General features: G+C 71.7%; 46 protein-coding genes (2 of these 46 running past the window's edge). 27 read left to right on the forward strand and 19 right to left on the reverse strand.

The window, feature by feature from the left end; genetic code table 11:
• A protein-coding gene (locus G9272_RS07520) for a SpoIIE family protein phosphatase (RefSeq protein ID WP_171395812.1) crosses the window boundary here: on the forward strand, positions 1 to 2,032 show its 3' portion. Its footprint begins 35 nt before the window's first position; only the last 2,032 of its 2,067 coding nucleotides appear in the window; the start codon falls outside the window, past its left edge; the stop codon is at positions 2,030 to 2,032.
• On the opposite strand, the gene G9272_RS07525 is transcribed toward G9272_RS07520, so the two are convergent.
• Entirely contained in the window at positions 2,013 to 2,633 is a 621-nt protein-coding gene (locus G9272_RS07525; protein WP_171395813.1) for a TetR/AcrR family transcriptional regulator, read from the reverse strand. The two genes, G9272_RS07520 and G9272_RS07525, sit on opposite strands and share 20 nt — an antisense overlap.
• A gap of 23 nt (positions 2,634 to 2,656) precedes the next feature.
• Positions 2,657 to 4,711: a galactose-binding domain-containing protein gene (locus G9272_RS07530; RefSeq protein WP_171395814.1), complete on the reverse strand. Its 2,055-nt coding sequence runs from the start codon at positions 4,709 to 4,711 to the stop codon at positions 2,657 to 2,659.
• 321 nt (positions 4,712 to 5,032) lie between these two features.
• On the opposite strand from G9272_RS07530, the gene G9272_RS07535 reads away from it, so the two are divergent.
• Together G9272_RS07535 and G9272_RS07540 are read left to right on the forward strand one after the other, a co-directional pair.
• Positions 5,033 to 7,024, forward strand: a complete 1,992-nt coding sequence (locus tag G9272_RS07535) for a flavin monoamine oxidase family protein (RefSeq protein WP_171395815.1) — start codon at positions 5,033 to 5,035, stop codon at positions 7,022 to 7,024.
• 73 nt (positions 7,025 to 7,097) lie between these two features.
• Positions 7,098 to 8,039, forward strand: coding sequence for a DUF1731 domain-containing protein (locus G9272_RS07540; RefSeq protein ID WP_171395816.1), 942 nt, complete (start codon positions 7,098 to 7,100; stop codon positions 8,037 to 8,039).
• A 55-nt stretch (positions 8,040 to 8,094) separates the two neighbouring features.
• Here the strand turns inward: G9272_RS07540 and G9272_RS07545 are convergent, their stop codons facing one another.
• The 5 genes from G9272_RS07545 to G9272_RS07575 form a co-directional block, all read right to left on the reverse strand.
• Positions 8,095 to 8,808, reverse strand: a complete 714-nt coding sequence (locus G9272_RS07545; protein ID WP_171395817.1) for an alpha/beta fold hydrolase — start codon at positions 8,806 to 8,808, stop codon at positions 8,095 to 8,097.
• 20 nt (positions 8,809 to 8,828) lie between these two features.
• Positions 8,829 to 9,797 carry an alpha/beta hydrolase gene (locus G9272_RS07550; RefSeq protein WP_171395818.1) on the reverse strand — a complete coding sequence of 323 codons (969 nt, stop codon included), beginning with the start codon at positions 9,795 to 9,797 and terminating at the stop codon, positions 8,829 to 8,831.
• Between the two features lie 211 nt (positions 9,798 to 10,008).
• A complete protein-coding gene (locus G9272_RS07555) occupies positions 10,009 to 10,980 on the reverse strand; it encodes a helix-turn-helix domain-containing protein (protein ID WP_171395819.1) in 972 nt (323 codons plus the stop codon).
• Between the two features lie 93 nt (positions 10,981 to 11,073).
• On the reverse strand, positions 11,074 to 14,067 hold the full coding sequence (locus G9272_RS45200) for an AfsR/SARP family transcriptional regulator (RefSeq protein ID WP_253268183.1): 2,994 nt from the start codon (positions 14,065 to 14,067) through the stop codon (positions 11,074 to 11,076).
• 51 nt (positions 14,068 to 14,118) lie between these two features.
• A complete protein-coding gene (locus G9272_RS07575) occupies positions 14,119 to 17,043 on the reverse strand; it encodes an AfsR/SARP family transcriptional regulator (RefSeq protein ID WP_171395820.1) in 2,925 nt (974 codons plus the stop codon).
• Positions 17,044 to 17,252: 209 nt separating this feature from the next.
• Here G9272_RS07575 and G9272_RS07580 point away from each other — a divergent pair, with 209 nt between their 5' ends.
• A complete protein-coding gene (locus tag G9272_RS07580; protein WP_171395821.1) occupies positions 17,253 to 18,113 on the forward strand; it encodes an alpha/beta fold hydrolase in 861 nt (286 codons plus the stop codon).
• Positions 18,114 to 18,209: 96 nt separating this feature from the next.
• Here G9272_RS07580 and G9272_RS07585 read toward each other — a convergent pair whose 3' ends face one another.
• Positions 18,210 to 18,503 carry a DUF6355 family natural product biosynthesis protein gene (locus tag G9272_RS07585; RefSeq protein ID WP_253267751.1) on the reverse strand — a complete coding sequence of 98 codons (294 nt, stop codon included), beginning with the start codon at positions 18,501 to 18,503 and terminating at the stop codon, positions 18,210 to 18,212.
• A gap of 337 nt (positions 18,504 to 18,840) precedes the next feature.
• Between G9272_RS07585 and G9272_RS07590 the strand changes: the two genes are divergently transcribed.
• The 4 genes from G9272_RS07590 (at position 18,841) to G9272_RS07605 (ending at position 23,618) form a co-directional block, all read left to right on the forward strand.
• Positions 18,841 to 19,362 carry a hypothetical protein gene (locus G9272_RS07590; protein ID WP_253267752.1) on the forward strand — a complete coding sequence of 174 codons (522 nt, stop codon included), beginning with the start codon at positions 18,841 to 18,843 and terminating at the stop codon, positions 19,360 to 19,362.
• A 211-nt stretch (positions 19,363 to 19,573) separates the two neighbouring features.
• Positions 19,574 to 21,157 carry a hypothetical protein gene (locus tag G9272_RS07595; RefSeq protein ID WP_171395822.1) on the forward strand — a complete coding sequence of 528 codons (1,584 nt, stop codon included), beginning with the start codon at positions 19,574 to 19,576 and terminating at the stop codon, positions 21,155 to 21,157.
• Positions 21,158 to 21,303: 146 nt separating this feature from the next.
• The gene (gene dacB, locus G9272_RS07600; protein WP_171395823.1) at positions 21,304 to 22,677 is read left to right on the forward strand and encodes a D-alanyl-D-alanine carboxypeptidase/D-alanyl-D-alanine endopeptidase; all 1,374 of its coding nucleotides are present in this window, start codon (positions 21,304 to 21,306) and stop codon (positions 22,675 to 22,677) included.
• A 242-nt stretch (positions 22,678 to 22,919) separates the two neighbouring features.
• Positions 22,920 to 23,618: a LuxR C-terminal-related transcriptional regulator gene (locus G9272_RS07605; protein ID WP_171395824.1), complete on the forward strand. Its 699-nt coding sequence runs from the start codon at positions 22,920 to 22,922 to the stop codon at positions 23,616 to 23,618.
• Positions 23,619 to 23,661: 43 nt separating this feature from the next.
• On the opposite strand, the gene G9272_RS07610 is transcribed toward G9272_RS07605, so the two are convergent.
• On the reverse strand, positions 23,662 to 24,693 hold the full coding sequence (locus G9272_RS07610; protein WP_171395825.1) for a LacI family DNA-binding transcriptional regulator: 1,032 nt from the start codon (positions 24,691 to 24,693) through the stop codon (positions 23,662 to 23,664).
• A gap of 264 nt (positions 24,694 to 24,957) precedes the next feature.
• Here G9272_RS07610 and G9272_RS07615 point away from each other — a divergent pair, with 264 nt between their 5' ends.
• The 11 genes from G9272_RS07615 (at position 24,958) to G9272_RS07665 (ending at position 37,274) form a co-directional block, all read left to right on the forward strand.
• On the forward strand, positions 24,958 to 25,977 hold the full coding sequence (locus G9272_RS07615; RefSeq protein WP_171395826.1) for a sugar ABC transporter substrate-binding protein: 1,020 nt from the start codon (positions 24,958 to 24,960) through the stop codon (positions 25,975 to 25,977).
• Positions 25,977 to 27,053 carry an ABC transporter permease gene (locus G9272_RS07620; protein ID WP_171395827.1) on the forward strand — a complete coding sequence of 359 codons (1,077 nt, stop codon included), beginning with the start codon at positions 25,977 to 25,979 and terminating at the stop codon, positions 27,051 to 27,053. Before G9272_RS07615 ends, G9272_RS07620 begins: the two co-directional genes overlap by 1 nt.
• An 8-nt stretch (positions 27,054 to 27,061) precedes the next feature.
• Positions 27,062 to 27,913 carry an ATP-binding cassette domain-containing protein gene (locus G9272_RS07625; RefSeq protein ID WP_253267753.1) on the forward strand — a complete coding sequence of 284 codons (852 nt, stop codon included), beginning with the start codon at positions 27,062 to 27,064 and terminating at the stop codon, positions 27,911 to 27,913.
• A gap of 26 nt (positions 27,914 to 27,939) precedes the next feature.
• On the forward strand, positions 27,940 to 28,797 hold the full coding sequence (locus G9272_RS07630; protein ID WP_171395829.1) for a sugar phosphate isomerase/epimerase family protein: 858 nt from the start codon (positions 27,940 to 27,942) through the stop codon (positions 28,795 to 28,797).
• Positions 28,798 to 28,927: 130 nt separating this feature from the next.
• Positions 28,928 to 29,872, forward strand: a complete 945-nt coding sequence (gene iolC, locus G9272_RS07635; RefSeq protein ID WP_171401895.1) for a 5-dehydro-2-deoxygluconokinase — start codon at positions 28,928 to 28,930, stop codon at positions 29,870 to 29,872.
• A 4-nt stretch (positions 29,873 to 29,876) separates the two neighbouring features.
• A complete protein-coding gene (locus G9272_RS07640; RefSeq protein WP_171395830.1) occupies positions 29,877 to 30,749 on the forward strand; it encodes a Cgl0159 family (beta/alpha)8-fold protein in 873 nt (290 codons plus the stop codon).
• Positions 30,746 to 31,627: a 5-deoxy-glucuronate isomerase gene (gene iolB, locus G9272_RS07645; RefSeq protein ID WP_171395831.1), complete on the forward strand. Its 882-nt coding sequence runs from the start codon at positions 30,746 to 30,748 to the stop codon at positions 31,625 to 31,627. Before G9272_RS07640 ends, iolB begins: the two co-directional genes overlap by 4 nt.
• Positions 31,627 to 33,510 carry a 3D-(3,5/4)-trihydroxycyclohexane-1,2-dione acylhydrolase (decyclizing) gene (gene iolD, locus G9272_RS07650; RefSeq protein WP_171395832.1) on the forward strand — a complete coding sequence of 628 codons (1,884 nt, stop codon included), beginning with the start codon at positions 31,627 to 31,629 and terminating at the stop codon, positions 33,508 to 33,510. The genes iolB and iolD overlap by 1 nt, the downstream gene beginning before the upstream one ends.
• A 14-nt stretch (positions 33,511 to 33,524) precedes the next feature.
• Positions 33,525 to 35,015, forward strand: a complete 1,491-nt coding sequence (locus tag G9272_RS07655) for a CoA-acylating methylmalonate-semialdehyde dehydrogenase (RefSeq protein WP_171395833.1) — start codon at positions 33,525 to 33,527, stop codon at positions 35,013 to 35,015.
• Positions 35,016 to 35,049: 34 nt separating this feature from the next.
• Complete coding sequence (locus G9272_RS07660) at positions 35,050 to 36,246, forward strand: Gfo/Idh/MocA family protein (RefSeq protein ID WP_171395834.1); 1,197 nt, start codon at positions 35,050 to 35,052, stop codon at positions 36,244 to 36,246.
• Between the two features lie 29 nt (positions 36,247 to 36,275).
• Positions 36,276 to 37,274: a sugar phosphate isomerase/epimerase family protein gene (locus tag G9272_RS07665; RefSeq protein WP_171395835.1), complete on the forward strand. Its 999-nt coding sequence runs from the start codon at positions 36,276 to 36,278 to the stop codon at positions 37,272 to 37,274.
• Positions 37,275 to 37,349: 75 nt separating this feature from the next.
• Here G9272_RS07665 and G9272_RS07670 read toward each other — a convergent pair whose 3' ends face one another.
• Entirely contained in the window at positions 37,350 to 38,330 is a 981-nt protein-coding gene (locus G9272_RS07670) for an SMP-30/gluconolactonase/LRE family protein (RefSeq protein ID WP_171395836.1), read from the reverse strand.
• 246 nt (positions 38,331 to 38,576) lie between these two features.
• On the opposite strand from G9272_RS07670, the gene G9272_RS07675 reads away from it, so the two are divergent.
• The gene (locus G9272_RS07675; protein ID WP_171395837.1) at positions 38,577 to 38,867 is read left to right on the forward strand and encodes a zinc-ribbon domain-containing protein; all 291 of its coding nucleotides are present in this window, start codon (positions 38,577 to 38,579) and stop codon (positions 38,865 to 38,867) included.
• A 15-nt stretch (positions 38,868 to 38,882) separates the two neighbouring features.
• On the opposite strand, the gene G9272_RS07680 is transcribed toward G9272_RS07675, so the two are convergent.
• Together G9272_RS07680 and G9272_RS07685 are read right to left on the reverse strand one after the other, a co-directional pair.
• A complete protein-coding gene (locus G9272_RS07680) occupies positions 38,883 to 39,965 on the reverse strand; it encodes a substrate-binding domain-containing protein (protein WP_171395838.1) in 1,083 nt (360 codons plus the stop codon).
• Entirely contained in the window at positions 39,962 to 42,322 is a 2,361-nt protein-coding gene (locus G9272_RS07685; RefSeq protein WP_171395839.1) for a SpoIIE family protein phosphatase, read from the reverse strand. Before G9272_RS07685 ends, G9272_RS07680 begins: the two co-directional genes overlap by 4 nt.
• A 122-nt stretch (positions 42,323 to 42,444) precedes the next feature.
• Between G9272_RS07685 and G9272_RS07690 the strand changes: the two genes are divergently transcribed.
• The 7 genes from G9272_RS07690 (at position 42,445) to G9272_RS07720 (ending at position 52,515) form a co-directional block, all read left to right on the forward strand.
• Positions 42,445 to 43,533 carry a sugar ABC transporter substrate-binding protein gene (locus G9272_RS07690; RefSeq protein ID WP_171395840.1) on the forward strand — a complete coding sequence of 363 codons (1,089 nt, stop codon included), beginning with the start codon at positions 42,445 to 42,447 and terminating at the stop codon, positions 43,531 to 43,533.
• 200 nt (positions 43,534 to 43,733) lie between these two features.
• Positions 43,734 to 44,933 carry a sugar ABC transporter permease gene (locus G9272_RS07695; protein WP_171401896.1) on the forward strand — a complete coding sequence of 400 codons (1,200 nt, stop codon included), beginning with the start codon at positions 43,734 to 43,736 and terminating at the stop codon, positions 44,931 to 44,933.
• Between the two features lie 103 nt (positions 44,934 to 45,036).
• The gene (locus G9272_RS07700; RefSeq protein WP_171395841.1) at positions 45,037 to 45,819 is read left to right on the forward strand and encodes a DUF899 family protein; all 783 of its coding nucleotides are present in this window, start codon (positions 45,037 to 45,039) and stop codon (positions 45,817 to 45,819) included.
• 723 nt (positions 45,820 to 46,542) lie between these two features.
• On the forward strand, positions 46,543 to 47,778 hold the full coding sequence (locus G9272_RS07705) for a GNAT family N-acetyltransferase (protein WP_171395842.1): 1,236 nt from the start codon (positions 46,543 to 46,545) through the stop codon (positions 47,776 to 47,778).
• Between the two features lie 195 nt (positions 47,779 to 47,973).
• The gene (locus tag G9272_RS07710) at positions 47,974 to 50,205 is read left to right on the forward strand and encodes a sensor histidine kinase (protein WP_171395843.1); all 2,232 of its coding nucleotides are present in this window, start codon (positions 47,974 to 47,976) and stop codon (positions 50,203 to 50,205) included.
• A 94-nt stretch (positions 50,206 to 50,299) separates the two neighbouring features.
• Positions 50,300 to 51,433 carry a right-handed parallel beta-helix repeat-containing protein gene (locus tag G9272_RS07715; protein ID WP_171395844.1) on the forward strand — a complete coding sequence of 378 codons (1,134 nt, stop codon included), beginning with the start codon at positions 50,300 to 50,302 and terminating at the stop codon, positions 51,431 to 51,433.
• Between the two features lie 53 nt (positions 51,434 to 51,486).
• Positions 51,487 to 52,515 (forward strand): methyltransferase, encoded by a 1,029-nt coding sequence (locus G9272_RS07720; protein WP_171395845.1) that lies wholly within the window; start codon positions 51,487 to 51,489, stop codon positions 52,513 to 52,515.
• An 80-nt stretch (positions 52,516 to 52,595) separates the two neighbouring features.
• Here G9272_RS07720 and G9272_RS07725 read toward each other — a convergent pair whose 3' ends face one another.
• The 7 genes from G9272_RS07725 to G9272_RS07755 form a co-directional block, all read right to left on the reverse strand.
• Positions 52,596 to 52,928, reverse strand: a complete 333-nt coding sequence (locus G9272_RS07725) for a TcmI family type II polyketide cyclase (RefSeq protein WP_171395846.1) — start codon at positions 52,926 to 52,928, stop codon at positions 52,596 to 52,598.
• 20 nt (positions 52,929 to 52,948) lie between these two features.
• Entirely contained in the window at positions 52,949 to 53,428 is a 480-nt protein-coding gene (locus tag G9272_RS07730) for an SRPBCC family protein (protein WP_171395847.1), read from the reverse strand.
• A 1-nt stretch (position 53,429) separates the two neighbouring features.
• Positions 53,430 to 53,684 (reverse strand): acyl carrier protein, encoded by a 255-nt coding sequence (locus G9272_RS07735; protein WP_171395848.1) that lies wholly within the window; start codon positions 53,682 to 53,684, stop codon positions 53,430 to 53,432.
• A 35-nt stretch (positions 53,685 to 53,719) separates the two neighbouring features.
• On the reverse strand, positions 53,720 to 54,970 hold the full coding sequence (locus G9272_RS07740) for a beta-ketoacyl synthase N-terminal-like domain-containing protein (RefSeq protein WP_171395849.1): 1,251 nt from the start codon (positions 54,968 to 54,970) through the stop codon (positions 53,720 to 53,722).
• Positions 54,967 to 56,235 (reverse strand): beta-ketoacyl-[acyl-carrier-protein] synthase family protein, encoded by a 1,269-nt coding sequence (locus tag G9272_RS07745; protein ID WP_171395850.1) that lies wholly within the window; start codon positions 56,233 to 56,235, stop codon positions 54,967 to 54,969. Before G9272_RS07745 ends, G9272_RS07740 begins: the two co-directional genes overlap by 4 nt.
• Complete coding sequence (locus tag G9272_RS07750) at positions 56,232 to 56,651, reverse strand: cupin domain-containing protein (protein ID WP_171401897.1); 420 nt, start codon at positions 56,649 to 56,651, stop codon at positions 56,232 to 56,234. The genes G9272_RS07745 and G9272_RS07750 overlap by 4 nt, the downstream gene beginning before the upstream one ends.
• Before the next feature lie 95 nt (positions 56,652 to 56,746).
• On the reverse strand, positions 56,747 to 57,671 hold the 3' portion of the coding sequence (locus G9272_RS07755) for a SchA/CurD-like domain-containing protein (protein ID WP_171395851.1). It continues 230 nt past the right edge of the window; only the last 925 of its 1,155 coding nucleotides appear in the window; the start codon falls outside the window, past its right edge — the gene reads right to left on this strand; its stop codon occupies positions 56,747 to 56,749.

Genomic DNA, 57,671 nt, shown 5'->3' on the forward strand with positions numbered 1-57,671 from the left:
GTACCGCCCCGAGTCCCCCGCGCGCACCGGTCTGCTGGACGTGCTGAGCGTGTCCGCGATGGTCATCGACATCGACGGACGCATCGTGTTCTGGACCCCTCAGGCCGAGGACCTCTTCGGCTACACCGCGGAGGAGGCCCTCGGCAAGTACGCGGCGCGGCTGTTGATCCACCCCGAGCACCTCCAGTCCGTGGTGAAGCTGTTCGCGGAGGTGCTGGAGACCGGCCGGAGCTGGGCCGGTGCCTTCCCCATCCGGCACAAGGACGGCAGCAGCCGGCTGATGGAGTTCCGCAACATGCGGCTTCAGGACGATCTCGGGGACGTCTACGCCCTGGGCATCGCCGCCGACCACAATCTGCTCCAGCGCGTCGAGACCGATCTGGCGCTGTGCGAACGGCTGATCAACCAGTCGCCGATCGGTCTGGCCCTCCTGGACCCGGACCTGTGCTATCTCCTGGTCAACCCGGCGCTCGAACGCATCGACGGCATCCCCGCCGAGGACCATGTCGGCCGTCGTCTCAGGGATGCGATGCCCCTTCCCGACGTCGACACCATCGAGTCCGCCCTGCGGCAGGTGCTCACCACCGGTACGCCGCTGCTCGACCAGTACCACGTGGGCCGCCCGCCGACCGACCCCGACCACGAACACGCCTGGTCCCTCTCCTTCTACCGGCTGGAGGACCCGGGCGGGCGGGTGCTGGGCGCGGCCGCCTCGGTCGTCGACGTCACCGAACGGCACCGCGCCGCCGCGGAGGCCGACCGGGCCCGGCGGCGCCTCGCCCTCATCGCCGAGGCCTCCACCCGGGTCGGCACCTCACTGGAGGTGGACCGGACCGCCCACGAACTGGCCGAGATCGCCGTCCCGCAGCTCGCCGACGTGGTCGCCGTGGACATCCTGGACTCCGCCCTGGCCTGCCGCCGCTCGCGCCGCCCGGACAACGGCCCGGAGCTGTTCCGCGCCCTCGCGCTGAAGGCGGCCCACCCCACCGTGGCGCTGCGCGCCGCCGACCCGCCGGGTGACGTCGCGGCCTATGAGGGTGACCGTCTGGTCACCCTGTGCGTGCACACCGGCCGGCCGGTCCTGGTGCGGCACGTCGGCGAGCAGGACATCCCCCGGATCGCCCGGGACGCCGAGGCCGGTGCGCTGCTGGCCCGGGCCGGGGTCCACTCGTACCTCGCCGTGCCGTTGATCGCCCACGGAGAGGTGCTCGGCGCCCTCGACCTCAAACGCACCCGCAACCCGCTGCCGTTCGACGAGGACGACGTCATCCTGGCCAGTGAGCTGGCCGGCCGCGCCGCCGTGGCCATCGACAACGCGCGCTGGTTCCAGAGCGTGCGCAACACCGCCCTCACCCTCCAGCGCAGTCTGCTGCCCGACCACGCGCCCCACCAGACCGGTCTCGAACTCGCCTCCCGCTACCAGCCCGCCCAGGCGACCAGCGAGGTCGGCGGCGACTGGTACGACGTCATCCCGCTGACCGACGACAAGACCGCGCTGGTCGTCGGGGACGTCATGGGCAACGGCATCGACGCCGCCGCCACCATGGGCCGGCTGCGCACCGCGACCTGTGCCTACGCCGACCTCGACCTCGAGCCCGGCGACGTGCTGCGACACCTGGACAAGATCACCTGCGACCTGGAGCACTACATCGTGACCTGCCTGTACGCGGTGTACGACCCGCGTACCAGGCAGTGCCGCATCGCCAACGCGGGCCATATGCCGCCCGCGCTGGCCGGTCCCGGCCATGATCCGACGCTGCTGGAGCTGCCGCCCGGAGCCCCGCTCGGCGTCGGCGGCGTCCCCTTCGAGACCACCACGGTCGAACTCGCCCCCGGCGATCTGCTGGTCCTGTACACGGACGGCCTCGTGGAGACCCGCCTTCACCCCATCGACGACCGTCTGGCCGTCCTGCTCAGCTTCCTCGACGAGCCCGGCCGTCCCCTCGAGGAGATCTGCGACCTGCTGCTGTACGGCCTGCGCCACCCCGACGACCACGACGACGTCGCTCTGCTCATCGCCCGGACCCTGTAGCGGGCGCGTCGGCCATGACCAGCCCCGCGATGTGGGCGGTGACCGTGTCGAGGATGTCGGTCCAGGCGGCCGCGTCGCCGAGCACGAGGTAGTTGAGGGTCAGACCGTCGGTCATGGCGGCCAGATAGCGGGCCAGGACGGGGACGGGGACGCGCAGCCGGAGGTCCATGCCGCTGCGGAGCTGCTCGATGAGTTCCGTGTAGGCGTCACCGTACATCTCGTACTGCCGCCGGGCCAGTTGCTCGAATCCCGGCTCGCGCAGGGCGTACTGGGTGAGTTCGTAGGTGAGCATGTGCTCGTCGGGGTGGGCACGGACGTGGTCCCAGTAGGCCTGGAAGCCCGCCCGGACGGTCTCCTCGAGGGTGGCCCTGGGCCGTAGCGCGTCCCTCACGACGCTCACCGAGTGGTCGGTGAGCGTCGTGATGACGGACTCGACGAGGGCCTGCTTGGAGTCGAAGCAGTAGTGGAAGACGCTCAGGGACACCCCGGCCTCGGCGGCGATGGACCGGGTGGTCGTCTTGGGGACGCCGTCCCGGGCCATCGCTCTGATCGCCGCTTCCGTCAGCTGTCGGCGCCGCTGCGCCGACGGCATCCGTGCCATGTGTGACCCCCCGTGACGGCCCGCTAGGCGCTGTGGACGCCCACTTCGTACAGCGAGTATCCCCAATCCGTGCCCCGGTCCAGGCCGTGCACCCGGACGTAGCGGGCGGGGGTGCCGGTGAACCTGGCCGTGTCCAGGCCGCCGTCGCCGGAGGTGGTGGACCAGGCGGTCGTCCAGGTGGTGCCGTCGGTGGAGAGTTCGACGCGGTACGACTTTCCGTACGCGCGCTCCCAGTCGAGGGTGACGCGGGAGACCAGGTTGGTGGAGCCCAGGTCGACCTGCCACCACTGGTCGTCGCTCCAGTCACCGGCCCAGCGGCTGGCGTCGTCGCCGTCCACGGCCCGACCGGGCTGGTAGCTGGTGAACGGGTTGGACTCGGACGAACTCGCCGTGGCGGTACGGCCCTTGGCGAGGTTCACCGAGGCCTGGTGCTGCTCGGTCGAGCCCCAGGTGCCGAGGTAGGACTCGGCGCCCCGGAAGAGGTCGTCCACCACGTCCTGGCCTGCGACGAGCCGGATGTCCTCGATCCAGTCGGGGACCAGGCCCACGTCGGCGCCGCCGTCGGTGTTGTAGTCGAAGGTGCGGGTGCCGACGGTCTGCCTGTCGATGACGGAGCCGCCGTCGACGCTCCTGAAGGGGTACGTGACCTTGTTCGCGGCGTCGGCTCCGCGCGGGGCGGGGTGGTCGCCGATGCCGTTGAAGTCGGTGCCGTAGCCGTAGCCGACGTCGTACTTGTCACGCAGTGCGTCGGTGCGCTCGGCCTCGGCGCCGAACGCCTCGGAGCCGTGCATGTACTGGGCGACGAAGCCGCCGAGGGAGTAGACCCGCTCGGTCCAGTCGATGTCCATCCAGCTGTGCGAGGACAGCACGCCGGGGTAGTTCGCGGCCTCGAAGATGTCGAGCGCCTGCCCGGTGGCCTTGACGCTCATGTGGTCGATCTCGAGCATCATCTTGCGCTTCATCATGCCGCGCACGGCGTACTCGCCCAGGGCGGTGAGCCCACGGGTGTTGCACTGGGCGTCGGCGTCGTACGAGGGGACCTCCGTGCCCGCCGGCAGGTCCGCCTCCGCCTCGGAGGCGGCGGTGCCGATCGGGTTGTCGTGCTGCGGTCCGGTGCACTTCTCGGTCTGCCAGAACGTGCCGGTGGACAGGAACTGGCCGACGTTGATGGCCGTGCCGAGGCCGCCCTCGTCGAAGCGGACGCCGCACAGCGCGTTGTCGAACTTGTGGCACAGGAACATGCTGCGCACGCCCAGCGCGTACAGCTCGTCCAGCCCCTTGTCGACGTCGGCCTGGCTGCACTGCGCGATGTCGAAGATCTGCTTGCAGCCGAACGGTTCGGAGGTCTCGACGCCCAGGACGACCGCCAGCTTGCCCTGCTTGATGACCTCACGCGCCTGCGCGCTGTCCAGGACGATCCGGAACCAGCCCTTGCCGGTGCCGCCGTACATCTTGTCGATGTAGGCCTGGAGGTCGTACGTCAGCTTCGCCTGGAGGCGGATCGACGTCATCTCGTCACAACTGCGGTCCTTGAACGGGTAGATGGAGCAGATCATGCCGTTGGTGACGAGGTCGTTGACCAGCACCCGCTGTCCGCCGCGCCAGGCCCGCTCGACCCAGGCGTAGTAGTTCGCCTGATGGGTCATCGAGTCGTAGGCCGGCCAGTCCTTGAAGGTCGGCCAGCCGACCGGGTCGTGCTTGCCGTCGCCGCCGTGGGTGATGTAGTCGAAGAGCGCGAGCGTGCCGTCGGGGTAGTGCTCGGGACAGTCCTTGAGCGCGTCGGCGACCCCGGCTTCGGAGAACACCTTGCCGCAGATGAGCCGGCCGCCGAAGGCCTCGTTGGAGAACAGGTGGTTGTGCGCGTCGACGAACCCGCGCACATCGCCCGCCGAGTCGGTGCCGGTGAACGGCTCGCCGGTCACATTGACCTGGGAGTCGGGGGCCGGCCTGGCCGTCGGGGTCCACCAGTCCGCGCCGGCCGCCGAGCTCGGGGTGGGGCCGAGGACCGTGGCGAGCACGAGGAGGAGCAGGGAGACGACGGTGACATCTCGGCGTCTGCGGTACGGGCGTCCGGTCATGGTCACAGCCCACGTCCCTCGGTCGGCGGGAAGGCGCGGTCGACGAGGGCTCTTTGACTGCCCATGAGATTGTCATGACCGACGCAAGATAGTGCGACGAGGATCGCGACAGATGCCCTACCGAGTCAAGAGTCCGGGACGCTTGACCTGATAGGCCGTGACCCGATGCGCGGCCGATGCGCGGCGCAAACTTCCCACACCCGCCTTTCAGTTGCGCCGGAAGCGTCGCGGGAGCACTCCCCCGCCGGCGCGCTTACACGTTCAGGTGGTGATCCGCGGAAGCGCGCCTGCACACCTGCGCTCTGCCCCTATCCAGGGCGTATGGACAATTCTCCCGCTTCTGTAGACCCCGTTCGACTCACCCGCCGACGGTTCGCCGCGGCCACCGCGACGACCGCCGCCGCGCTCACGGTCGCCGCACCGGCCGCGGCCCTCCCCCAGCAGCCCGCCTGTCCGCCCAAGTCGACCGCGGACTGGGCCACTTGCCTCGCCGTGGCGCGAGCGCTGCTGGTGGTGGACGAGCACGACCGGCCGCTCGTGCCCCGGTACGAGAAGGTCCTCGCCGGCGGACTGCCCCGTGCCAGGACCGGGACCGGGAAGAAGGTCCTCGTGATCGGCGCCGGGCCCGCCGGGCTGGTGGCCGCCTGGCTGCTGAAGCGGGCCGGGCACCGCGTCACGCTCGTGGAGGCCAACGGCAACCGGGTCGGCGGCCGTATCAAGACGTTCCGTACCGGCGGACACGAGCACGCGGCGCAGGCCTTCGCCGACGCACGCCAGTACGCGGAGGCGGGCGCCATGCGGATCCCCGGCAGCCACCCGCTGGTGATGAATCTGATCCGTCAACTGGGCGTCGAGAAACGCCGGTTCCATCTCGTGGACGTCGACGCGGACGGCAAGCCCCTCAACAACGCCTGGCTGCACGTCAACGGCGTCCGGGTACGCCGCTCCGCGTACGCCAAGTCTCCGCGCAAGGTCAACCGGTCCTTCGGGGTGCCCCGGAAGTACTGGGACACCCCGTCCGCGACCATCCTGCGCGAGGCCCTGGACCCGGTACGCGACGAGTTCAGCACCCGGGGCGCCGACGGCAAACGGGTGAACAAGCCGCTGCCGGAACGGGTGCAGGGCTGGGCGCGGGTCGTGCAGCGGTTCGGGGACTGGTCGATGTACCGGTTCCTGACCGAGGAGGCGGGCCTCGACGAGCGGACCCTCGACCTGGTCGGCACGCTGGAGAACCTCACCTCCCGGCTGCCGCTGTCCTTCATCCACAGCTTCATCAGCGCCTCGCTCATCAGCCCGGACACCGAGTTCTGGGAGCTGGTCGGCGGCACGGCGACGCTCCCGGACGCCCTGCTGAAGGAGGTCTCCGACGTCATCCGGCTCGACCGGCGCGCGACGCACATCGAGTACTGGGCGCCGGACCGGCAGGGCAACGACAACACCTCGCACGTGCGGGCCGACGGGCCGCACGTGTGGATCGACACCGTCTCCGAGGGGCGCGGCGGCAAGGTGGTGCGCGAGCAGTTCACCGCCGACCTCGCGATCGTCACGGTGCCGTTCTCGGGGCTGCGCCAGGTGCAGATCAGCCCGCTGATGTCGTACCGGAAACGGCGGTCCGTCGCGGAGCTGCACTACGACAGCGCGACCAAGGTGCTGCTGGAGTTCAGCCGCCGCTGGTGGGAGTTCACCGAGGCGGACTGGAAGCGGGAACTCGACGCCGTACGGCCGGGGCTGTACGAGGACTACCGGGCGGGCAGGGCACCGGCCGACGGGAGTCTGCTCGGCGGGCATCCGTCCGTGCCGCCGGGGCACATCGGCGCGGGGCAGCGTGTGCACTACGCCGCCAACCGGTGGGCCACCCGTGACCAGCCCGAGGCGGCGCACATCATCGGTGGCGGCTCGGTCTCCGACAACTCCAACCGGTTCATGATCAATCCGTCCCACCCGGTCGCCGGCAGCTCGGGCGGTGTCGTCCTCGCCTCCTACAGCTGGGCCGACGACGCCTCCCGCTGGGACTCCCTCGACGACGACGCGCGCTACCCGCACGCCCTGCGCGGGCTCCAGCAGGTCTACGGCCAGCGCGTCGAGGTCTTCTACACGGGAGCGGGCCGCACCCAGAGCTGGCTGCGCGACCCGTACGCCTACGGGGAGGCGTCCGTCCTGCTGCCCGGTCAGCACACGGAGCTGCTGAGCGCCATCCGCTCCGCCGAGGGACCGCTGCTCTTCGCGGGCGACCACACCTCGGTCAAGCCGTCGTGGATCGAGGGCGCGCTGGAGTCGGGGGTCCGGGCCGCGTTGGAGGCGCACGGGGCGTAGGGACGATCCGGAAGGTTTTGAACGCGTTCAAATAAGTAGTAGGGTCCCCTTCTGACAAGAGGGGGCCTTACTCATGAGGATCGTGCTACCCGGCGGGACCGGGCAGGTGGGGACCGTGCTGCGCCGCGCGCTGACCACGGCCGGACACGAGGTCGCGGTGCTGAGCAGACGGCCCACGGGCCCCGGCGAGGTCCTGTGGGACGGCCGCACCCTCGGCCCCTGGGCCGAGGTGATCGACGGCGGTGACGTCGTGGTCAACCTGGCCGGCCGCAGCGTCAGCTGCCGCTACACACCGGACAACCTGCGGGCGATGATGGACTCGCGGGTGGACTCGGCCCGGGTCGTGGGTCAGGCGATCGCCGCCGCCGCGCGGCCCCCCAAGGTCTGGCTCCAGATGAGCACCGCCACCGTCTACGCCCACCGGTTCGACGCCCCCAACGACGAGGCCACCGGCGTGATCGGCGGAGCCGAACCGGGCGTCCCGGACTACTGGGGCTACAGCGTGGACATCGCGACCGCCTGGGAGCGGGAGCAGGAGATGGCCGACACCCCGCACACCCGCAAGGTGGCCCTGCGGGCCGCGATGGTGATGAGCCCGGACCGGGGCGGGGTGTTCGACGTCCTGTCGCGGCTCGCCCGGCTCGGCCTCGGCGGCCCGGTCGCGGGCGGCCGTCAGTACGTGTCCTGGATCCACGACCACGACTTCGTCCGCGCGGTCGAGTTCCTCGTCGGACGGGACGACCTCGCCGGAGCGGTGAACCTGGCCGCCCCGGCCCCCCTCCCCCACCGCGCGTTCATGCGCGCGCTGCGCGGCGCGTGGGGGGTCCCGGTGGGCCTGCCCGCGACGAAGTGGATGGCGGAACTCGGCGCCTTCGCCCTGCGCTCGGACACCGAACTGCTCCTCAAGAGCCGGCGCGTGGTCCCCGGCCGGCTGCTCGACGCGGGCTTCGCCTTCGACCGACCCGAGTGGCCGGGGGCCGCCGCCGACCTCGTACGACGGGTGCGAGGCCGCTGACGGGCCGCGCGGACGTGCACAGGGGTCACGTCCGCGCGGCTGTTCTCGGTGAGCGTCAGCTCGTCGCGCGGACCGCCTCGAGGATCAGTTCCGCGACCGCCTTCGGCTGCGACACCGCGACGGCGTGCGAGGCGCCGTCGATCTCGACGATCGTCGCCCCGGCCCGCTGGGCGCCGAAGCGCTCGACCTCGGGGTTGATGGCCTCGTCCGCACCGGCGATCAACGCCCAGGACGGCCTGGTCTGCCAGGCGGCCGCGGCGGCGGTCTCCTCGAACGCGGCGGCGGCCAGCGGGCGCTGGGACGCGGCCAGGATCTTGGTGACACCCCCGGGCAGGTCCGCGGCGAACACCGCCGGGAAGGCGTCCTCGGCGATGGTGACCTCGACGGCCGGGTCGCCGCCCGGTACCGGGTACGTCCACTGCTTGAGGTTGCTGACCAGCGTGGAGAGCGGGAAGCGGCCCTGGAGCTCGCCGAGGCTCTCGCCCTCCGCCAGCGCGTAGGCGGCGACGTAGACGAGGCCGACGACGTTCTCCGTGGTGCCGGCCACGGTGATGAGGGCGCCGCCGTAGGAGTGACCGACGAGGATCACGGGGCCGTCGATCTGCGCGGCGAAGGAGGCGATGTACGCGGCGTCGGAGGCGAGGCCGCGCAGCGGGTTCGGCGGGGCGATCACGGGGACGCCGTGGCCCTGGAGTTCGGCGATGACGCCGGACCAGCTGGCCGCGTCCGCGAACGCTCCGTGGACCAGGACGACAGTGGGGGTGGTCATGAGGAAAGGTCTCCTGAAGGTCAGACGTGCAGGGCGTCGCGCAGGGTGCCGACGGCGAGCGTGATGGCGGCCTCGGCGGCGTACGTCGGGCGCAGCGCGTTCAGCATCACGAAGTCGTGGATGATGCCCTGGAAGCGCACCGCGGTGACCGGGACACCGGCCGCGCGCAGCTTGTTCGCGTACGCCTCGCCCTCGTCGCGCAGCACGTCGGCCTCGCCGGTGATGACCAGGGCCGGGGGCAGGTCCTCGAGTTGCTCGGTGGTGGCGCGCAGCGGGGACGCGGTGATCTGGGCGCGCTCGGCCTCGTCGGTCGTGTACTGGTCCCAGAACCACTGCATGCCGTCGCGGCGCAGGAAGTAGCCCTCCGCGAACTGGTGGTAGGAGCCGGTGTCGAAGCTCGCGTCGGTGACCGGGTAGAAGAGCACCTGATGGACCAGTGGGACGCCGCCGCGCTCCTTGGCCATCAGAGTGAGGGCGGCGGTCATGTTGCCGCCGACGGAGTCACCGGCGACGGCCAGCCGGCCGCCGTCCAGCCCCTTGGACGCGCCCTCCTCGACGATCCACCGGGCGACCGCGAAGTTCTGCTCGATGGCGACCGGGTAGCGGGCCTCGGGCGAGAGGTCGTACTCGGGGAAGACGACCGCGGCCTCGGCGCCGACGGCGAGCTCGCGCACCAGCCGGTCGTGGGTGTGGGCGTTGCCGAACACCCAGCCCGCGCCGTGGATGTAGAGGATCACCGGCAGGGTGCCCTCGGCCCCGGCCGGCTTGACGATCCGGGCACGGACGCTGCCCGTGGGACCGCCGGAGACGGTGATCCACTCCTCGTCGACCGCGGGCTTGTGGATCTCACCGGACTGGACCTCGTCGACGGCCTTGCGCCCCTCCGCCGGCGGCAGGTCGAAGAGATACGGCGGGTTGGCGGTCGCCTCGGCGAACGCCGCGGCCTCGGGTTCGAGCACCGGTGTGACCGGCTCGACGACGTCGGGCATGGCATCTCCTGCTGCATTCGATGTGCGTGGTCTTACTCCTTCACGCTAAAACCGCCGGGCGGACGGAATTTGTCCACCCGTGCACCGACGCTGTGCTCACAGTGCACAGAGGCCGCGTGAGTGGCGGGCACGGAATTCCTCCTACCACGAGGGGGAATTCGAGAGGAGGATTCCGGTCCTCCCGGTGAACAGCCGGGAATTACGGCCGCATTCAGCGCTGACCACTCCGCGCGCCACGCCCCGCGGTGTCCCGCCATTCGCGCGGGGACATGCCGTAGGCCGACCGGAAGACCCGGCTGAAGTGCGTGGCGCTCAGGAAACCCCACCGGGCGGCCACGGCCGCGATGGTCCGGCCTCCGCGGCCGTACCGCATCAGGTCGCGTCGGCACTCCTCGAGACGGCGGCGCAGAATCCACCGGCCCACGGTGGTGCCCTCGTCCTTGAACAGCTTGTGCAGATAGCGCACGGAGATGTGGTGGGCGCGCGCGATGACCTCCGGGGACAGGTCCGGGTCGGTCAGGTGCAGTTCGACGTACTCCAGGACGCGCCCCAGCACCGGGGAATGCGCGCCGGGTGTGCCCAACCCCTCGGGCGTACCGCGTGTTCCGGGTACCGCTGTGCCCAACTGCTCGGCGGCGAGGGTGGCCAGCAGGTTCACCGCGTTCCAGGCGAGCATCTCGCCGACCGGAGGGCGGGCCTCGGCCGTGGCGCGGGCCAGGTCCGACAACAGCGGCGACAGCAGGGTGCCGAGCCGGGAGGCGCGGGCGACCGGTGTCCGCGCGATCCGCCGTACGTCGGACTCCGCCAGGCCGAGCAGGTCGGCCGGGACGAGGAACGTCGTCGCCCGGAACGGCTCGCGGAAGTCGAGAGCGGGCGCGCGGTGGACGTCGTAGAAGCAGACGTCCCCGGGCGTCAGCCGCAGGTCGAGGGCCTCGAGCGGCTCATGGGCGGCGGCGGGAGCGGGGGCAGCGGTGTCGGGCCGAGCGCCGCCCCGCAGGCCGACGAAGAGGTACTCGCCGCCGTCACGGGCGAGCAGCCGGTGCGCAGGGTGCGGCGACGCCTCGCCCGGCAGCCGGGCGGGCGTCTCCTCGCCGGTCGTGATCTCGACACCCAGGGGTGTCCGATCCACGGGCGGGTCGAGGGTGCGGGCGCTGTCACAGGTACTGGTGCTGGTAGTGGGCATCTTCCGCCGTAGCCTCCGAGGACCGTTCATCACGTCGCCCGGACGGTAATCCGGCGGATGTGCAAAAAGAGTGACAACGAAGTGACAGCGCCTTCACCGGCCGCGTGGCCGGCCCTCCGCCGCGGCGCGTTCGGTGGCGAAGACCCGCAGCAGGTCATGGAGGGTGTAGCGGCCCGGCGCGGGTTCGGTGAGGAGGTGGGCGTCGGCGAGTACGCCGAGCAGCAGCCGGGCTCGACGGACCGGCAGCCCGGCGAGCGCGGCGGCCCCGGCCGGGGTGATGTCGGGTCCCTCGTGCCGGGGCAGGAGCCGGAACAGCCGCGCGCTGTCCGGCGTCAGGAGCCGATAGGAACCCAGGAAGGCCTCGCGGGTGGCGGCGAGGGCGTCGAGACTGCCGTGCGCCTCGCGCAGTGCGGCGGCCACCGCGGCGAGCGGGAAGTCCCGTCGGCTGACGGCGCGCGCGGCGACGGTGGCCAGCGCCAGGGGCAACCGGCCGCACCGGGCGACGATCTCGTCGGCGGCCCGGGGTTCGGCGGCCACCCGCTCGGCACCGATCCGCCCGGCCAGCAACGCGTACGCGTCCTCGGGGGACGGCGGTGCGAGGCGGAGCGGCCGCGCTCCCGACGCGACGAGGCCGGGCAGGGCGTGGCGGCTGGTGACCAGCGCCAGACAGCCCGGCCCGGTGGGCAGCAGCGGGCTCAGCTGTCCGGTGCCGGCGGCGTCGTCGAGGACCACGAGGACGCGCCGACGTGCGAGGAGGGTGCGGTACATGCCGGTCAGGGCGTCCACCCCGTCCGGCATGCGGGGCGCGGGCACGCCGAGCGCCGCGAGCATCCCGCGCAGCGCGTCGGCCGGCTCCACGGCGGGCCGGGCCGGATCGGAGCCACGCAACGCCATGTACAACTGCCCGTCCGGGAACCGGTCGGTGGCCCGGTGCGCCCAGTGCAGCGCGAGGGTGCTCTTGCCGATCCCGGCCATCCCACCGACCAACACGATCCCCGCCGCCGAGCCGGCCGCCCTCTCCAACCAGTCCGACTCGGCCACCCGCCCCACAAAGGAGGGCAGAGCCGACGGCAACTGAGCGGGCCGCACGAACCCCACGACGCCCCGCCCGGCTGGGGCGTCGTTCATACGGCCGAGGCCGCCCCCCTCAACGGGAGTGACAAGCCCGGAGACAGCAGCCCTGTTGCCGGCGGAACTGACTGTCGTAGGCCCCGGATCGACAGGACGCAGGGCACTGGGGCCTTGCGCGGTGGGGCCTTGCCCGGTGGGGCCCTGGGCCGTAGGGCCACCCTGGGCGGCGAGGCTCTGGGCGGCAAGGTCCTGGGCGGCGAGGCTCTGGGCGGCGAGGCTCTGGGCCGTGGGGTCCTGGGTGGCAAGGTCCTGGGCGGCGAGGCTCTGGGCGGCAAGGTCCTGGGTGGTGGGACCGGAGCCGGCGTCCGCAGGAGCAGGAGCCCCGCAGTCGGTGAGGTGGGACGCGGAGAGCCCCGGAGCGGCAGCCCCGGACGCGGAGAGCCCCGAGGCGGCAGCCCCGGACGCGGAGAGCCCCGAGGCGGCAGCCCCGGACGCACCTGCCTCGGCAGCGGCGCCTCCCGGAGCGACAGCCCCCGCCCGGGTCGACCCGGAAGCGGCACACCCCGAGGCGACAGTGCCGACGCCGGAACCCTCCGGACCGGGAGTCCCGGTGCCGGGGGCCTCTGCACCGGGAGCTCCGATGCCCGGCCCCCCGGTGCCAGGCGCACCGGTGCCGGGAGTTCCGATGCCGGGAGTTCCGGTGCCAGGCGCTCCGGTGCCAGGCGCTCCGATGCCGGGAGTTCCGGTGCCAGGCGCTCCGGTGCCAGGCGCTCCGGTGCCAGGCGCTCCGGTGCCCGGTGCCACTGTGGCGGGCGCTCCGGTGCCAGGCGCTCCGATGCCCGGTGCCACTGTGGCGGGCGCTCCGGTGCCAGGCGCTCCGATGCCCGGTGCCACTGTGGCGGGCGCCCCGACGCCAGGCGCACCGGTGCCCGGTGCCACTGTGGCGGGCGCCCCGGTGCCAGGTGCCCGTGTGGCGGACCCCCCGACGCCAGGCGCCCGTGTGGCGGACCCCCCGACGCCAGGCGCTCCGACGCCAGGCGCTCCGACGCCGGGCGCTCCGGGGCCGAGTCCTCCGGGGCCAGGCCCCCCGATGCCGGGCCCTCCGCGAGTGGTCCGTTCGGGGGTGGCGAGGTCAGGGGCCGCTGGTCCCGGGGTGGGGGGCTCGGTCGGGGGCGGGGGCGTGGGGGCTGGGGTGGGGGTGGTTCTCGTGGTTCCGATCGGTCGGCCGAGGTGTACGGCGGGCCCGCGCCTGAGGCGGTGTCCGAGGTCCTGGCGCAGTACGCGCGTGTGGGCCGCCGCCAGTTCGGTGCCCGGGGTGAGGCCCAGTTCGCGGGCGAGGCGTCGGCGGACGTCCTCGTACGCCCCCAGCGCCTCCGCCTGGAGTCCGCAGGCGGCCAGGACCAGCACCAGCCTGGCGTGCAGCGACTCGTCGAGGGGGTCGTGCGCGGTGGCCCGGCGCAGGGCGGGCAGCGCCTGCTCGGCGTGGCCGCACAGCAGCGCCGAGTCGGCCGCCAGCCGGGCCGTCTCGAGGAGTTCCCGTTGCACGGCCGTGAACTGGACGTGTTCGCGCGCGGACGCCGGGATCCCCATCGCCACCGGCCCACGCCACTCCCCCAGCGCCAGGACGAACTGCCGGGCCGCCGTCTCGGGCCGTCCGGTGGCCGCCGCCCGCTTGCCCTGCCGGGTCAGCTCACGAAAGCGCAGCAGGTCGACCTCGTCGGTCGCCGCCTCCAGGACGTATCCGCCGGTACGGCGCAGCAGACGCCGGCCGGGGGCGCGGGGCGGCAACCCCGGTTCGAGCAGCCGCCGCACCGCGCCGACGTAACGCCGCACCACGTTCAGCGCGCTGGCGGGCGGCCGCTCGGCCCACAGCACGTCGACGATCCCGCTCGTGGGCACGGGCCGGCCCGCGTGCGCCAGGAGCAGGGCGAGCAGGGCGCGTTGCTGGGGGAAGCCGGGATCGAGCTCCCGTTCCTCCCGCCACACCCGTACCGGCCCCAGCACCTCGAACCGCATCACGTCGCCCAAGGGTGTCGTCCGGCCGCGTGATCGAGCCGGAGCCGGGCGTCAGACGGCACCGGCGTGACCGTCCCGTGCGTTCAGCAGTGCCTCGACCCGCTCGGCGTCGGGGTGGTTCAGGCCCCTGAGGAGGATCAGAGCCTGCTGCCACGCGGTGCGGGCACCGTCGTGGTCGCCGGTGGCGAGGTGGGTGTCGCCGACCCGGACGAGGATGTCGGCCTCGACGTAGGGCACGCCCAGGTCGCGCAGCAGAGCGAGCGCGTTGCGGTAGCCGAGGAGCGCGTGCGGGTGACGGCCGAGATGGTGATGGGCGTAGGCGATGCTGTCCCAGGTGGCGGCCTGCCCGTAGCGGTCCCCGAGTTGCTGGAGCATGGTGAGGGCCTCGAAGCAGTGGGTCAGGGCATGCCGGTACTCCCCGAGCTGAGCGTGGTACCAGCCGACCGAGTTCAGCACGCTGGCCTGTGCGGCGCGGTCGCCGAGCGTACGGAACAGGCCGAGGGCGAACTGGTTGTGCCGCAGGGCGCCGGGCAGGTCGCCCTGCTGGTCGCACTCCCAGCCGAGACTGCGGTGGGTGTGGGCACGGCCCGTGTCGTCGCCCAGCGCGGTGAAGAGCTCCAGGGCCCGCTCCAGTCGGGGAACGGCTCGGGAATGCAGACCGAGCCGGCCCTCCACCCGGGCCAGTCCACGCAGGCCGCGGGCCTCGAGCGCGGGATCGGCGAGCCGTCGGGCCGCGTCGAGCGCGGTGCGCTGCACGGCGAGCCCGTCGTGCCAGTGACCGCGCCGGTCGAAGAACGGCTCCAGGGACCAGGCCAGTTGACAGGCGAGACGTTCCTGCACCGGCTGCCCCGACGCGGCGGCCGTCTCGACCACGGCGAGCAGCACCGCGTGTTCGGCGGTGAGCCAGGCCAGGGCACGGTCGTCGTCGGCGAGGGGTTCGGGGTGGACGCCCTCGGGCGCGGGCGGCGGGGGCAGCGGGTCGGCGTTGGGGGCCAGCAGCCGGTCCGCGGCGTGGGCGGTGTGCAGGTAGTGGTGGTGCAGCCGGTTCAGGGCCGCCGCGCGGTCGGCCTCGGTGTGCCGCTCGTGGACGAGTTCGCCGGCGTGGGCGCGAAGAAGGTCGTGGAATGCGTAGCGGCCGGGACTGTGTTCGGTGACGAGGTGCAGACCGGTCAGCTCGGCCAGCAGCGGTCGGGCCCGGCGTACGGGCAGGCCCGCCAGGGCGGCCGCGGCCGGCAGGGAGAGGTCGGGGCCGGGGTGCAGCGCGAGCAACCGGAACAGCCGGGCGGCTTCCGCCGAGACCGCGCGCGAGGACCAGGAGAAGACCGTGCCGACGTCCACGGAGGCGTCGGAGCGGGCGAAGGCGTCGAGGCTGCCGTGGGCCTCGCGCAGTTCGGCGGCGACGGCGGCGAGCGGGAAGTGGGGATGCCCGGCGGCGCGGGCGGCGACACAGGCGAGGGCCAGGGGCAGTCCGGCGCACAGTCCGCTGATCTCGTCGGCCGCCCGGGGCTCGGCCGCGACCCGTTCCGCGCCCAGCCGGCGGACCAGGAAGGCCCGCGCCTGGACGGCGTCGAACGGGCGCAGGACGAGGGAGTGGGCGCCGTGGGCGGCGACGAGCCCCGGCAGTTCGTCGCGGCTGGTGACGATGGTGAGGCAGCCGGGCGAGCCGGGCAGCAGCGGCCGCACCTGCTCGGTGTCACGCGCGTTGTCCAGCACGACGAGGATCCGGCGGCCGGCGAGCACGCTGCGGTAGAGGGCGGCCTGCGCGTCGACCCCGTGCGGGACGCGGTCCGGCGGCACACCGAGCGCGTCGAGGAACCCCCGGACGGCCTCCCCCGGGTCCAGGACGGCGCCGGACGGGTCGAAACCGCGCAGGTTGACGTAGAGCTGCCCGTCGGGGAACCGGTCGGCGACCCGGTGGGCCCAGTGCACCGCGAGCGTGGTCTTGCCGACGCCCGCCATACCGCCGATGGCACTGATCACCACGGTCCCGGGCCCCGACCCGTCCGCACCGGACAGCGCGAACGCCTCGTCGAGCTCGACGTCTCGACCGGTGAACGCCGCGATGCCGTGCGGCAGTTGGGCAGGCGGCGGAAAAGCGGGCGCCGGAAGAGCGGACGACGGACTCGGCGCAGGTGCATGCGCGGCGGAACCGTCGGTGCCCGCACCGTCGGACACCGCGCTCGACGCACCGGACGGCCCCACCTCCGCTCCCCGCACCCCGTGCAGAACCGTGTCGCGCGCGTCGCGCAGTTCAGCTCCGGGGTCGATCCCCAGTTCCTCGGCCAGCCGCGCCCGTACGGCCTCGTACGCGGCCAGCGCCTCCGAGCGGTGGCCGGCCGCAGCCAGCGTGAGGAGCAGTCCCGCCTGGAGGGGTTCGTCCAACGGGTGCCGCGCGGCGGCCTGTCGCAGCTCGGGCAGGACCGCGTCCGGCCTCCCGGCGCGCAGCGCGGCGTCCGCGGCCTGCCGCACGGCGGCCGGCAGCTCACGGTCCACCGCGTCGAACGCCGGGTGCGCACGGGCCTGCGCGGGAATGCCGACGGCGAGCGGCCCGCGCCACAGCGACAGCGCCTCGGTGAGGAGTTCGACCGCCTGCGCGGGTGACCGGTCCGCGATCCGGCGCCCTTCCTCGCGCAGTGCGCGAAACCTCAGCAGGTCCGAGGAGTCACCGTCGGTCACCAGCCGGTATCCACCGGCGTCCCGTACCAGCCAGTGTCCCTCCGCGCGGGCGGCGAGGCCGGGCTCCAGCAGTCGGCGCAGCGAACCCACATGGCGCCGGACGACATTGACCGCGCTGCGCGGCGGAGCAGCTCCCCACAGGGCGTCGACGATCTCGCCCACGGCGACCGGCCGGCCCGCTCCGGCCAGCAGCAGGGCCAGGAAGGCACGTTCCTGTGGTCCACCGAGCTGCAGTTCCGTGTCCCCCCGAAACACCCGAACGGCTCCCAGAACCGTGAACCGCACCGGCTCCAGCGGCACGCCATCCCCTCCCTCCGGTCTTCCTCCCCCGACTTCGACTGTACGACAGGAGAGAGGTTACCCAGAGTTACGCATGGCGTGTTCCGGCTGTTCAGAGACGGCTGCCGGACCGAAAAGCTAGTTGAGCTAGGTTGAAACCTAGGGATACTAGGAAGCGGGTCGAGGGCACGAGGGTCCTCGACCGCACGGACGACCTACTGGAGCAAGCCATGAACCCGCCCCGGACCGGCACCCTGGCAGTGCCCGGCGCCACCCTCCACTACGAGACGCTCGGCAGCGGACCGGTCCTGCTGCTCATCCCCGGCGGCGCCGGGGACGCCGGACTGTACGCGGGCATGGCGCCGGAACTGGCCACCCGCTACACGGTCGTCTCGTACGACCCCCGTGGCCTGTCCCGCAGCCCTCTCGACGGCCCGGCGGACGCTCCCCGCGCCGACGAACAGGTGTCGGTCTGGAGCGACGACGCCCACCGGTTGCTCGCACTGCTCTCCCCCGACGAGGAGGCGGTCGTCCTCGGTTGCAGCTCCGGTGCCGTCGTCGCGGTGGACCTGCTCGCCCGGCACCCGGAGCGGCTGCGCCGGGTGGTCGCGCACGAACCGCCGTTGCTGGAGCTTCTGGAGGATCCCGCCCCGCATCGAGCGCTGTTCGCCGAGGTACGCGAGACCTTCCACACCGAGGGCGCCGACGCCGCCATGGCCCGGCTCGGCGAGGGACTGGCGGACGGATCGACCCGGCAGGCGCCCACGCAGCCGACGGAACTGCCGCCCGAGATCCGGGAGATGGCCGTCCGGATGCACACCAACCTGCCCGTCTTCCTGGGCCGCGTCCTCCGCCCGTTCTCCTCGGCCGTGCCCGACCTCGCGGCGCTCCGGCCCGTGGCCCACAAGCTGGTGCCGGCCGCCGGGCGCGACTCCCGCCGCCAACTCCCGTTGTACGGACCGGCCGCGCGCCTCGCGGAGGTTCTGGGATCCGGACTCGTCGAGTTCCCGGGCGGCCACCTCGGAGCCGTCGAGTCCCCGAAGGAGTTCGCCGATCACCTGCTGACGGTCCTGGACCGACCGGCCCGGTGACGGCGCACCGGCCCGCACCGAGCCGGCGGACAGACACCCGGGGTCCGGGACGAATTCGCCCCGGACCCCGAGAAGCGTGGAGTGAGTGACCGCTCGTCAGCAGGTGTGGCCGGTGTAGTGGGCGCCCTGGATCTTCGCGGCGGAGCCCAGCCACGAGATGCCGGGGCCGACGCACCGCTCGTAGTCGGCCGCCCAGGCCACGTCGACCTTGATGACCACGCGTGAACCGTCCGACGTGCAGTGGTTGTAGAAGGCGTCGGAACCGGTCTCGTAGAAGCCGCACGGGTCCGCGGCCGCGGGGCTCGCGGTGGCGGCGGTCAGCGCACCGAGAGAGGTGAGGACGAGAGCGACGGAACCGAGGGTGCTGAGCACCGTACGACGAACACGCACAGCAGAACTCCTTGCCGGAAATGGGGGTCGGTAGAGGCAAAAGCCCAGGTCCGCCGAGGGACCGAAGGCCTGCATCAGGATCGTGCGCACCCCTCGGAGATGATCGGACGACGGGCCCCGTTCACCCCGCGAATCGTTTCGCCGCTACTCCGTTGGAGTGGTCGCCCCCGGAAGGACGACTAGCCGGGGCGGGGTCCCCGGGATGGCGGGCTGTTTCACCCGGGTGAGCGCCTTGAGTGGTGGAGCGGGGCTCGCTGACTGACGGTGGATCACGTCAGGCCGGGTCGTATCAGCTGACGAGGTGTCGGCTGCCCGGTCGTGACGGAAGGACCATCAGATGCGTTCAGCTCGCATGATCCTGGCCACCGCGGCGGCTTCGGCCGCCCTCGCCATCGGCGCCTCCGGCGCCTACGCCGCCGGTGACACGGACCACGACGACTCGTCCTGGAGCAAGGAGGACAGCTCCTCGTACAGCAAGGAGCACGACAAGGAGGAGCACGGCAAGGAGGAGCACGGCAAGGAGGACCACGACTCCCCGCACGGCGGCATCCACACCGGCGGCGGCGCCCTCGCCTCGGTGAGCGACAGCGGCGACCACAGCGCGGCCAAGGACCCCAAGTACGACCCCGAGACGTACAAGGACAAGGACGAGCACGGCAAGGACTCCTGGAACGGCGGGAAGGAAGAGGAGTCCGGCGGCTGGAGCAAGGAGCACGACAAGCCCAGCGGCGGCGTCCACACCGGCGGCGGCGCCCTCGCCACCCCCTCGGCGACCGCGGCCGGACTCGGCGTCCTCGCCGTCGCCGGCACCGGCCTCTACGCCCTGCGCCGCAAGAAGACGGTGGGGGGTGTGGCCTGACCCATGCCTGACGCGATAGCGAAGCCGCGGCCGCCACACATGCCCCCTGTGGCGGCCCGGCCCGCTTTTCCGCCGAACCGGCCCTCTTCGGCCGAGCCGCTCCCGGCCGGGATCGTATGCAGGAACCACAACGCCCCTGTCGGCCCGTCCTCTTCGCCCGTACACTGACAAATCGAAGACGTGCGGGCGCAGTTGACCGGGGGGAGCCGCCATGTCGGGGGACCAGTACGGCAGATACAACGACACCGACCACAACACCTTCTACTACGTCCCGCCCATGCCGTCGGCCCCGCCGCCGGCGCCGGCGGACGGCGCTCGGGCCGTCGCGGTGGCCGTGCTCAACCTCAGTGGTCTGGGCCTGGGTTACGCGTTGGTGCGCCGCTGGGCCCTGATGGCGCTGTGCTGGATCGCCACCGCCGTCCTGCTGTTCGTGGCGCTGCCGGCCGACCCGGACGGTGTCCCGGGCATCGCCCTCGTCCTGTACGTCCTGTTCCTCGTCGCGGTGGCGGCGGACGGTGCGCGCGTGGGCCTGCGCACCCAGCTGTCGGGACTCCGGCGGGCGCCGCTCGCGCTCGGGCTCGGACTGCTCCTGCTCGTCGTGCCGGCCGGGGGTGTCGTGCTGTACGACAGCGCACGGGACGAAGCGACCGAGCAGATGCTTCTCGACCGGCTCGACGAAGCCGACCAGCTGGTGCAGGCGGCCGGTGACAAGCCCTTCGACTCGGCCCAGGCCGACTACCGCAAGGCGCTGGGCGTCTACGCGGACCTCAGGTCCGACCACCCCGGTTCCCGGGCGGCCGAGCGGGTGCCAGCACGGATGAAGACCTACTACACGACGGTCGGAGCCGCGTACGCGCAGGGCGACTACTGCGAGGCGGTGGAGCCGCTGAAGTATCTGCGCACGGTCCCGAAGAGCCTGCCCGGGACGGACCTCGGGGCACTGAAGACCTGGCCCGACGACCGACTGGCCACCTCGCTGTACGAGTGCGCGTCGACGGCGCTCACGGCGGGCGAGGCCAACTGGGCGTCGCAGTACGGGGAACTGCTGACCACCTTCCCCGAGTCGGAGCAGGCCGCGAAGGTCGAACCCGCCGTGGCCGCCGCCGTCGTCCGCACGGAGAAGGACCTGCACGGGGCCGAACCCTGCTCCGCGGTCCAGCGGCTGCGCACGCTCGGCTCCCAGATCGACGGTCTGGAGGCCGGGCAGGCGGACATCGGCGCCGCCCTCGACAAGGACAGCCGACGGGCCACGGGCAGCGCGGACACCGGCACGTACACCTGCGGCGTGGACCAGTACCGGGACGGCGACTTCGAGTCGGCGCAGACGACCATGACCGAGTACGCCTCCGCCCACAAGACCGCCAAGAACGCCGGCCTGGCGAAGAAGATCGCCATAGCGGCGGAGATCGCCCAGACCGTGCCGGCCGCGGGCAAGAAGCTGCCGACGACCCGTACCGGCGGCAGCATCTCGGTCACCGTGCAGAACGACAGCCCCGACGCGGTCACGGTCCTCTTCACGGGTCCGGTCACCGGCAGTTTCACCCTCAAGGCCTGTGGGAGCTGCAAGGCGTACTCCTTCGGCAGCACCATCAACCCGTCGTTCGAGCCGTGCAACGACAGCGGCAAGAACTATCCGCAGCGCACCATCAGCCTGCCGGTCGGCACCACGTACTTCCTGCACAAGCCGAACGGCGACAGCTCCGCCACGCCTGCCTCGGACACCGCCAAGCTCGAGTCCGGCTACATCTACACGGAGTGCGCCTACACGACGCAGAGCCTGGGGACGGGCCTCTGAATTCCGTGTGAAAACACGGAGGATTTCCGCCCGCTGAAAGGTTGTCAGTCGCGCACTTTGTCACCTGTGGGTCGCATGTGACGGGTGATAAGGTGCGCCGGAAATCTCTCGCGCAGGGCCCCCACACGAAAGCCTTGAGATACTCCATGAACGACATAACGGCGGAAACACCCGTGCATTCCTTTGCCCCGGGCGGTCGACGCCGGCACCGCAAGGCCAAGCAGAGCAGTATCGGCGTCCGGCGGGCGATCGTGCTCGCACTGGCCCTGCCCGTCACCTCGGCGGCCCTGGCGGGCCCCTCGGCGTTCGCCGCCGAAAAGGGCATCGGCACGACGGCCAAGGACACGGCGGCGGGCGGGACGCTCGACGCGGACGACCAGCAGATGGTCGCCAATCTGGAGACCCGTGTCCTCGATCAGCGGCTGGGGTCCGAGGTCAGCGGTGTGGTCCTGGACTCCGAGTCGGACGCCACCCTGTGGGACCACAACGGGGCCACCGCGCTGATGCCGGCGTCCAACACCAAGCTCGCCACGGCGACCGCCGCCCTGACGGTGCTCGGCCCGAACCACAAGTTCACCACGAGGGTCGTCTACGGCAACGGCACCCTGACCGTGGTCGGGGGCGGCGACCGTACGCTGACCAGCGCCGACCTCGCCGAACTGGCGAAGACCGCGGTCGCCGGGCTCAAGGCGGCGGGACTGACGTCGGTGAAGGTCGCCGTGGACGACAGCCTCTTCGGCGAACCGACCCTGGCCAACGGCTGGAACACCGGCTACTACCCCGACTCCGTCGCCCCGGTGCGCGCACTGGTCGTCGACGGGCACGGAGTCCAGGACACCTCGATCGACGCCGGGCAGGTCTTCGCCCAGCAGCTCACGGCGGCCGGGGTCACCGTCGACGGCGCCGTCACCCGCGCCGAGGCGAGCCCGGGCGACGTCCCGGTGGCACGGCACCAGTCGGCACCGCTGTCGGAGATCGTCCACAAGATGATCAAGGTCAGCGACAACAACATCGCCGAGACCCTGCTGCGGATGACCGCACTCGGCGCGGGCCGCCCGGCCACCTTCGAGGGCGGCACGGAAGTCGTGCGCCAGGTGCTGAGTGTTCGGTACGGCGTTTCCCTCGACAACTTCGAGATCCATGACGGAAGCGGCCTTTCGCGGGCCAACCGCATTCCGGCCGCCACGCTCGCGGAAATCCTCGAACTGCTGACGGAATCCCGTTACTCCCGGACCCTGGGCTCCATCCTCGACGGATTGCCCGTATCCGGTGAGGCCGGCAGCACGCTCGGTCCGGAATGGGGCCGCTTCGACGACGTGAACTCCAAGTGCGCGGTCGGCAAGGTGCACGCGAAGACCGGCACCCTCACCGGAGCCATCGCCCTGAGCGGTCTGACGCAGGGCAAGGACGGCAAGTGGAAGGTCTTCTCGTTCATCGAGAACAACTCCACGGCCAACCCGAACGACATCAAGGACGCCATGGACGGCCTCGCGGCCACCGTGAACGGCTGCTGGGCGTAGCGCAGACCCCCGCACGAAGAAAGGGCCGGCACCTACGGGGCCGGTCCTTTCGCGTCCCAGCCCCACCGCCCGGCCCGGTCACTCAGCCCGGTCACTCAGCCCGGCCACCCGGTCGGGTGTGACCCACACCACAAGAAAACGCCTCCGTTTCGATGACCTCGAGGGCTAGTCTGGCGAGCAAGTGAACGAAACCGTTTCGTTCATGAGAGGCGTACGTCCCCACTCGCATGGAGAACACAGCCATGGCCTCCGTACTCATCGTCAACGACCAGTCCCTTCAACGCGTCGGCCTGCGCATGCTGCTGACCGCCGAGCCCGACCTGACCGTCGTGGGCGACACGGCGAGCGGGGCCGAAGCGGTCCGGATGAGCGCCGCGCTCCGTCCCGACGTCGTCCTGCTCGGCGGCCACCGCCCCGAGACGGACGACATCGAGACCATCCGCCGCATCGCCCACCCGCCGCGCCTCACCGCACTCCCCGGCCCCGTCGGACCGGGCGGGCAGCCGCCGCGGATCCTGGTACTGACCTCCACCGGTCACGAGGGGTACGCCTACGCCGCCCTGCGCGCCGGCGCCGGCGGATTCCTCCTGAAGGACGCCACACCCCACGAACTGACCGCGGCCATCCGCGTCGTGGCCGCCGGAGACGCCGTCATCACCCCCGAGCTGACCCGCGCGCTCATCGACACCGTCCGCCATGAGCGCGCCCCGCGCCCCGGCGAGCGGGCGGTAGGGCTCGACACCTTCACCGAGCGCGAACGCGACGTCCTCGTCGCCGTCGCCTCCGGCTGGTCCAACGCGGAGATCGCCGCACGGCTGTCCATCGCCCCGACCACCGTGAAGTCCCACGTCAGCCACATCCTCGCCAAGATCGGCGGCCGCGCCCGGGTCCAGGCGGTCGCCTTCGCCTACGAGTACGGCCTGGTGCGCCCGGCGGCCTGACGACGGCCGCCCCGCTCCCCCGGAGCTCCGCGCCCCGCCCCCGTCAGGCCGGCGCGGCCGTGGTGCCGCGGCGGACGAGACGGGGGGTGAGGACGACCTCACGGGCTTCTGTGCGGCCCTGGTCGAGGCGTTCGACGGCGGCGGTCACCGCGTGCCGGGCCTGTTCCCGGGCGCCCTGGCTGACGGTCGTCAGGTTGAAGCAGCTCAGCCGGGAGAGCGTGTCGTCGTCGTAGCCGACCACGGAGACCTGCCCCGGGACGGCGACGCCCGCCCGGGCGAGGGCGGCGAGGACGCCGATGGCGCACTGGTCGTTGAAGGCGACGACCGCCGTGGGCAGGTCGCCGCCCTCGATGAGCCGACGGGCCGCGTGTTCGCCGCCCTCCTCGGTGTTGTCGCCGTGCAGCACCCGGATGCCGGCCTCGAGTCCGCGGCGGCGCATGGCCGTGCGGTACCCGCGGCGCCGGTCGGTGGCGATGACACCCCTGCCGCCGTCCACGTAGACGATCTCGCGGTGTCCGAGATCGACCAGGTGGTCGACGATCTGACCCACGCCCTCGTCGTCCGCGGTGCGTACGACGTCCAGGCCCGCGTCGGCGATCCGGCGGCCCACCGCGATGACGGGTGACTTGCGGTCGAGGGCGGCGAGGGTGTCGGCGGGGGCGGTCGGGCCCAGCAGGATCAGCGCCTCGCTGCGGAAGGCCAGCAGTGTCTCCACGGCGGTGTGCTCGTCGCGGGTGCGGGTGAGGGTGCTCAGGACGAGGTCGTAACCGACGTCCTCCGCGGCCGTGTGCAGCTGCTCGACGAGTTCGGCGTGGAACGGACTGTGGATGTCTACCATGACGCCGAGCAGCCGGGTGCGCCTGCTGGCCAGCATGCTGGCCGTGCGGTCCACCTGGTAGCCGAGATCGGCGGCCGCCCGCAGGACCCGCTCCCGGGTCCGCTCGCTCGGGCCGGGCACTCCGCGCAGCACCAGGGAGACCGAGGCGGTGGACACACCCACCCGCGCGGCCACGTCCTCCAGCCTGGGGCGCTTGTGCGTGCCGTTCCCCCGACGTGCGGAATCACCCTCGTCCACTTGCGCCTCCCCGCCGAAAACTCCCCGTGCAACACCCTTGACACGCTCACGAAACAAGGCTGATAGTACCAGAACTTAAAGCGCTTTAAATTGTCCTGATGTTCCGACCAGGTCGGTCCGGCGCCCACAAGGCGCCCGCCCCCGACTCGGCCGCGACCCCACCGCGAACGAACCCGCGAGCGAACCGCGACCCACCCGCGAACCGCGAGCGCAGGGACCCTCCCGTAGCCGCCGATCCCCCCTGCACAGTGAGGTGCACGCAGCATGAATCGCACGTCCCTTCCCCGTTCCCGCAGAACCGTCTCCCTCGTGGCCGTGGCCGCGGCGGCCGCACTGACCCTCGCGGGCTGCTCCAGCGGCTCCGGCGGCAAGAAAGCCGAAGAGGAGGCGGGCAACGTCTCCGCGGGCAAGGCCGACACCCCTCGCATGACCATCGCGATGGTGACCCACGCGCCCTCCGGCGACACGTTCTGGGACACCATCCGCAAGGGCGCCGAGGCCGCCGCCGCCAAGGACAACGTCAAGCTGATCTACTCCAACGACGAGACGGCCGGCGACCAGGCCAACCTGGTGCAGAACGCGATCGACCAGAAGGTCGACGGCATCGCGGTCACCCTCGCCAAGCCGGACGCGCTCAAGGACGTGGTCGCCAAGGCCGAGCAGGCCGGTATCCCGGTCGTCGGCCTCAACGCCGGCCTGGGCGTCTGGAAGGAGCAGGGCCTACTGTCGTTCTTCGGGCAGGACGAGTCCGTCTCCGGCCAGGCGCTCGGCACCAAGATCAACGGCACCGGGGCCAAGCACGCCCTCTGTGTGATCCAGGCACAGGGAGACGTCAACCTCGAGGAACGCTGCGCCGGCGTGAAGAAGACCTTCGGCGGCAAGACCGACATCCTCTATGTCAACGGCACGGACATGCCGTCCGTGAAGTCGACGATCACCGCCAAGCTCAAGCAGGACAGCTCCATCGACGAGGTGGTCACCCTCGGCGCCCCCGTCGCGCTGACGGCGGTGCAGTCGGTGTCCGAGTCGGGCAGCAAGGCCAAGGTCGCCACCTTCGACCTCAACAAGGACCTCGTCTCCGCCATCGAGAAGGGCAGCATCCAGTTCGCCGTCGACCAGCAGCCCTACCTCCAGGGCTACCTGTCGGTCGACTCGCTGTGGCTCTACAAGACCAACGGCAACTTCAGCGGCGGCGGCGAGCAGCCCGTGCTGACCGGCCCGGCCTTCGTCGAGAAGTCCAACGTCGAGGCCGTCGCCAAGTTCGCCGCGAAGGGCACCAGGTGATGAGTGTGACGCAGCAGGCTGCGCCGGCGGTGACCACACCGCCGGCCTCCGGCCCGAAACAGACCGACGGCCGGACCTCTCAACGCCCCCTGGCTCTGCGGCTGTTGGCGCGTCCCGAGGTGGGGGTGTTCCTCGGTGCGGTCGCGGTGTACGTGTTCTTCCTGATCGCGGCGCCGCCGGTGCGTGACGGCAGTTCGATGGCCAACATCCTGTACCAGTCGTCGACGATCGGGATCATGGCGCTGCCGGTGGCGCTGCTGATGATCGGCGGCGAGTTCGACCTGTCGGCGGGTGTCGCCGTCATCACCTCGGCGCTCACCGCGTCCATGCTGAGCTACCAACTCACCACGAACATCTGGGTCGGGGTGATCGTCGCCCTGGCCGTGTCGCTGGGGGTCGGCTTCCTCAACGGCTGGATGGTGGTCAGGACCGGGCTGCCGAGCTTCCTGATCACCCTGGGCACGTTCCTGATCCTCCAGGGTGTCAACCTCGCGGTGACCAAGCTGGTCACCACGAACGTGGCCACCGACGACATCAGTGACATGGACGGCTTCGGCCAGGCGAAGAAGGTCTTCGCCTCGTCCTTCGACGTCGGCGGCGTCCAGGTCAAGATCACCATCGTGTACTGGCTGGTCTTCGCGGCCATCGCCACCTGGGTCCTGCTGCGGACGAAGTACGGCAACTGGGTCTTCGCGGTGGGCGGTAACAAGGAGAGCGCGCGGGCGGTCGGCGTGCCCGTGACGTTCACGAAGATCTCGCTGTTCATGCTGGTCGGTTTCGGTGCCTGGTTCGTCGGGATGCACCAGCTGTTCACCTTCAACACGGTGCAGTCCGGCGAGGGTGTCGGGCAGGAGCTGATCTACATCTCCGCGGCCGTCATCGGCGGCTGTCTGCTGACCGGCGGCGCCGGCTCGGCGATCGGCCCGGTCTTCGGGGCGTTCATGTTCGGGATGGTGCAGCAGGGCATCGTCTACGCCGGCTGGAACCCCGACTGGTTCAAGGCCTTCCTCGGCGTCATGCTCCTGGGCGCCGTCCTGATCAATCTGTGGGTCCAGCGCACGGCCACCCGGAAGTGACCACCCTTATGACTACGACCAACGACATCGCGGCCGAGGACACCCCGGTCGTCGAGCTGAAGGCCACCGGCAAGTCCTACGGCAACATCCGTGCCCTGCACGGCGTCGACCTCGCCGTCCGTCCCGGCCAGGTGACCTGTGTCCTCGGCGACAACGGCGCCGGCAAGTCGACGCTCATCAAGATCGTCTCGGGACTGCACCAGCACACCGAGGGCGAGTTCCTCGTCGACGGCACCCCCGTGCGCTTCAGCACCCCGCGCGAGGCCCTCGACAAGGGCATCGCCACCGTCTACCAGGACCTCGCGACGGTCCCGCTGATGCCGGTGTGGCGCAACTTCTTCCTCGGCTCCGAACTCACCAAGGGCCCCTGGCCCGTGCGCCGGCTCGACATCGAGAAGATGAAGAAGACCGCCGACGAGGAACTGCGCAACATGGGCATCGTCCTCGACGACCTCGAACAGCCCATCGGCACCCTCTCCGGCGGCCAGCGCCAGTGCGTCGCCATCGCCCGCGCCGTCCACTTCGGCGCCCGCGTCCTCATCCTGGACGAGCCCACCGCCGCCCTCGGCGTCAAGCAGTCCGGCGTGGTCCTGAAGTACATCGCCGCCGCCCGCGACCGCGGCCTCGGCGTCATCTTCATCACCCACAACCCCCACCACGCCTACATGGTCGGCGACCACTTCAGCGTCCTGCGCCTGGGCACCATGGAACTCAGCGCCGAACGCAGTCAGGTCAGCCTCGAAGAACTCACCAACCACATGGCCGGCGGCACCGAACTCGCCGCCCTCAAACACGAGTTGGCCCAAGTCCGCGGCGTCGACGTGGAGGAGCTCCCCGACGCCGCAGCCGTCTCCTCCTGACCGACCCACCCGGAAGGCAACCCGTCGTGAAGATCGCCCTCGACCCCTACATGATCCGCAACGTACCGCTGCTCGAACTCCCCGCTGTGGTGGCTGAGTTGGGCTATGAGTGGATCGAGCTGTCTCCCCGGGAGGACTTCATCCCGTTCTTCCGGCACCCCCGCGTGGACGACGCCACCGTGCGCAGGTTCCGCAGGGCGCTGGACACGGCGGGCGTCGGCATCACCTCACTGCTGCCCCTGTTCCGCTGGTCCGGCCCGGACGAGGACGCCCGGCAGGCGGCCGTACGGTACTGGAAGCGCTCGATCCAGATCGCCGCGGACCTCGGCGTGGACAGCATGGTCTCGGAGTTCAACGGGCGGCCCGAGGACTCCGACCGCAGCGAGGCGCAGTTCTGGAAGTCGCTGGACGAGCTGCTGCCGGTGTTCGAGCGGGAGGGCATCCGCCTCACCCTGGAACCGCACCCGGACGACTTCATCGAGAACGGTTACGACGCCGTCAACCTGATCCGCGGGATCAACCACCCCAGCGTCAGCTTCCTGTACTGCGCCCCGCACACCTTCCACATCGGGAACGACGCCCCCGGGATCATCAAGTACGCGGGCGACCTGCTCACCCACGTCCACCTGGCCGACGCGTTCGACCACAACGCGTCCTCGGGCAACCGCTACATCCTCAACCCGCCGGGCACCACGGCCCGTATCCACCAGCATCTCGACATGGGCGAGGGCGAGGTCGACTTCGACGAGCTCTTCCGCGAGCTGCGTGCCAACGGCTTCGACGGCACGCTGACCGCCTGTGTCTTCGCCTGGGAGGAGCGGGCCAAGGAGTCCTCGGTGTTCATGCGCCGGAAGATCGACGAGTACCTGTCGGCCGGGCAGTAGTCCACCGCCGGCCATCCACTGCGGTCACCCCCTGCGCCGACAAACGGGCGCGGGCGTCGTGCCGGCTGTTTTTAAAGCGCTTTAATACACCGAGAGGAAAACCAGCGTGAGGCCGTTCGAAGTGCTGACCATGGGTCGTGTGGGGGTGGACGTCTATCCACTCCAGACCGGCGTGGGACTTGCGGAGGTCACTTCGTTCGGCAAGTACCTCGGCGGCAGCCCGACCAACGTGGCCGTGGCCGCCGCCCGGTACGGCCGTTCGGCCGCGGTGATCACGAAGACGGGCCGGGATCCGTTCGGCGAGTTCGTGCGCACCGCACTGGAGGGCTACGGGGTCGACGCGGGGTTCGTGGGAGTGTCGGAGATCGCGCCGACGCCGGTGACGTTCTGCGAGATCTTTCCGCCGGACGACTTCCCGCTCTACTTCTACCGGCTGCCGAAGGCTCCTGACCTGGATATTCATGCAGGTGAGGTGGATCTGGCAGCGGTGCGCGACGCGGCGGTCTTCTGGGTGACGGGGACCGGGCTGAGCGAGGAGCCGAGCCGGTCGGCGACGCTGGCAGCCCTGAGTCATCGGGCCAGGACGGGCACGACCGTCTTCGATCTGGACTGGCGTCCGATGTTCTGGGCGAAGCCGGGTCAGGCGCGGGCGTACTACGCGGAGGCGCTGCGGCACACCACCGTCGCCGTCGGCAATCTCGACGAGTGCGAGGTGGCCACCGGTGAGCGGGAGCCGTATGAGGCCGCGAAGGCGCTGCTGGCGGCCGGGGTCGAGCTGGCCGTGGTGAAGCAGGGGCCGAAGGGCGTGCTGGCCATGGACCGGGACGGTGCGGCCGTCGAGATCCCGCCGGTGCCGGTGGACGTCGTCAACGGCCTGGGCGCGGGTGACGCGTTCGGCGGCGCGCTGTGCCACGGGCTGCTGTCCGGCTGGGACACCCGGCGCACGGTGGCCTTCGCCAACGCGGCCGGGGCGATCGTGGCGGGCCGGCTGGCCTGCTCCGAGGCGATGCCGACCGAGGCCGAGGTGGAGAACAAGCTCCGCCAGGCGGCCTCCTCCGACGAACGAAAGGCGTGACGACGTGCTGTCCGACAATGTGAGCCGGATCGTGTCCGCCCGGGTGAGCGACCCCGCCGCCGTCGCGGCCGCAGCGGCCCGCCGCGTGAAGGCCGCCTCGCTGTTCGGCGAACACGGCAAGGCCATGATCATCGCGGCGGACCATCCCGCACGCGGCGCCAACGGCGTCGGCGCCGACCCCAACGCCATGGCCGACCGCTTCGAGCTGATCGACCGGCTGTGCACTGCCCTCGAACGCCCCGGTGTGACGGGCGTACTGGCCACCGCCGACATCCTCGAGGACCTGCTACTGCTCGGCGTCCTGGACGGCAAGAGCGTCTTCGGCTCGATGAACCGCGCCGGGCTGGCGGGTTCGGTGTTCGAGATCGACGACCGGTTCACCGGCTACGACGCCGAGACGATCGCCGCGATGGGCTTCGACGGCGGCAAGATGCTCACCCGCATCGCCCTCGACGACCCCGCCACCCCGTCCATCCTGGAGAACACCGCCCGCGCGGTGAACGAGCTGAACGACCGTGAGCTCATCGCGATGGTGGAGCCGTTCCTGTCGGTGTGGCAGGACGGCCGTATCCGCAACGACCTGTCCACCGACGCGGTCGTCAAGTCGGTCACCATCGCGGCGGGGCTCGGCCGGCGCACGGCCTACACCTGGCTGAAGCTGCCGGTCGTGGACGGCATGGAGCGCGTCCTGTCCGCCTCGACGCTGCCGGCACTGCTGCTGGGCGGCGAGGTCAAGGACGCGGAGGCTGCGTTCGCGTCCTGGGGCAAGGCCCTCAAGCAGCCCACCGCGCAGGGTCTGGTGGTCGGCCGCTCGCTGCTCTACCCCTCCAACGGCGACGTCGCCGGTGCGGTGGACAAGGCGGTGAGCCTGCTGTGAGCGGCACGAGCAAGTACCACCTGCCGAAGGGGACTTCGGCCGACGGTTCCTACGACGTCCTGGTCACGCCCGAGTCGGCGGGCTGGGGATACTCCGGCCTCAGGATCCTGACCCTGAAGCCGGGTGAGGCGCATGCCCTGTCCACCGGGGACTGCGAGTTCCTGGTCCTGCCGCTGGCGGGCTCCTGCACCGTCACCACGGACGGCAAGGCCTTCGAACTCGCGGGCCGGACGGGCGTGTTCGCCTCGGCCACCGACTTCGCGTACCTACCGCGCGAGTCGGAGGCCCTCATCAGCAGCGCGCACGGAGGTCGTTTCGCGCTGCCCTCCGCCCGTACCGAGCGAGGCGGCCTGCCCGCCCGGTACGGGCGCAAGAAGGACGTGCCGGTCGAGCTGCGGGGTGCAGGCGCGTGCTCGCGGCAGGTGAACAACTACTGCCTGCCGGGCACGTTCGAGGCCGAGCAGCTGTTGGTGTGCGAGGTCCTCACGCCGGGCGGCAACTGGTCGTCCTACCCGCCCCACAAGCACGACACAGCCCGGCCGGGCGAGGAATCCGAGCTTGAGGAGATCTACTACTTCGAGGTCGCGGGCGGCGAGGACGGCTTCGGCTACCAGCGGGTCTACGGCACCCCCGAGCGCCCCATCGACGTGCTCGCCGAGATCCGCTCCGGCGACACCGTGCTGATCCCGCACGGGTGGCACGGGCCCTCGATCGCCGCGCCGGGCTACGACCTCTACTACCTCAACGTCATGGCGGGCCCCGGCCAGGAGCGTGCCTGGCTGATCTGCGACGACCCCGCCCACGGCTGGGTGCGCACCACCTGGGACGCGCAGGACATCGACGACCGGCTGCCCTTCGGCGCCGAGGAGAACGACTGATGGAAACGATCAGGCTCACCACCGCCCAGGCGCTCGTGCGCTTCCTCGCCCACCAGTACAGCGAGCGCGACGGCCAGGAACAGCGCCTCATCCCCGGCGTCTGGGGGATCTTCGGGCACGGCAACGTCGCCGGCATCGGGCAGGCTCTGCTCCAGGCCGCCACGACCGGCGAGGCCGACCTGCCCTACTACCTCGCCCGTAACGAGCAGGGCATGGTCCACGCGTCGGTGGCCTACGCCAAGATGCGTGACCGGCTCGCCGCCTTCGCCTGCACCGCGTCGACGGGCCCCGGCTCGACGAACATGATCACCGGTGCGGCGCTGGCGACGACGAACCGGCTGCCCGTGCTGTTGCTGCCGTCCGACATGTTCGCCACCCGCGCCGCCGACCCGGTGTTGCAGCAGCTGGAGGACTCCCGGGGCGGGGACGTCACCGTCAACGACACCTTCCGCGCCGTGTCCAAGTACTTCGACCGCATCACCCGCCCCGAGCAGCTCGTCCCGGCCGCGCTGGCGGCGATGCGGGTGCTCACCGACCCCGTCGAGACCGGGGCCGTCACCCTGGCGCTGCCGCAGGACGTGCAGGCCGAGGCTCATGACTGGCCCGTCGAGTTCTTCCGGCGCCGGGTGTGGCACATCGGCCGCCCGGTGCCGGAGGCAGCCGCCGTCGAGCGGGCCGCCCGCCTGCTGCGCAACGCGAGGAAGCCGCTGATCGTGGCGGGCGGCGGGGCCGTCTACTCCGGGGCCGAGACCGTGCTGCGGGCCTTCGCCGAGGCCACCGGGATCCCGGTCGCGGACACCCACGCGGGCAAGGGCGCCGTCGCCTGGGACCACCCCTACGCCGTCGGCGGCATCGGCTCCACCGGCGCGTATGCGGCGAACGAGCTTGCGAAGGAAGCCGACGTCGTCCTGGGCATCGGCACCCGCTACAGCGACTTCACCACCGCCAGCCACACCGTCTTCGCCAACCCCGACGTCACCTTCGTCAACCTCAACGTCGCCCGCCTCGACGCCGTCAAACACTCCGCCGAACCCCTGGTCGCCGACGCCCGGCTCGGCATCCAGGCCCTCGCCGCAGCACTGACGGGCTGGGAGGTCGAGCCCGCCTACCGCCGCCGTACACGCGAACTGATCGCCCGGACGCGGGAGATCGAGGAAGAGTGCTTCGCCCCCGGGCGCAACACCGGCGATCTGCCCGCTCAGACGCAGATCCTCGGCGCGCTGAACGACGTCCTCGACGACCGCGCCGTGGTCATCAACGCGGCCGGATCCATGCCGGGCGACCTGCAACAGCTGTGGCGGGCCCGGGACCCGAAGGCCTATCACGTCGAGTACGCCTACTCCTGCATGGGCTATGAGGTCGCCGCCGGCGTCGGCGCGAAGATGGCCGATCCGTCACGTGAGGTCGTCGTCCTCGTCGGCGACGGCTCGTATCTGATGATGGCCCAGGAGATCGTCACCATGATCTCCGAGGGCTTGAAGGTCGTCATCGTCCTCGTCCAGAACCACGGCTTCGCCTCCATCGGCGCGCTGTCGGAGTCCCTCGGCTCGCAGCGGTTCGGTACCAAGTACCGCTACCGGGACGGGGATTCGGGTCTGCTCGACGGCGAGGTGCTGCCCGTCGACCTGGCGGCCAACGCCTCCTCGCTCGGCGCGGACGTCCTGCACGCCACCTCCGTCGACGGGTTCCGGGCCGCGATGGAGAAGGCCAAGGCAGCCACCCGCACCACCGTCGTCCACGTCGAGACCGACCTCCACGGGCCGAACCCGCCCGGCCACGGCTGGTGGGACGTCCCCGTCAGCGAAGTCTCCGCCCTCGACAGCACCCGGGCCGCCCACGACACCTACGCCGCCCAGAAGCGGAACCAGCGCCACTACCTCTGACAAGGAACCCTGACGTGACAACCATCCCCCACTGGATCAACGGCTCACCCGTCGAGGGCACAGAGACCGCCCCCGTGTTCAACCCCGCCACCGGCGCCGAGCAGGCCCGCGTCGTCCTCGGCGGCGCATCCGACGTGGACAGCGCTGTTCAGGCAGCCGCCGCCGCGTTCGAGACCTGGTCGGAGTCCTCGCTCAGCCGGCGCACGCAGGTGATGTTCGCGTTCCGGCAGCTCCTCGTCGAGCACGAGGAGGAGCTCGGCCGGATCATCTCCGCCGAGCACGGCAAGACCGTCGACGACGCGCGCGGTGAGATCACCCGCGGCCGGGAGGTCGTGGAGTTCGTCTGCGGGCTCGGCGACGTGCTGAAGGGGTCCTTCTCCGACCAGGTGTCGCGCGGCGTCGACGTGCACAACTTCCGTCAGCCGCTGGGTGTCGTCGCGGGCATCACCCCGTTCAACTTCCCCGCCATGGTGCCGCTGTGGATGCACCCGATGGCGATAGCGACCGGCAACACCTTCGTCCTGAAGCCGAGCGAGCGCGACCCGTCCGCCGCGAACTTCGTGGCCGAGCTGTACAAGCGGGCCGGTCTGCCCGACGGCGTCTTCAACATCGTGCACGGCGGCAAGCCGACCGTGGACGCGATCCTCACCCATCCCGGCATCGAGGCCGTCTCCTTCGTCGGGTCGACGCCGATCGCCATGTACGTCCACGAGCTGGCCACCGCCCGCGGCAAGCGCGTCCAGGCCCTCGGCGGCGCCAAGAACCACGCCGTCGTCCTGCCCGACGCCGACCTGGAGTTCGCCGCCAACCACATCACCGCCGGCGCCTACGGCTCGGCCGGCGAACGCTGCATGGCGGTCTCGGTGGCCGTCGCGGTCGGCGGCGCGGCCGACGCCCTGGTCGAGGTGCTGGAGCGCAAGGCCCGCGAGATCAAGGTCGGTCCCGGTGACGTCGCCGGCACCGACATGGGCCCGCTCGTCACCAAGGTCGCGCAGGAGCGCGTCGAGAACGCCGTCGGCGTCGCCGCCACACAGGGCGCCACCGTCGTCGTCGACGGCCGTGGGCTGAAGATCGACGGCCACGAGGACGGTTTCTTCACCGGCCCGTCCCTCCTGGACCACGTCACCACCGAGATGGACGCCTACAAGGAGGAGCTGTTCGGACCGGTGCTGGCCGTCGTCCGCGCCGACTCCCTCGACCAGGCGATCGATCTCATCAACGCCAACCCCTACGGCAACGGAACGGCCCTGTTCACCGCCTCCGGCGAGGCCGCCCGTCGCTTCCAGCGCAACATCAAGGTCGGCATGATCGGCATCAACGTGCCGGTGCCCGTCCCGATGTCGTACTACTCCTTCGGCGGCTGGAAGGACTCGCTCATCGGCGACTCCCCCGTCCACGGTCCCGAAGGCATCCGCTTCTACACCCGCCCCAAGGTGGTCACCACCCGCTGGCCGCAGCCCGCCCAGCAGGTCACCGCCGGTTTCAACTTCCCCACCTCCAACTGAGATTCCCCACCGGGACTTTTCGAAAGGCACCACCATGACCACCTCGGGCAAGCCCCTTTCCGTCGCGGTGATCGGCGCGGGTATGGCCGGTCGCAGCCACGCCGCCGGATACCGCAACGTCAACACCGTCTTCGGCGCCGGTCTGCCGCCGGTGCGGTTGGCCGCGATAGCCGATGCCAACGTGGCACTCGGCGAGGACGCAGCCCGGCGTTACGGCTTCGAGAAGGCGCTCCCGAGCTGGGAGGCCGTCGTCGAGGACCCGACGATCGACGCCGTCAGCATCGTCGTGGGCAACGCCCTGCACCGCCCGATCGCGGAGGCGCTGGTCGCCGCGGGCAAGCACGTGCTGTGCGAGAAGCCGCTCGCCGGTTCGCTGGAGGACGCCCGCGCGATGGCCGTGCTGGAGCGCTCCGCCGAGGTCGTGACGGCTGTCGGCTACACCTTCCGCCGCTCCCCCGGCATCGCCGGCATCCGTGACCACGTGCGGCGCGGTGAGCTGGGTGACCTCACCCTGTTCAGCGGGCGCTACTGGTGCGACTACGCGACCGACCCGCGCGGTCCGCTGAGCTGGCGCTTCAAGGGCGGCGCCGGTTCGGGTGCGCTCGGTGACGTCGGCTCGCACGTGATCGACGCCGCCGAGTACGTCGCCGGTCCGATCGTGTCCGTCTCGGGCGCCGTCCTCTCGACGCAGATCGCCAAGCGTCCGCTGCCGCTGGGCGCGGTCGTCGGGCACAACGCGGCCCCCGTCTCCGACGAGTTCGGCGAGGTCGAGAACGAGGACACCGCGTCCTTCACCGCCACCTTCCAGTCGGGCCTGGTCGGCACCTTCTCGGTGACGCGCACCGGTTTCGGCCTGCCCAACGGGCTCGCCTTCGACGTCCTGGGTGTCGGCGGTCGTGCCGCGTTCGACCAGCACCGCCCCGCCGAGTACCTCTTCGACGACGCCCAGCCCGACGCCCGTACCCGCGGCGCCCGGCAGGTCATCGTCGGTCCGAACCTCCCGTACTTCGCGGGTGGTGTCCCGATGGAGGCGGCGGGCGTGGGCGCCAACAACGCCGACAACTTCACGTACCAGACCAGGGCCTTCCTGGACCAGGTCGCGGGCGTCGCCGAGCCGCTGCCGGCCTGCGCGACCTTCGCCGACGCGCTGCGGACCATGGAGATCATCCAGGCCGTCGTCGAGTCCTCCCGCACCGGTGGCGCCGCCGTCACCGTCCCGCCCGTCGCCTGACGTCCCCCACGCATCCAAGGAGCACCCACATGGCACTCAAGCTCGGCGCCTACACCGCCTGTCTGCACGACCGGCCCCTCGACGAGGCGCTCGACATCCTCAAGGAGAACGGTCTGACCTCGGTGGAGGTCAACACCGGCGGGTTCATCCCCTCCCCGCACTGCCCGGTCGACCTGCTGCTGTCCTCGGCCCGCGCCCGCGAGGAGTACCTGGCGGCCTTCGCCGACCGGGGCATGGAGCTGACCGGCCTCAACTGCAACGGCAATCCGCTCAACCCGCTCCCCGGTGTCGGGCCCAAGCACGCCGACGACCTGCGCCGTACCATCCGCCTGGCCGGCCTGCTCGGGGTGCGGCACGTCGTGACGATGTCCGGCACGCCGGGCTCGGACCCGGACGCCAAGTACCCGTCCTGGGTCGTCAACCCGTGGGACGGCGTCTACATGGACGTCCTGGACTACCAGTGGGGCGTCGGCGTCGCGTTCTGGCGGGAGATCGACGCCCTCGCCCGGGCCAACGACGTCCGGGTCGCCATCGAGATGCACCCGCACAACCTGGTGTTCTCCCCGATCACCCTGAAGCGGCTGGTGGACGAGGGAGGTCTGACGAACGTCGGCGCGGAGATGGACCCGTCCCACCTGATGTGGCAGGGCATGGACATCGTCGCCTCCATCAAGTGGCTGGGCCCGCTGGTGTTCCACGCCGCCGCGAAGGACGCCACGCTCTGCCCGGGCGCCGACATCCGCGGTGTGCTCGACACGTCGTTCACCCGGGTCCCCGCCGACGCGCCCGGCAAGGTGCCCACCGGGTACGGCTTCTGGTGCAACGCGTGGCCGGAGAACCCGGCCTGGAAGTTCGTCGCCGTCGGTGTCGGCAACGACGTCCCCTTCTGGACCGAGTTCCTGCGTGCCCTCGCCGAGATCGACCCGGACATGGCCGTGAACATCGAGCACGAGGACGCCGCCTACTCCCAGACCGAGGGACTCGCCCTGGCCGCCAAGAACCTGCACAGCGCCGCGTCCGCGATCTGATCCATCCCTGACTCTGCCTCTGTCTCTCCCCCCACGGCCCCGTACCCGCCTTCCGGGTACGGGGCCGCCGGGCGGCTAGCCGCGGTCGCGCTGGTGCACCCGGGCCTGGAGCAGGTTCGGGTCGACCTGGGTGAAGTACGCCGCGCTGGGGACGTAGGCGGTCCGGCCGCGTACGGCCACCGAGGTGGGGTTGGACACCCCGTCCTGCCGGGTGAGGACGGTCCGGTGGGTGCCGTCCGGGCGGACCTGGGCGATCTCGTTGCCTCCGATCAGGGCGGCGAGAACCGTGTCGCGGTGCCGGTTCACGAACGCGAAGTCGTCGATCGCGCGAAGGTCCTTCGCCCGGGTCTCGATCGCGCCGGCGCAGCCGCTCTCACGCACGGCGATGCGCAGCAGCGTCCCGGCGTTGGTGTTGGACACCCACACGGCGTCGCGGTGGATCCGCAGGCCGTTGACTCCGACGCGGGCCGCGGGCGGTGCGTTGAGCGGCTCGAGCACGGCTCCCTTGGCCCACGCCGTGGGTTTGCCGCCCGCGCGCGGGACGCGCCAGACGGTGCCCAGCACCGAGTCCGCGACGTAGAACACGCCCCGACGCTCGTCGAGGGCGAGGCCGTTGGGGAACCCCGTCGGCGGCAGTTCCGCGATCTGCCGGGGCTTGCCGCCGCCGGAGGGGATGCGCCAGATGCCAGTGGCGCGGGTGCCGGTGGCGTAGTTGACGTACAGGGTGCCGTTCTCCGCCCGGACGATGCCGAGGACGACGGCCCTGCCGACGACGGGTGTCTGCGGGTTCGCCACGGCGGGCAGCGTCGCGAGGATCCGCGTACGGCCCTGCCGGGTGACGTTGACGACCTGCCGGGCGGTGGAGAACGTCAGGTCGGCCGAGCCGTCGGGTTCGAGCGCGATGTTCTCCGGTGACTGGCCCTTGGCGAGATCGAAGTGGGCGACGACGCGCGGAGCGGAGACGGCCGGCTCGTCTCCGGTCGCGGGAGCCGTGGCGAGCAGGCCGAGGGCGAGGGCGGCGGCGGTGACGCCCGCCGAACGGGGGACTCGAGGCATGTGACCTACCTTGCGGGGAAGGCGGAAGCGCCGCCGTGCGGCGGCCAGACGACCATGGCTGCGGGCCGGCGGCGGCCGCCGCAGTCGTGGCCGGGGGATCGCCCGCGTGGCCCAGGGCATCGACCCGCCTGCCGCTCACCCGGGTGACCCGGCGATGCAGCAGACTGTGCGGAGCGGACAGCGGTCCCGAAAGCCGTCCCGACGGCGACTCGGCCAAACGGACACTCACCCAGAAGGAAGCACAGCGTGATCATCTTCGGCACCAAGGGATACCTCTACCAGCTGGCGATACTGACGCTCGTGTGCGGCCGCTGCGGCAACCCCGCCGCGCACACGCTGCGCAAGCGGGTCACGAAGTTCACGCTGTTCTTCGTGCCGCTGTTCCCCATCTCGACGAGTCACGCGACGCAGTGCACCTTCTGCGGCGCCGAGCAGAGGCTGACCAAGGAGCAGGCGGAGCAGTTGACGGCGCAGGCCGCGGGCGGCGTCGGCGGTCAGGCGTACGGTCAGCCGCACCAGCAGCCGTACCAGCGCTGACGGCCTCCCGGCGGCTCACCGGGTGAGTCCCGCCCTCGCGCAGGCGGCCAGGAGCTCACGGGTGCAGATCTGGCCCGTGGTGTACAGGCCGCCCTTGATCAAGGTCCGCTCGATGTCGCGGGCCCGCACCGGGCGCGGCTGGAGCAGGACGGACGGGATGCGTTTCGTGGTGGGGCTGTCGACGGTCGTGGTGGCGCTGTCACGGGGGTCCTCGCCCCGCCCGACGGCGATGGCCATGGCGGCGACCGCGGCGGCTTCCTTCGCGAACGGCTTGTACACCGTCATGTACTGCTCGCCGTTGACGACGCGTCGCACGGCGTCGAGGTCGGCGTCCTGGCCGGTGACGGGCGGGAGCTTGGTGACGCCGGCGCGCTTGAGAGCGGCGACGACGCCCGCGGCGATGTTGTCGTTGGCCGCGAGGACTCCGTCGATCCGGTCCGGGCCGAGGGCCGCGATGGCGGCGGACATGTTGGTGTGGGCGTTCTGGGTGCTCCAGTCCGCGGTGTCGTAGGACCGGGCGATCCGCACCTCGCCGGTGAGGACGTCCAGCGCGCCCTTCCGGTACGACTCCGCGTTCGGGCTGGTCGGATCGCCGTTCATCATGACGACGCGAGCGCTCCCGGCCTTCTTTCCCAGGGCCTCCAGGAGCGCCTCGCCCTGGAGTCGGCCGACCTGGAGGCCGTCGAAACCGACGTAGCCGGTGATCGGGCCCTCGGCGAGGCGGTCGTAGGCGATCACCGGGACACCCGCCCGGTCCGCTTCCTGGATGGAGGAGCGCAGCGCCCGGGTGTCGGCGGCGTCGAGGATCAGGACTCTGGCGCCCTTGGTGATCATGGAGATCATCTGTTGCCGCTGCCGGGTGACGTCGTTCTCGGCGTTGGCGTACTCCGTCCGGCAGCCGGGGCAGAGCTTCTTCACCTGGGCCTGGATCAGCGGGCGGTCCGCGTGTTCCCAGCGCGGGACCGCGCGGCTCGGCAGCAGCAGGCCGACGGTGAAGCCTTCGCCGGCCTCCTTGTCGTCTCCCCCGCAGGCGGCCAGGGGCATCGTCAGGAGCGCCGCGGCGAGCACCACGACGACAGCTTTGCGGCGCGTCTTCACAACACTCCCTCCGGCACGGCGATCTCGCTCCACACCTGTTTGCCGCCGGCCACCGGGACCGATCCGAAGGCATCCGACATCGCCTCGACCAGCAGCAGGCCCCGGCCGCCGGTCGCCTCCCAGTCGACGATCACCGGTTTGGCGGGCGCGCGCGGCGAGGAGTCGCTCACGGAGACCCGCACCCGGTCCCCGCGCAGCACCAGGTCGAGACGGACCGGCCCCTGGGTGTGCACCAGGGCGTTGGTGACGAGTTCGGAGACGACCAGCAGCACCGCGTCGGCCGCCTCCTGGACCTTCCAGCGGCGCAGGGTGCGCGCGGTGAAGCGGCGGGCGTGCATGACGGCGTCGGGCAGCCGCCACACCATCCAGCCGGCCCGGATCGGCCGGGTCTTCATGCCGTCGTAGCGCAGCAGCAGCAGCGCCACGTCGTCCTCCCTCCGGCCGGCGTCGCCGAGGAGTTCGTCGGCCATCTTCCCCGGGTCGGCGGGGTCGGCCGCGGCGAGCGCGACGCGCGTGCGGCGCATGCCCTCGTCCAAGGGCAGGTCGGCGGCCTCGACCAGACCGTCGGTGACCAGGGCGAGGACCGTGCCGGGGGCCAGTTCGACGGCCGTCATGGGGAAGTCCGCCTCCGCCAGGATGCCGAGCGGGGGCCCGCCCGCCACCTCGACCTCCTCGGTGGAGCCGTCGGGAAGGCGCAGCAGGGGTGCGAGGTGCCCGGCCCGGACGAAGAGGATGTTGCCCTCCTCCAGGTCCAGTTCGGCGTAGCAGCAGGTGGCGAACAGGTCGGTCTCCATGCCCACGAGGAGCCGGTTGGCGTGCGAGACGACCACGTCGGGCGGGTGGCCCTCGGTGGCGTAGGCCCGGACCGCCGTGCGCATCTGGCCCATGATCGTCGCGGCTCCGGCGCTGTGCCCCTGGACGTCTCCGATGACCAGGGCCACCCGGTCCTCGGAGAGGGCGATGACGTCGTACCAGTCACCGCCCACCTGTAGCCCGCGTCTGGCGGGCAGATAGCGGGCGACGGCGGTCCCGCCGGGCAGTTCGGGCAGCCGCCGGGGCAGCAGGCTGCGCTGGAGCATCGTCGCGAGTTCCTGCTCGGCGTCGTGCGCGTGGGCGCGCTTGAGGGCCTGGCCGACCAGGGCGGCGGTGGCGGTGAGCAGCGACCGCTCCTCGGGCACGAACTCGTGCGGCCGGTCCCAGCCGACCATGCACACCCCGGCGACCTGGCCCTTGGCGGGAAGTGGCAGGACGGCCAGTCCTCCGGCGCCGATGCCGGCCAGACCGGCTTCGAGGACGGTGCCGGCGGGCCAGAGGTCCATCCGGCCGTCCCGCAGGGCCGCCTGGAGGGTGGGCAGGGCGCGCAGCGACGCGTCGGGCCATTCCGTGCGCCACTCGGTACGCCACACGTCCGGCCAGGCGCTGGGCTGGGGCGGGTCGAGGGCGGTGACCATGACCCGGTCGTCCTGGAGCGCGGCGAGGGCCACATGGTCGGCGGCCAGCGGCTCGCGCAGGGCGGCGACCACCACGCGGCCGACGTCGCGGACCGTCGCGGCGTCGTCGAGGGCGGCCGTCAGCCACTGGATCCTGGAGACGTCGTCGCCGCCGCGGCGCAGCACCGGGGTCGCCGTCACCACGCCCAGGACCTGTTGCGGCCCGTCGCCCGCGCCCGGCTCCGCCCGGCAGCTCAGGCTCAGCCAGCGCATCTCGCCGGTGGGGCCGCGGACCCGGAACTCCAGGTCCCGTCGGCCGAAGGCGTCGGTGGTCGGCTCCAGGACCGACATCAGGGCGTGCATGTCCTCCGGGAGGGCGTGCGCGAGCAGGGTGTCGACCTTGCCGTCGAAGTCGTCCGGTGTGATGCCGACCAGCTCGAGCAGGGTGTCGTCGGCCTCGATCAGGCCGGTGTCCGGGGAGAGGACGAAGGAGCCGACGCGCAGGCTCCGCAGGGCGGGGGCCAGCAGCGGTGTCGGCATCGGCGGGTCCGCGCCCGGCGGGAGGAGTGCGGCGACCGCGTCGGCGTACCGCTCCAGGAAACGGCGCTGCTCGACCTCGAAGCCGTCCGCCGAGGACCCCAGGACGAGGAGGCAGCCCAGCCGGCTGCCCTGGATGCCGAGCGGCAGCGCACCGAGCGGGGTCTCGGCGGTCAGCCACAGGGGGTGGTCGGTGCGGAAGGCGCGCGCCGCGGGCGAGTCACCGGACAGGGGCAGGCGCTCCGGCGGGGCCGATCCGGAAGAGGCACTTCCGGACGTGTCCACCAGCCGAAGCTCGCGTGTGCCGACCCCGGGCGCGTAGACCGCTGCCAGTGTCGCTCCGGCGAAGGTCAGAGCCCGGTCGAGGCATGTCCGCAACGTACCTCCCATCCTGCCGCAGGTGCCGACAGGTTGAGATCAGGGCACCCACCCACCAGAATCGCATATGAGGATCAACCGAACATATCCACCGCTATCCACCACCCTATTGTCGTCTACGGCAGGTATCACTCATGAAGGCCTGCATCAGGGGCACGGCCGCCGCGCTGACCGCGGTCTCCACCGCGGTCGTCCTGGCGGCCTGCGGGGCGAGCACCGGCGACGAACCCGGCGGAGAGGACGGGCCGCGCATCGGTCTGCTGCTGCCGGACATCACCACGCCCCGCTGGGAGACCCAGGACCGGCCCCTGTTGGAGAAGAAGATCCGTGAACTGTGCTCCACCTGCGCGGTCGAGCACGCCAACGCCAAGGGCGATGTGGCCCTCCAGCAGGAACAGATGGACTCGATGATCACCAAGGGGGTCGATGTCATCGTGCTGGTGGCCGTGGACGCCCGGTCGCTCGGCCCCGTGGTCACCAAGGCCCAGGAGGCGGACATCCCCGTCATCGCCTACGACCGGCTCGCCGAGGGCCCCATCTCGGGATACGTCTCCTTCGACGGCAAGGAGGTCGGCCGGCTCCAGGGCCGGGCCCTGCTGAAGGCGATGGGCGACAAGGTGCCCGGCGCCCAGATCGTCATGATGAACGGCGATCCCAGCGACCCGAACACGAAGTCGTTCGAGGAGGGCGCCCGGTCCGTGCTCGCCGGGAAGGTGAAGATCGGCAAGGCCTACGACACCCTCCAGTGGCGTACGGAGACCGCGCACATGAACATGTCCGGGGCCATCGCGGCCCTCGGCGTCGAGTCCATCGACGGGGTCTACGCGGCCAACGACGGCCTCGCCGCCGGGAGCATCTCCGCCCTCAAGGCGAACAAGGTCGACCCGCTGCCCCCGGTCACCGGACAGGACGCCGAGCTCTCGGCCCTGCGGCGCATCGTCGGCGGCGACCAGTACATGACCGTCTTCAAGCCGTTCGGGCCCGAGGCCGCCGCCGGCGGCGCCATGGCCGTCGCCGCGGCCCGCGGGGAGAATCTCGAGCAGGTGGCCACGGCCGAGGTGCCGACGCGCGGCGGGGAAGCGGTCGCCGCCGTGCTGCTCACCCCGGTGTCGGTGACCGCCGACAACATCGAGGACACGGTGGTGAAGGACGGCCTGCACACCGTCCGGCAGATCTGCACCCCGCAGCTCCGGACCGCCTGCGACCGGGCCGGACTGACCTGACCCGCATCGAGCGGACACCGCACGCGTCGACCTGACGCCGTCGGACCTGACGCCCTCGGGAAGGAGATGGTTTCCGTGCCGGAGATCCGCTCCGGGCGGGCCGCCGCCCTTCTCGGGGGCGACCCGCCCGGGCCCGTCACCGGCGCCGGGCAGGACGTGCCCCGACGGCCGGCCGTGCAGGGGGCGAGGTGGTGACCCGTATGCGGGCCGTCGCCCGTGCCGTGCGGAGCGGGCCGACGGTCGTCCGGCGCAAGCTGAACGCCGGTGAGCTGGGCTCGCTGCCCGTCGTCCTGGTCCTCGCCGTCGTCTGGATCACCTTCCAGTCCCTCAACGAGAACTTCCTCTCGCCCCGGAACCTGTCCAATCTCAGCGTGGACATCGTGGGCACCGGGATGATCGCGGTCGGCATCGTCTTCGTGCTGCTGCTCGGTGAACTCGATCTGTCCGTCGGCTCGATCAGCGGGCTCGCGGCGGCCGTCTTCGCCGTGCTGAACGTGAACAACGGGGTGCCGGAGTGGCTCGCGCTCATCGTCGCGGTGCTGGCGGGCACCGTGGCGGGAACCGTCCAGGGCTACTCCATCGCCAGGACCCGGGTGCCGGCCTTCGTGATCACCCTCGCCGGGCTGCTCACCTGGAACGGCCTGATGCTGTCCGTCCTCGGGGACAGCGGCACCGTCAACCTCGACGAGAACGGGCTGGTCGCCAAGCTGACCAGCTACTACTTCACCGACGACGCCGTCGCCTACGGCCTGGCGGCGGTCGCCGCGGGCGCGGTCTTCCTCGTCTCCGACCGCGACCGGCGCCGCCGCAGGGCCATCGCCATGCCGCACCGGTCGCTGCGCGCCATCGCGCTGCGCACCGGAGCGGTCGCCGTGGTCGCCTTCGGCGTCGCGTACCTGCTCAACCGGTTCCAGGGGCTGCCGCTCGCCCTGCTGATCTTCCTCGTGGTGGTGGCCGGCCTCGACGTGGTGCTGCGCCGCACCCACTACGGACGGCAGGTCTACGCGCTCGGCGGCAGCGTGGAGGCGGCCCGCCGCGCCAGCCTGAGCGTGACGTGGGTGCAGACCGCGGTGCTCGCGGCCTCGGGCACGATGGCCGCCGTCGGCGGTCTGTTCCTGGCCTCGCGCATCACCTCGGTGAGCCAGAGCTCGGGGTCGGGCGTGCTGCTGGTCAACGCCATCGCGGCGGCCGTCATCGGCGGCACCAGCCTGTTCGGCGGGCGCGGTACGACCTGGTCGGCGGTGCTCGGCATGCTGGTCATCCAGTCGATCGCGTCGGGCATGGCGATCACGGACACTCCCCCGGCCGTGCAGTTCGTCATCACGGGCGGGGTGCTCTTCGCCGCGGTGATCATCGACTCGTTGTCGCGACATTCCCAGGCGGCACGCAGACAGGTCTGAGAATGCCGCCGCGATGAGTTCCGGACGGGGCGCGGGTCTCTTCTCGTGACCGTCGCGGGACGGCGTACGACGCTGCCCGGCACGAGACACCACGGAGGACACCATGACGACCACGCCGCACGATCCGACGACCGCGCTGCCCGGCCGCCCGTCCGTCGTCGACCTGGCCACCTGGCAGACCGCCCGTGCCGAGCTCCTGGTCCGCGAGAAGGCCCACACCCGCGCGGGCGACGCCCTCGCCGCGGCCCGCCGCCGGCTGCCGATGGTGGAGTTCGACGGGACGGTCGAGGTCGTCGGACCCGACGGCCCGGTCCCGTTCCTGGACCTGTTCCAGGACCGCGACGAGCTCATGGTCTACAAGCACATGTGGTACGACAACACGCCGCACCAGGGGCAGTGCGAGGGCTGCACCACCACGGCCTGGCACCTGAAGGACGCCGTCTACCTCAACGCCCGCGGCGTCTCGTTCGCCGTCCTGACCACGGGCCGCTGGGACGAGGTGGCCTCCTACGTCGAGTTCATGGGCTACACCCAGCCCTGGTACTCGGTGCGCGACCTGGACGAGCCGGTCGGCGGCAGCATGGGTTACCTCACCTGCTTCCTGCGCGACGGCGACCGCGTGTTCCTCACGTACTCCACGACGGGCCGTGGCAACGAGCCGGTCAACGGGTCCCTCGGCCTGCTCGACCGGACGCCCTACGGCCGTGGCGAGGCGTGGGAGGACAACCCCGAGGGCCGGCCCGAGGGGGGCAGCCCGTGCTGGTCCTGGCGCTCGGACGCGGACGGGAACGCCACCTGGGGCCCGACCAGCCGCCCCGTACCGCAGTGGACCCGCCCCGGCGCGACCCCCGTACAGACCCTCGGCCGACACGGCCCCCACCACTGACACGCCTTCGCCGACGGAATCGACAGAAGGCACCGGGCGCCGAACTCGGCGTCGAGGCTCACCACCACCGAGCCCAACCACCACGACTTCCCCGGGGACCGGGCCGGAGGCCGGAGCCAGGCCAGGGCCGAGGCCGGAGCCGGAAGGCCCGAGGCCGGGGCCAGGAACCGGAGCCGGAGGCCGGGGCAGGGCCGGGCCCGAGGCCAGGCCGGGGCCGGGGCCGGAGGCCAGGCCGGGGCCAGGGCGGGGCCAGGCCGGGGCCAGGGCGGGGCCAGGCCGGGGCCAGGGCGGGGCCAGGCCGGGGCCAGGGCAGGGCCAGGCCGGGGCCAGGGCAGGGCCGGGGCCGGGGCCAGGGCCAGGGCCAGGGCCAGGGCCAGGGCCAGGGCCAGGGCAGGGCCAGGGCCAGGGCCAGGGCCAGGGCCAGGGCCAGGGCCAGGGCAGGGCCAGGGCAGGGCCGGGGCCAGGGCCAGGGCAGGGCCAGGGCAGGGCCGGGGCCAGGGCCAGGGCAGGGCCAGGGCAGGGCCGGGGCCAGGGCAGGGCAGGGCCGGGGCCAGGGCCAGGGCAGGGCCAGGGCAGGGGCTGGGGCAGGGCCGGGGCTGGGGCAGGGCAGGGGCTGGGGCAGGGGGGCGGGTGTAATTCGCTTGACCCGGTCACGGGGCGACGCTGCACTGTGGCGGGACGCCACAAGTCGTGGTGCCGGTATCCCGGGAGGCAGCGGCAGCGATGGAGATCCGTCCCACGACCGGCCAGGACCTCGACGTCTTCGTCGACACGCTCCATGCCGCGTTCGGGCGCTTCCCGGAAACCCCGGCCGAGGACGGCGGCGGGGTCTGGTGGTCGGGGCTCGAGATGGACCGCAACTTGCTCGCCGTGACGGCGGACGGACGGCCCGTCGGCACCGCCGGTGCGTACTCCTTCGAGCTCACCCTGCCCGGTGAGATCCTCGCCCCGGCCGCCGGGGTGAGCTTCGTCGGCGTGCTGCCCTCGCACCGACGTCAGGGCGTTCTCAGCGCGATGATGCGGCATCAGCTCACCGAGCTGCGGGCCCGAGGGGAGTTCCTCTCCGTTCTGCTGGCCTCCGAGGCCCTGATCTACCGCAGGTTCGGCTACGGACCGGCGACCTACACCCGGCGGTTGACGGTGCCGCGCCACAAGGCCGCCCTCGCCCTCCCCCGGGCGCGCGGAACGGCCGACGCCCCGGTGACCGGCTCGGACACCGGCACCATCGAGCTGCTGCGGCGTGCCGAGTGCGGCGAGATCCTGGAAGAGGTCTACGACCGGTACCGCCGCGCCCAGCCCGGCGCGCTGTCCCGGCCGCAGCGCTGGTGGGCCCTGCGCGCGGGGCAGCCGCCGATCTCTGCGGCGCCGCGCTACGTCGCCGTCCACCGTGACGCCGACGGCGTCCCGGACGGGTACGCCTGCTATTCGATCGGCGAGCACGACACCTTGACGGTCGACGAGACCATCGCCGGCGACGACGCCGTCTTCGCGGCCCTGGCCCGGTTCGTGCTCGGACACGACCTGGTCACCCAGGTCGTGTTCAAGCACTTCCCGCCCGGGCACCCGCTGCGCTGGCAGTTCGCGGACTTCCGCGCCGGCCAGGTGGGCGAGGACACGGACTGGCTCTGGGTGCGGCTGCTGGACGTCCCGCGTGCGCTGACCGCGCGCGGCTGGTTCATGGACGGCGAGCTCGTCCTCGACGTAGACGACCCGTTCCTCGGCCAGCACGGCCGCCACCTGCTGACCGTCCGGGACGGCAAGGCCGACTGCGTCCCGACGGACCGGGCGCCCGACCTGTCCCTGGACGTGAGCGACCTGGGCTCGGTCTACCTCGGCGGCACCGCGCCGAGCACGCTCGTGCGGGCCGGACACATCCGGGCCCACCGCCCGGGCGCGGCCGCCCTCGCCGACGCCCTCTTCCGCGCCGAGCGCCCCCCGCACTGCCTGCACTGGTTCTGACCGCGCGGCCGACCGAACCTGAGCGACATCTTAGGTGAAAGTTGCACCACTTTTGAACGCAGTGACCTCGACGCGTCGTAGTGAGGGGTACCCGGCGCGTCACGCGCGAGGCGCTCCACAGGCGATAGGTCGATCGTGCCGAAGAACTCACCCACGGTTGAGGGACGAAGAAAGCCCCTCACCCGCAACTGGCCCGTGGCCAGACGGCTTCGGGCCGTGCTGCTGATCCCCGTGCTCGTCGCCCTCGTGCTCGGCGGCGTGCGGGTGAAACGTTCGGTGGACACCTGGCAGGACGCCGACGACGCGGTCCGCGTGGCGGAACTGATCCAAGCGGCGAACAAATACGCGAGCGACGCGATCAACGAGCGCGATCTGTCGGTCATCCCCCTGCTGACGGGCGACAGGGCATCCGACACGCTCGTACAGGCCCGGCAGATCACCGACGCGGACGCGCGGGTGTTCGACGCGGCGGTCGCCCGGATGCCGAAGACCGGCGGCCTCGTCCGGCGCGTACAGCTGGTCCGCGCCGGTGAGGCGCAGCTCGCCGCCGTGCGGGCCAACGCGTTCACCTCCCGGATGTCCGGAGTGCAGACGGAGGAGAGCTACCACACCGTCCAGCACCCCTTGATGGAGATCTCGAACGAACTGGGCATCGGCACCAGCAACCAGACGAGCATCGGCCGGACGCTCTACGCCGTGTCCCTGACGCAGGCGGCCGAGTCCCTGATCCGTTCCATCGGCACGCATCTGCTGGTGGAGGACCGCGACCGGCTCGCCCCGGGCGAACTGGCCTCCCAGCTCGCCTCGTTCCGCTCGTACGCCTACCTCGAACAGGTCGGGCTCCAGGAGTACGTGGGCGCCGGCACCACCGAGGACGTGACGAGGCTCCAGCAGGCGCTGGCCGCCGCCGAGGAGCGGGGCAGACAGCAGACCGCCGAGGCGGCCGCACAGGCCGCGGCGGCGGGGCGGACCTTCGTCACCCCGCCCGGCATCGACGAGATGATCGCCGAGATCGGCGACGGGAAGCCGGCCGCGGAACTGGCCGCGCGGGGCATCACACCCGAGTCGTTCTTCGCCGCGTCCACGCTGGGCTTCGACGCCTACCGGGGCATCCAGGTGAACCTCACCGACGCCGCGCTCGCGAGCGCCCACGACATCGCCGACGACGCGCGCCGGGACGCCGTCACCAACGCGGCGCTCGTGCTCGCCTCGGTGCTCGTGGCCTTTCTGCTCGCTTCCTGGGTGGCCCGCACGATGAGCACCGGGATGCGCCGGCTGAGCGCCTCCGCCATCGAGATCGCCGGCCAACGGCTGCCCGCTCTCATCGACCAGATGTCCCGGCCCGACTCCGGCGAAGTGGACACCCGGGTCGTCCCGATCCCGATCCACACCACCGACGAGATCGGCGAGGTGGCCCGGGCCTTCGACCTCGTCCACCGCGAGGCCGTCCGGCTCGCCGCCGAGCAGGCCCTGCTGCGGGGCAACATCAACGCGATCTTCACCAACCTCTCGCACCGGGGCCAGTCACTGATCGAACGTCAACTGGCCCTCATCACCAGCCTGGAGGACAACGAGACCGACCCGGAGCAGCTGGAGAACCTCTTCCGACTGGACCATCTCGCCACCCGGGTCCGCCGCAACGGCGAGAACCTCCTGGTGCTCGGCGGCGAGCGGCCCGCCCAGCAGTGGGACCGGCCGCTGCCGCTGGTCGACGTCGTCCGCGCGGCCTGCTCGGAGGTGGAGCAGTACGAGCGCATCCGGCTCTCCGGGCTGCCGGAGGCCCAGATCGACGGCCGGACCGTGCCCGACCTCGTGCATCTGCTCGCCGAACTGCTGGAGAACGCCACGGTGTTCTCCTCCCCGCACTCGGAGGTGCGGGTGACCGCCGTGCGGCTCCCCGACGGCCGGATCACGGTCGAGATCCACGACGAGGGCATCGGGCTGGCGGCGGACGACTTCGCGGTGATCAACCGCAAGTTGGCCGACCCGCCGACCGTCGACGTCGACATCTCCCAGCACATGGGGCTGTTCGTGGTCGGCAGACTCGCCGAACGGCACGGCATCCGCGTCCAGTTGCGCCCCTCCGGCGAGAAGTCCGGCACGACCTCCCTCGTCATGCTGCCCGACACGGTCACCCGGCCCCTGCCGGGCACCCTGCCCGACTCCGACACCCTGGCGCTGGCTCTGCTCAAGAACGTCCCGCAGCCCGAGTACGCGGGCGCCATGTTCTCTCCCGGCGGCCAGGACTCCGGTGACGCCTTCACGGACTACGAGTCGTGGCAGGACGAGTCGACCGGGACGCGCCCCGCCGACGAGCCCCGTGCTGAGGAGCCGCCCGCCGGCGAGCCGCCGAAGGCGACCGGCGCCCGCCCGCGGCGACTCTCCCGGCGCGCGCCCCGGAGCAACCGCCGCCCACGCACCGACTGACGCCGCCCGGCGCCCGGCGCCCGGCGCCCGGGGGACACGCCGCCGGATGGCCCATCTCGCCTGTTTCGGGCTATTGAGTCATAGCGTGCACAATATGAAGAAATGCCATATCGCGTACTTGGCGTGCACGGCGGCGCTGATCGGGACGGGGCTCGGTGCCGCTCCGCCGGTCGCCGCCCACACGGTCCATGTGGTCCACCCGGGGGAATCGATCCAGAAGGCGGTGGACGCCGCCCAGCCGGGCGACACCGTTCTGCTGACCTACGGCACCTATCACGAGAGCGTCGACGTCAGCACGCCCGGGCTCACCCTGCGCGGCGTGGGCCGCGGCACGGTGCTCGAGCCGGAGGCGGCCGCGAGCACCGGCAGCACCGCCCCGAGCACCGCCCCGAGCACCGCCCCGAGCACCGGATCGGGCGCCGCGAAGACCGGGAAGGCCGCGAACAGCTGTGCCGCGGGCGGCAACGGCATCTGCGTCGTGGGCACGAAGGACCACAACGTCGACGGCGTCACCATCGCCTCCCTGACGGTGTCCGGCTTCGCCAAGACCGGCGTCTACGCCACGGAGGCCGACGGGCTGACCGTGCGGCACGTCACCGCGGTGAAGAACGGCGTGTGGGGCATCGCCACGGAGCAGTCGGCCCAGGGCGTGTTCCGCGACAACACCGCCCGGGACAACGGCGACGCAGGCCTGTTCCTCGCCAACACGATCAAGGAGGAGCTGGGCGCCACGGACACCGAGGGAACCGTGGTCGAGCACAACCGGCTGGTGGGCAACCGGATCGGCGTCACCGTCCGCCGGCTGCGCAACCTGACCCTCGCGGACAACCACCTCACGGGCAACTGCGCGGGCGTGTTCGTCGTCGGCGACGAGAACAAGCCGAAGGCCGGCTTCGTGACGGTGCGCGAGAACCGCATCGAGCGCAACAACAAGTCCTGCCCGAAGACCGCGCGGCTGGACGCCCTCCAGGGCTCCGGCATCGTCCTGACCGGCGCCGAGGACAGCCTGATCACCCGGAACGTGATCAAGGACAACGTCGGCAAGTCCCCGCTGTCCGGCGGCATCGTCCTGTTCAAGAGTTTCGTGGGCACGACCAGCGACCGGAACCGGATCAGCAACAACCTGCTGCGGGGCAACTCCCCGGACCTCGTCAACACGGACACCGGCAAGGGCAACACCTTCGAAGGCAACTCCTGCCGCTCGTCGCAGCCCGCCGGCCTGTGCTGAACCCCACGAACCCCACGAACCCCGCGAACTCCAAGAAGGAAGGAAGGCGGCACATGACGACCGCTCAGTCTGCCCCTCCGCCGTCGATGCGGCTGCGGGAACTCGCGTTCGGGGCGGCATGTGCCGCCGCCCTCCGCGCGGCCGCCCGGCTGGGCGTCGCCGACGCCCTCGGCGACAACCCCATGGCCGTGGAGGACCTCGCGGCCGCGGTGAAGACCGAACCCCGTCCGCTGCGACGGCTCCTGCGGGCCCTGTCCTGCTACGGCGTCTTCGCCGAAGGGCCGGACGGGACGTTCGCGCACACCGACGTCTCCCGGCTGCTGCGCGAGGACGACCCCAACAGCCTGCGCGCCATCTCGCTGTGGTGCACCGAGCCGTGGACCTGGGACGCCTGGCCGATGCTGGACGAGGCGGTGCGCACCGGCCGCAACGTGGTGGAGGACCTCTACGGCAAGGAGTTCTTCCCCTACCTCAACGAGGACGCCCCGGAGTCGGCCGACATCTTCAACCGCGCCATGACGACATCCAGCGTGCAGTCGGCGCGGGACGTCGCGGAGTTCCTCGACCTGACCGGGAGCTCGTCGGTCGCCGACATCGGCGGCGGCCAGGGGCACGTGGTGGCGAGCCTGCTGGACAAGTACCCGTCGATGCACGGGACGCTGCTCGACCTCCCCCGGGTGGTGGAGAACGCGGTGCCGCGCCTGCTCGCGGGCGGCGACCTCGCCGGCCGTGCGCGCGTGGTGCCCGGCGACGTCCGTACGGCCGTCCCGGTGAAGGCCGACGTCTACGTCATCAAGAACATCCTGGAGTGGGACGACGAGAGCACGGCCCGCACCCTGCGCAACGTCCGTGCGGCGGGCGGCCCCGGGACACGGGTCGTGGTCATCGAGAACCTCGTCGACGACTCGCCCTCGATGCGGTTCAGCACCGCGATGGACCTGCTGCTGCTCCTGAACGTCGGCGGGGCGAAGCACACCACCCAGAGCATGGTGGACCGGCTGACCGAGGCGGGCCTCGTCATCGACGACATCAGCCCGGTCAACCCCTACCTGCACGCGTTCGACTGCCACGTCCCCGGCTGAGAGAAAGACACCCACAGACCACCGGTCGCCGGGCCCGCCGCAGCGTCGCGGGCCCGGCGACCGGTGATGGTCGGCGGGGGTCAGCCGGCCGGCTCGCGCTCCCAGAGGTAGAAGCGCTGTGCCATGGCGTCCTTCGGGGAACGCCAGGTCTCGGGGTCGTACGCGCTGACGTACGCGGCCAGCCGCTCGCTGACGCCCCGGAACTCGGGATGTCCGGTGATCTTGGCGATGGCGGGTCCGGGCTCGCGCTCGGACTCGATCAGGTGCATGTACACGTCGCCGAACTGGAACAGGCTGCGCCGGGTCACACCGACGAGCCGCGGCAGCTCTCCCCGGTCGGACTCCTCGAACACCTTGGCGATGTCGGGTGCCGATCCCGGGGCCATCCGGGCGACGATCAGAGCTTGGTGCATGGTGCTGTTCTCCGTCCGGCTCAGTCGGTCAGACCGGGGGTGGCACCGCGCTCGGCGGCGGTCTTCTCGATGCGGTCCCGGATCAGGCCCAGCTGGACCTTGGAGTTCCGGTTGATGTTGTCGGTCATCCACTCGTCATCGACCGGCGCTTCCGGCTTCATCGCGAAGTCCTGCGTCCAGACCATCCGCGTACCGGTCGGCACCTCCTCGTACCGCCAGTGGATGTCCATGTGGGCGAAGGGCCCCGTCTCGACCCGGCGGGCCTTGACGGTGAGCGTGTCGCGGTCCGGCTCGCGCTCCGAGACCCAGCTCCACACGGTGCCGTTCTCGTCCGGGTGCATGGTCAGCCGGAACGTCGTCTTGCGTCCCTCCCGCGAGAGGATCTCGACGGAGGCGTACTCGCTGAACAGCCGCGGCCAGTTCTCCAGGTCGTTGGTCACCTCCCAGACCAGGTCCAGGGGCGCCGCGATGGTGATCTCGTTCTGCGTGTGTCCGGTCATCTCAGGCTCCTGTCATGAGGGCACTGTTGACGAGGTCGAGGAACTGCCGGGGCGACTTGGAGCGCTCGGCGTCGGGAGGCATCGGCGTGCCGTACCGGTTCTCCAGCTCGCCCACGATCCCCAGCAGGCCGAGCGAGTCGACGCCGAGGCGGTCGAAGCCCGGGTCTTCGCGGCGGAGTTCCTCCGGGGGGACGGTGACGCCGGCCAACTTCTTCATGAGTTCGGCCAGCTCTTCCACAGTGATGCGGTCAGTCATGCCATTCCCTTCCTCTGCTGCTCCGCGGCGCCTCGCTACGAGGCGTCGGTGGCGCCGTGCCGCAGCACCAGCGCCGAGTTCGACCCCATGAGTCCCCGGCTCAGGACCAGCGCCGTGCGTACCTCGGCGGTACGGGCCCGGCCGGTCACGAGGTCGAGGTCGTGGCAGATGTCGAAGACGTTGGGGGTGGGTGGGATCAGACCGTGCTCCATCGCGAGCACCGCCGCCGCGACGTCCATCAGCGGCGCCGCGCAGTAGCCCCGGCCGATCCCGGTCTTCGGCGCCGTGACGGGCACGCGGGTGCCGTGCGCCCCGAGGGCGTCGGCGATCGCCAGGGCCTCGGCGCGGTCCGCCTCCGGTACGCCGAGGGCGTCGGCGAAGACCACGTCGATCTCCTCGGGAGCGCAGTCGGCCTCCTCCAGGGCTTGCCGGACGGCCTGGGCGAGCCCCTCCCGGGACTCCTCCCAGCGGGAGGCCCCGGTGAAGGTCGCCGCGTGTCCGGCCAGGTAGGCCTGCACCCGCGCGCCCCGTTCCCGGGCCGCGGCCTCCGCCTCCACCACGAGCATGGCGCCGCCCTCGGCGGGAACGAACCCGCAGGCCGCGGAGGTGAACGGGCGGTAGGCGCGGGTCGGGTCGTCGACCGTGCTGAGTTCCTCGTAGCCGAGTTGGCAGACCACCGAGTAGGGCGCGATCGGCGCCTCGGTCGCCCCGGCCACGATCACATCGGTGCCGCGGCGCACCGCCCGCGCCGCGTGGGCCAGGGCGTCCAGGCCGCCGGCCTCGTCGGCGGCGACGACCGAGCAGGGGCCCTTGAAGCCGTGGCGGATGGAGATCTGGCCGGTGCTGGCGGCGTAGAACCAGGCGATGGACTGGTACGGGCCGACGAAGCGACTGCCCTTGCCCCACAACTGCTGGAGCTCCCGCTGGCCGAACTCGCCGCCGCCGGAACCGGCCGCGGTGACCACCCCCACGGAGAAGGGCGCGGCGTCGGTCTCCGGCCGGCCGAGCTGGGCGTCGTCCAGCGCGAAGTCGGCCGCGGCCATCGCGAAGTGCGTGAACCGGTCGGTCTGGACCAGGAAGCGCTCCTCGATCGCGGCCGACGGGTCGAAGTCGCGGACCTGGCCCGCCACCCGCAGCGGCAGATCCTCACAGCCCTCGCGGGTGACCCGGTCCAGGACGCTGATGCCTTCCCTGGTGGACTTCCAGAAGGTCTCGGTACTGGCTCCGTTGGGCGCGACCACACCGATTCCCGTGACGGCCGCGCGCCGTGGCAGGGGTTCGCTCATCGTGTCTTCTCCCTCGGCCGGTTCATGACCACCGCGGACTGGAAGCCGCCGAACCCGCTGCCCACCGAGAGCACGCTGGCGAGCTTGCGCTCGCGGGCCACGCGCGGGACGTAGTCCAGGTCGCACTCGGGGTCGGGCGTCTCGTAGTTCGCGGTCGGCGGTACGACCTGGTTCGCCAGGGCCAGCACACAGGCGACGAGTTCGATCGCTCCGATCGCGCCGAGGGAGTGGCCCACCATCGACTTGATGGAGCTCATGGGCGTGTCGTAGGCGTGCGTGCCCAGGACCCGCTTCACCGCGGCGGTCTCGTGGCGGTCGTTCTGCTTGGTGCCCGACCCGTGCGCGTTGACGTAGTCGATCGCGGTGGCGTCGAGCCGGGCGTGGTCGAGGGCTTCCTCGATGGCCCGGGCCATCTCCAGGCCTTCGCTGGTCAGGCCGGTCATGTGGTAGGCGTTGCCGAACGTGGCGTACCCGCCGAGCTCGCAGTAGATGTGCGCGCCACGGGCCCGGGCGTGCTCGAGCTCCTCCAGGACGAGTACGGCGCCGCCCTCGCCCATGACGAACCCGTCACGGTCTGCGTCGAAGGGACGCGAGGCGTGGGCCGGGTCGTCGTTGTTCGAGGAGGTGGCCTTGATCGCGTCGAAGCACGCCATCGTGATCGGCGAGATCGGCGAGTCCGAGGCGCCGGCTATGCATATGTCGGCCCGGCCCTCCTCCACGGTGTGGAAGGCGTACCCGACCGCGTCGAGCCCGGAGGTGCAGCCCGTGGAGACGGTCTGCACCGGACCGCGTGCCCCGAACCGCTCCGCCACCGTCGAGGCGAGCGTGCTGGGCGTGAACGCGCGGTGCAGGTGCGGGGCCGCCTCCAGGTGGTCCACGTCCCAGCGCTGCCCGCCGTGGCTGACCGCGACGTAGTCGTTCTCCAGCCGGGTGGTGCCGCCGACCGCGGTGCCCAGGGAGACACCGACCCGCCAGGGGTTCTCGGCGACGAGGTCGAGACCCGCGTCGCGAACCGCTTCGTCCCCGGCGACCAGGGCGAACTGGATGTAGCGGTCGCACCGCTCGACGTCCCGTGCGTCCAGGCCGTGGGCCGCCGGGTCGAAGTCGCACTCGGCGGCGATCCGCGACCGCAGCCCGGTCGGGTCGAAGAAGGTGATGGCCCGTGTCGCCGTGCGCCCGTCCGCTAGGAGGTTCCAGAACGCCGGTACGCCTATGCCGCCCGGGGCGACGATGCCTATGCCGGTGACCGCCACTCGTCTCGTCATGAGCGCACCTGACGTCGCGCGGCCGACTCCGCCCCGACCACCGCGGGCTCCGCTTCGGTTCCCTCGGTGTCGACGTGGCCGAGCGGCGGGCTCGGGGCCAGCGGGCCGAGGTGGAAGACCATACGGGCCTCCACCTTGCCGACGTTGCGGAAGCGGTGGCGCACGTTGAGGGGGATCAGGAGCCCCTGCTCGGGCTGGAGCGGGTGCGGCTCACCGTCCAGGTCCACTTCCAGCTGTCCGCACACCACGTACACGAACTCCTCGGAGTACGGGTGGTAGTGCTCACCGATGCGGTCGCCGGGCTGGATGAGGGCCACGCCCATGAAACCGCTGGTGGCGCCCACCGTGGCCGGGGTGAGCATGGCGCGCAGGTCGCCGCCTCGCCGGGTGTTGGGCTCGACCTCGCTGAGGTCCATGATTCTGTGACGAGAAGTGATCACGACGTTCCTCCGATGATGTACTGCACCGCCGTGGCAGGGGCGGGGCACCGCCCCTGCCACGCGATGACGAATCAGGCGTCGGGCGACCGGCGGTCGGTGACGAGATCCATGCGCGCCAGTTCGAGGAAGCGCGCGAGACGGCCGTCCTTCGACGCGGACGCGCCGGCGGCGTCGTCCTGGAGCGTCGTCAGCTCGGCCACCTGTCCGGGATCGGACAGACCCAGGGCCTGTACGGGGTCGGCGGCCTCGAGTCCGCCGCGCACGTCGATCAGCCGTACGACGACGTCGTCGCGCTGGAAGATCGTGCTGCGCAGGACCGGGCTGCGCGGGTCGTCCGCCGCCGCCTCGTCCTGCCGGGCGAGCAGCTCGGCCAGCTTCATGCCGCGGTCGGGTCGGGCCGGGTAGTACAGGGCGTACCGCTCGGCCTGCGGGTTCTGCCGCTCCTCGGCCGTCACGTGGTGGACGGCGGGCAGCGCGGCCCGGGTGAAGAAGACCCGGGCGGACTCGGGGTCGTTGAGGTCCCGGTCCTGCTCCAGATGGGGGTTGATGGCCTCCTCGACGGCCCGTACCTCGGGCTGCCGGGAGACGTGGCGCAGCGCGGAGAGCAGGTCGCCCCGCACCTCGATGGCCCGCACCACCCGGTTGCCGTGCATGAACAGCGAGGTGCGGCACAGCCGGGTGGTGTCGTCGACCTGCGGCTCGGGTGAGGCGTAGTCGGCGAGGATCTTGGCGACGATCTCCTCGCTGCCCGGCTTGACGGTGAAGGTGAGCGCGTGCCGGATCACGCCGTCGCCGATCCTGGGCGATGTCTGGAGCCGGCGCTTGGCCTGGTCGGCGGCCGCCGCCGGGCCGCCGGTCTCGCGGACGACGTGGAAGCGCAGTGACCGGGTGTCGCGCACGCAGCTGTGCAGCGGCTCCACCATCGCCACGTGCTCCTCGCTGTTGACCCAGGCGAGGAACGGCGGGGCGCTCTCCCACTCGCTGGTGATGAGCCAC

It is taken from the genome of Streptomyces asoensis, assembly GCF_013085465.1.
Classification (GTDB): Bacteria; Actinomycetota; Actinomycetes; order Streptomycetales; family Streptomycetaceae; genus Streptomyces; species Streptomyces cacaoi_A.

Coding starts and splice junctions, on each gene's coding strand:
- G9272_RS07525 (WP_171395813.1), bottom strand. CDS start 2,633: ATGGCACGGATGCCGTCGGCGCAGCGGCGCCGACAGCTGACGGAAGCG.
- G9272_RS07530 (WP_171395814.1), bottom strand. CDS start 4,711: ATGACCGGACGCCCGTACCGCAGACGCCGAGATGTCACCGTCGTCTCC.
- G9272_RS07535 (WP_171395815.1), top strand. CDS start 5,033: ATGGACAATTCTCCCGCTTCTGTAGACCCCGTTCGACTCACCCGCCGA.
- G9272_RS07540 (WP_171395816.1), top strand. CDS start 7,098: ATGAGGATCGTGCTACCCGGCGGGACCGGGCAGGTGGGGACCGTGCTG.
- G9272_RS07545 (WP_171395817.1), bottom strand. CDS start 8,808: ATGACCACCCCCACTGTCGTCCTGGTCCACGGAGCGTTCGCGGACGCG.
- G9272_RS07550 (WP_171395818.1), bottom strand. CDS start 9,797: ATGCCCGACGTCGTCGAGCCGGTCACACCGGTGCTCGAACCCGAGGCC.
- G9272_RS07555 (WP_171395819.1), bottom strand. CDS start 10,980: ATGCCCACTACCAGCACCAGTACCTGTGACAGCGCCCGCACCCTCGAC.
- G9272_RS45200 (WP_253268183.1), bottom strand. CDS start 14,067: ATGCGGTTCGAGGTGCTGGGGCCGGTACGGGTGTGGCGGGAGGAACGG.
- G9272_RS07580 (WP_171395821.1), top strand. CDS start 17,253: ATGAACCCGCCCCGGACCGGCACCCTGGCAGTGCCCGGCGCCACCCTC.
- G9272_RS07590 (WP_253267752.1), top strand. CDS start 18,841: ATGCGTTCAGCTCGCATGATCCTGGCCACCGCGGCGGCTTCGGCCGCC.
- G9272_RS07595 (WP_171395822.1), top strand. CDS start 19,574: ATGTCGGGGGACCAGTACGGCAGATACAACGACACCGACCACAACACC.
- dacB (WP_171395823.1), top strand. CDS start 21,304: ATGAACGACATAACGGCGGAAACACCCGTGCATTCCTTTGCCCCGGGC.
- G9272_RS07605 (WP_171395824.1), top strand. CDS start 22,920: ATGGCCTCCGTACTCATCGTCAACGACCAGTCCCTTCAACGCGTCGGC.
- G9272_RS07615 (WP_171395826.1), top strand. CDS start 24,958: ATGAATCGCACGTCCCTTCCCCGTTCCCGCAGAACCGTCTCCCTCGTG.
- G9272_RS07620 (WP_171395827.1), top strand. CDS start 25,977: ATGAGTGTGACGCAGCAGGCTGCGCCGGCGGTGACCACACCGCCGGCC.
- G9272_RS07625 (WP_253267753.1), top strand. CDS start 27,062: ATGACTACGACCAACGACATCGCGGCCGAGGACACCCCGGTCGTCGAG.
- iolC (WP_171401895.1), top strand. CDS start 28,928: ATGGGTCGTGTGGGGGTGGACGTCTATCCACTCCAGACCGGCGTGGGA.
- iolD (WP_171395832.1), top strand. CDS start 31,627: ATGGAAACGATCAGGCTCACCACCGCCCAGGCGCTCGTGCGCTTCCTC.
- G9272_RS07660 (WP_171395834.1), top strand. CDS start 35,050: ATGACCACCTCGGGCAAGCCCCTTTCCGTCGCGGTGATCGGCGCGGGT.
- G9272_RS07665 (WP_171395835.1), top strand. CDS start 36,276: ATGGCACTCAAGCTCGGCGCCTACACCGCCTGTCTGCACGACCGGCCC.
- G9272_RS07670 (WP_171395836.1), bottom strand. CDS start 38,330: ATGCCTCGAGTCCCCCGTTCGGCGGGCGTCACCGCCGCCGCCCTCGCC.
- G9272_RS07685 (WP_171395839.1), bottom strand. CDS start 42,322: ATGGGAGGTACGTTGCGGACATGCCTCGACCGGGCTCTGACCTTCGCC.
- G9272_RS07690 (WP_171395840.1), top strand. CDS start 42,445: ATGAAGGCCTGCATCAGGGGCACGGCCGCCGCGCTGACCGCGGTCTCC.
- G9272_RS07695 (WP_171401896.1), top strand. CDS start 43,734: ATGCGGGCCGTCGCCCGTGCCGTGCGGAGCGGGCCGACGGTCGTCCGG.
- G9272_RS07700 (WP_171395841.1), top strand. CDS start 45,037: ATGACGACCACGCCGCACGATCCGACGACCGCGCTGCCCGGCCGCCCG.
- G9272_RS07705 (WP_171395842.1), top strand. CDS start 46,543: ATGGAGATCCGTCCCACGACCGGCCAGGACCTCGACGTCTTCGTCGAC.
- G9272_RS07715 (WP_171395844.1), top strand. CDS start 50,300: ATGAAGAAATGCCATATCGCGTACTTGGCGTGCACGGCGGCGCTGATC.
- G9272_RS07720 (WP_171395845.1), top strand. CDS start 51,487: ATGACGACCGCTCAGTCTGCCCCTCCGCCGTCGATGCGGCTGCGGGAA.
- G9272_RS07725 (WP_171395846.1), bottom strand. CDS start 52,928: ATGCACCAAGCTCTGATCGTCGCCCGGATGGCCCCGGGATCGGCACCC.
- G9272_RS07730 (WP_171395847.1), bottom strand. CDS start 53,428: ATGACCGGACACACGCAGAACGAGATCACCATCGCGGCGCCCCTGGAC.
- G9272_RS07735 (WP_171395848.1), bottom strand. CDS start 53,684: ATGACTGACCGCATCACTGTGGAAGAGCTGGCCGAACTCATGAAGAAG.
- G9272_RS07740 (WP_171395849.1), bottom strand. CDS start 54,970: ATGAGCGAACCCCTGCCACGGCGCGCGGCCGTCACGGGAATCGGTGTG.
- G9272_RS07745 (WP_171395850.1), bottom strand. CDS start 56,235: ATGACGAGACGAGTGGCGGTCACCGGCATAGGCATCGTCGCCCCGGGC.
- G9272_RS07750 (WP_171401897.1), bottom strand. CDS start 56,651: ATGGACCTCAGCGAGGTCGAGCCCAACACCCGGCGAGGCGGCGACCTG.